Annotated in this window: 52 protein-coding genes (1 of these 52 running past the window's edge); 27 read left to right on the top strand and 25 right to left on the bottom strand. The window is 60.1% G+C overall.

Going from position 1 to position 57,038, the window contains the following annotated elements; all coding sequences use genetic code 11:
* Nucleotides 1-207: 207 nt before the first annotated feature.
* Entirely contained in the window at nt 208-1,407 is a 1,200-nt protein-coding gene (tyrS, locus tag J1G18_RS00005) for a tyrosine--tRNA ligase (protein ID WP_098965875.1), read from the bottom strand.
* Between the two features lie 212 nt (nt 1,408-1,619).
* Between tyrS and J1G18_RS00010 the strand changes: the two genes are divergently transcribed.
* Entirely contained in the window at nt 1,620-3,044 is a 1,425-nt protein-coding gene (locus J1G18_RS00010; RefSeq protein WP_098965877.1) for a peptidoglycan DD-metalloendopeptidase family protein, read from the top strand.
* 3 nt (nt 3,045-3,047) lie between these two features.
* Nucleotides 3,048-4,139, top strand: coding sequence for an anhydro-N-acetylmuramic acid kinase (locus tag J1G18_RS00015; RefSeq protein ID WP_098965878.1), 1,092 nt, complete (start codon nt 3,048-3,050; stop codon nt 4,137-4,139).
* 75 nt (nt 4,140-4,214) lie between these two features.
* Here the strand turns inward: J1G18_RS00015 and erpA are convergent, their stop codons facing one another.
* Nucleotides 4,215-4,565 (bottom strand): iron-sulfur cluster insertion protein ErpA, encoded by a 351-nt coding sequence (gene erpA, locus J1G18_RS00020; RefSeq protein ID WP_003228776.1) that lies wholly within the window; start codon nt 4,563-4,565, stop codon nt 4,215-4,217.
* Between the two features lie 168 nt (nt 4,566-4,733).
* Nucleotides 4,734-5,768, bottom strand: coding sequence for an N-acetyl-gamma-glutamyl-phosphate reductase (gene argC, locus J1G18_RS00025; protein ID WP_210556571.1), 1,035 nt, complete (start codon nt 5,766-5,768; stop codon nt 4,734-4,736).
* Nucleotides 5,769-5,903: 135 nt separating this feature from the next.
* Between argC and hemJ the strand changes: the two genes are divergently transcribed.
* The 6 genes from hemJ (at nt 5,904) to coq7 (ending at nt 10,476) form a co-directional block, all read left to right on the top strand.
* The gene (gene hemJ, locus J1G18_RS00030) at nt 5,904-6,332 is read left to right on the top strand and encodes a protoporphyrinogen oxidase HemJ (RefSeq protein ID WP_210556569.1); all 429 of its coding nucleotides are present in this window, start codon (nt 5,904-5,906) and stop codon (nt 6,330-6,332) included.
* A gap of 34 nt (nt 6,333-6,366) precedes the next feature.
* Nucleotides 6,367-7,335 (top strand): NAD(P)H-dependent flavin oxidoreductase, encoded by a 969-nt coding sequence (locus J1G18_RS00035; RefSeq protein WP_135296673.1) that lies wholly within the window; start codon nt 6,367-6,369, stop codon nt 7,333-7,335.
* Between the two features lie 79 nt (nt 7,336-7,414).
* Entirely contained in the window at nt 7,415-8,362 is a 948-nt protein-coding gene (locus J1G18_RS00040) for a DUF805 domain-containing protein (protein ID WP_103368672.1), read from the top strand.
* A 61-nt stretch (nt 8,363-8,423) separates the two neighbouring features.
* A complete protein-coding gene (locus J1G18_RS00045; RefSeq protein ID WP_098965888.1) occupies nt 8,424-9,212 on the top strand; it encodes an SDR family NAD(P)-dependent oxidoreductase in 789 nt (262 codons plus the stop codon).
* 80 nt (nt 9,213-9,292) lie between these two features.
* Nucleotides 9,293-9,631: a histidine triad nucleotide-binding protein gene (locus J1G18_RS00050; protein WP_003228789.1), complete on the top strand. Its 339-nt coding sequence runs from the start codon at nt 9,293-9,295 to the stop codon at nt 9,629-9,631.
* 197 nt (nt 9,632-9,828) lie between these two features.
* Nucleotides 9,829-10,476 (top strand): 2-polyprenyl-3-methyl-6-methoxy-1,4-benzoquinone monooxygenase, encoded by a 648-nt coding sequence (gene coq7 / locus J1G18_RS00055; RefSeq protein WP_027610738.1) that lies wholly within the window; start codon nt 9,829-9,831, stop codon nt 10,474-10,476.
* 116 nt (nt 10,477-10,592) lie between these two features.
* Here coq7 and speD read toward each other — a convergent pair whose 3' ends face one another.
* Together speD and J1G18_RS00065 are read right to left on the bottom strand one after the other, a co-directional pair.
* The gene (speD, locus tag J1G18_RS00060) at nt 10,593-11,387 is read right to left on the bottom strand and encodes an adenosylmethionine decarboxylase (RefSeq protein WP_027610737.1); all 795 of its coding nucleotides are present in this window, start codon (nt 11,385-11,387) and stop codon (nt 10,593-10,595) included.
* 237 nt (nt 11,388-11,624) lie between these two features.
* Nucleotides 11,625-12,047 carry an OsmC family protein gene (locus J1G18_RS00065; protein ID WP_003228794.1) on the bottom strand — a complete coding sequence of 141 codons (423 nt, stop codon included), beginning with the start codon at nt 12,045-12,047 and terminating at the stop codon, nt 11,625-11,627.
* 239 nt (nt 12,048-12,286) lie between these two features.
* On the opposite strand from J1G18_RS00065, the gene crp reads away from it, so the two are divergent.
* Nucleotides 12,287-12,931: a cAMP-activated global transcriptional regulator CRP gene (gene crp / locus J1G18_RS00070; protein ID WP_007966430.1), complete on the top strand. Its 645-nt coding sequence runs from the start codon at nt 12,287-12,289 to the stop codon at nt 12,929-12,931.
* A gap of 10 nt (nt 12,932-12,941) precedes the next feature.
* Here crp and J1G18_RS00075 read toward each other — a convergent pair whose 3' ends face one another.
* The 4 genes from J1G18_RS00075 to J1G18_RS00090 all read right to left on the bottom strand — a co-directional run bounded on the left by J1G18_RS00075 (nt 12,942) and on the right by J1G18_RS00090 (nt 16,266).
* Nucleotides 12,942-13,643, bottom strand: a complete 702-nt coding sequence (locus J1G18_RS00075; RefSeq protein WP_098965890.1) for a biotin/lipoate A/B protein ligase family protein — start codon at nt 13,641-13,643, stop codon at nt 12,942-12,944.
* Nucleotides 13,644-13,780: 137 nt separating this feature from the next.
* Nucleotides 13,781-14,617, bottom strand: a complete 837-nt coding sequence (gene trpC / locus J1G18_RS00080; protein ID WP_098965892.1) for an indole-3-glycerol phosphate synthase TrpC — start codon at nt 14,615-14,617, stop codon at nt 13,781-13,783.
* Nucleotides 14,614-15,663, bottom strand: a complete 1,050-nt coding sequence (trpD, locus tag J1G18_RS00085; protein ID WP_003228800.1) for an anthranilate phosphoribosyltransferase — start codon at nt 15,661-15,663, stop codon at nt 14,614-14,616. Before trpD ends, trpC begins: the two co-directional genes overlap by 4 nt.
* Before the next feature lie 9 nt (nt 15,664-15,672).
* Nucleotides 15,673-16,266 carry an aminodeoxychorismate/anthranilate synthase component II gene (locus tag J1G18_RS00090; protein ID WP_047596412.1) on the bottom strand — a complete coding sequence of 198 codons (594 nt, stop codon included), beginning with the start codon at nt 16,264-16,266 and terminating at the stop codon, nt 15,673-15,675.
* Between the two features lie 407 nt (nt 16,267-16,673).
* Between J1G18_RS00090 and estP the strand changes: the two genes are divergently transcribed.
* Entirely contained in the window at nt 16,674-18,584 is a 1,911-nt protein-coding gene (gene estP / locus J1G18_RS00095; protein WP_223006901.1) for an esterase EstP, read from the top strand.
* A 173-nt stretch (nt 18,585-18,757) separates the two neighbouring features.
* On the opposite strand, the gene trpE is transcribed toward estP, so the two are convergent.
* From trpE to J1G18_RS00145, 10 genes are all read right to left on the bottom strand, one after another.
* Nucleotides 18,758-20,239: an anthranilate synthase component I gene (gene trpE, locus J1G18_RS00100; RefSeq protein WP_098965895.1), complete on the bottom strand. Its 1,482-nt coding sequence runs from the start codon at nt 20,237-20,239 to the stop codon at nt 18,758-18,760.
* 71 nt (nt 20,240-20,310) lie between these two features.
* Nucleotides 20,311-21,129 carry a phosphoglycolate phosphatase gene (locus J1G18_RS00105; protein ID WP_047296963.1) on the bottom strand — a complete coding sequence of 273 codons (819 nt, stop codon included), beginning with the start codon at nt 21,127-21,129 and terminating at the stop codon, nt 20,311-20,313.
* Nucleotides 21,126-21,800 carry a ribulose-phosphate 3-epimerase gene (rpe, locus tag J1G18_RS00110; protein ID WP_003228808.1) on the bottom strand — a complete coding sequence of 225 codons (675 nt, stop codon included), beginning with the start codon at nt 21,798-21,800 and terminating at the stop codon, nt 21,126-21,128. Before rpe ends, J1G18_RS00105 begins: the two co-directional genes overlap by 4 nt.
* Nucleotides 21,801-21,880: 80 nt before the next feature.
* Nucleotides 21,881-23,029, bottom strand: a complete 1,149-nt coding sequence (locus tag J1G18_RS00115) for an iron-containing alcohol dehydrogenase (protein ID WP_098965896.1) — start codon at nt 23,027-23,029, stop codon at nt 21,881-21,883.
* Nucleotides 23,030-23,306: 277 nt separating this feature from the next.
* Nucleotides 23,307-24,131 carry an ABC transporter permease gene (locus J1G18_RS00120; protein WP_041070101.1) on the bottom strand — a complete coding sequence of 275 codons (825 nt, stop codon included), beginning with the start codon at nt 24,129-24,131 and terminating at the stop codon, nt 23,307-23,309.
* Between the two features lie 12 nt (nt 24,132-24,143).
* Nucleotides 24,144-25,391 carry an ABC transporter permease gene (locus J1G18_RS00125; protein ID WP_098965898.1) on the bottom strand — a complete coding sequence of 416 codons (1,248 nt, stop codon included), beginning with the start codon at nt 25,389-25,391 and terminating at the stop codon, nt 24,144-24,146.
* Between the two features lie 258 nt (nt 25,392-25,649).
* Entirely contained in the window at nt 25,650-26,693 is a 1,044-nt protein-coding gene (locus tag J1G18_RS00130) for an ABC transporter substrate-binding protein (protein ID WP_027610727.1), read from the bottom strand.
* A 48-nt stretch (nt 26,694-26,741) separates the two neighbouring features.
* Entirely contained in the window at nt 26,742-27,866 is a 1,125-nt protein-coding gene (locus J1G18_RS00135) for an ABC transporter ATP-binding protein (RefSeq protein WP_007966453.1), read from the bottom strand.
* A gap of 350 nt (nt 27,867-28,216) precedes the next feature.
* Entirely contained in the window at nt 28,217-28,846 is a 630-nt protein-coding gene (locus tag J1G18_RS00140; protein WP_223006902.1) for a response regulator transcription factor, read from the bottom strand.
* An 85-nt stretch (nt 28,847-28,931) separates the two neighbouring features.
* On the bottom strand, nt 28,932-31,328 hold the full coding sequence (locus J1G18_RS00145) for a PAS domain S-box protein (RefSeq protein WP_223006903.1): 2,397 nt from the start codon (nt 31,326-31,328) through the stop codon (nt 28,932-28,934).
* Between the two features lie 74 nt (nt 31,329-31,402).
* Here J1G18_RS00145 and J1G18_RS00150 point away from each other — a divergent pair, with 74 nt between their 5' ends.
* Nucleotides 31,403-32,392, top strand: a complete 990-nt coding sequence (locus J1G18_RS00150; protein WP_223006904.1) for an alpha/beta hydrolase family protein — start codon at nt 31,403-31,405, stop codon at nt 32,390-32,392.
* A gap of 129 nt (nt 32,393-32,521) precedes the next feature.
* Here J1G18_RS00150 and J1G18_RS00155 read toward each other — a convergent pair whose 3' ends face one another.
* From J1G18_RS00155 to J1G18_RS00165, 3 genes are read right to left on the bottom strand one after another with little or no spacing between them, the layout of a single operon-like run.
* Nucleotides 32,522-33,289, bottom strand: coding sequence for a TerB family tellurite resistance protein (locus tag J1G18_RS00155; protein WP_223006905.1), 768 nt, complete (start codon nt 33,287-33,289; stop codon nt 32,522-32,524).
* 1 nt (nt 33,290) lies between these two features.
* A complete protein-coding gene (gene murU / locus J1G18_RS00160) occupies nt 33,291-33,962 on the bottom strand; it encodes an N-acetylmuramate alpha-1-phosphate uridylyltransferase MurU (RefSeq protein WP_027610723.1) in 672 nt (223 codons plus the stop codon).
* Nucleotides 33,959-34,978 carry an aminoglycoside phosphotransferase family protein gene (locus J1G18_RS00165; RefSeq protein ID WP_223006906.1) on the bottom strand — a complete coding sequence of 340 codons (1,020 nt, stop codon included), beginning with the start codon at nt 34,976-34,978 and terminating at the stop codon, nt 33,959-33,961. The genes murU and J1G18_RS00165 overlap by 4 nt, the downstream gene beginning before the upstream one ends.
* 130 nt (nt 34,979-35,108) lie before the next feature.
* On the opposite strand from J1G18_RS00165, the gene J1G18_RS00170 reads away from it, so the two are divergent.
* From J1G18_RS00170 to J1G18_RS00220, 11 genes are all read left to right on the top strand, one after another.
* Nucleotides 35,109-37,907: an LPS-assembly protein LptD gene (locus J1G18_RS00170; RefSeq protein ID WP_223006907.1), complete on the top strand. Its 2,799-nt coding sequence runs from the start codon at nt 35,109-35,111 to the stop codon at nt 37,905-37,907.
* Complete coding sequence (locus tag J1G18_RS00175) at nt 37,888-39,204, top strand: peptidylprolyl isomerase (protein ID WP_134787469.1); 1,317 nt, start codon at nt 37,888-37,890, stop codon at nt 39,202-39,204. Before J1G18_RS00170 ends, J1G18_RS00175 begins: the two co-directional genes overlap by 20 nt.
* Nucleotides 39,201-40,190 (top strand): 4-hydroxythreonine-4-phosphate dehydrogenase PdxA, encoded by a 990-nt coding sequence (pdxA, locus tag J1G18_RS00180; RefSeq protein ID WP_223006908.1) that lies wholly within the window; start codon nt 39,201-39,203, stop codon nt 40,188-40,190. Before J1G18_RS00175 ends, pdxA begins: the two co-directional genes overlap by 4 nt.
* Nucleotides 40,187-41,005: a 16S rRNA (adenine(1518)-N(6)/adenine(1519)-N(6))-dimethyltransferase RsmA gene (gene rsmA, locus J1G18_RS00185; RefSeq protein ID WP_027610718.1), complete on the top strand. Its 819-nt coding sequence runs from the start codon at nt 40,187-40,189 to the stop codon at nt 41,003-41,005. Before pdxA ends, rsmA begins: the two co-directional genes overlap by 4 nt.
* 114 nt (nt 41,006-41,119) lie before the next feature.
* Nucleotides 41,120-41,500: a Co2+/Mg2+ efflux protein ApaG gene (gene apaG, locus J1G18_RS00190; RefSeq protein WP_134787470.1), complete on the top strand. Its 381-nt coding sequence runs from the start codon at nt 41,120-41,122 to the stop codon at nt 41,498-41,500.
* A complete protein-coding gene (locus tag J1G18_RS00195) occupies nt 41,500-42,381 on the top strand; it encodes a symmetrical bis(5'-nucleosyl)-tetraphosphatase (protein ID WP_223006909.1) in 882 nt (293 codons plus the stop codon). Before apaG ends, J1G18_RS00195 begins: the two co-directional genes overlap by 1 nt.
* A 33-nt stretch (nt 42,382-42,414) precedes the next feature.
* Nucleotides 42,415-42,744, top strand: a complete 330-nt coding sequence (gene glpE, locus J1G18_RS00200) for a thiosulfate sulfurtransferase GlpE (RefSeq protein WP_098965914.1) — start codon at nt 42,415-42,417, stop codon at nt 42,742-42,744.
* A gap of 294 nt (nt 42,745-43,038) precedes the next feature.
* Nucleotides 43,039-44,961, top strand: a complete 1,923-nt coding sequence (locus J1G18_RS00205; protein ID WP_003228848.1) for a PrkA family serine protein kinase — start codon at nt 43,039-43,041, stop codon at nt 44,959-44,961.
* A 107-nt stretch (nt 44,962-45,068) separates the two neighbouring features.
* Nucleotides 45,069-46,340 carry a YeaH/YhbH family protein gene (locus J1G18_RS00210; protein ID WP_003228849.1) on the top strand — a complete coding sequence of 424 codons (1,272 nt, stop codon included), beginning with the start codon at nt 45,069-45,071 and terminating at the stop codon, nt 46,338-46,340.
* Nucleotides 46,337-47,899 (top strand): SpoVR family protein, encoded by a 1,563-nt coding sequence (locus tag J1G18_RS00215; RefSeq protein ID WP_027610714.1) that lies wholly within the window; start codon nt 46,337-46,339, stop codon nt 47,897-47,899. The genes J1G18_RS00210 and J1G18_RS00215 overlap by 4 nt, the downstream gene beginning before the upstream one ends.
* Nucleotides 47,900-47,963: 64 nt before the next feature.
* On the top strand, nt 47,964-49,193 hold the full coding sequence (locus tag J1G18_RS00220) for a multifunctional CCA addition/repair protein (RefSeq protein ID WP_223006910.1): 1,230 nt from the start codon (nt 47,964-47,966) through the stop codon (nt 49,191-49,193).
* An 80-nt stretch (nt 49,194-49,273) separates the two neighbouring features.
* On the opposite strand, the gene folK is transcribed toward J1G18_RS00220, so the two are convergent.
* Nucleotides 49,274-49,792, bottom strand: coding sequence for a 2-amino-4-hydroxy-6-hydroxymethyldihydropteridine diphosphokinase (gene folK, locus J1G18_RS00225; protein WP_223006911.1), 519 nt, complete (start codon nt 49,790-49,792; stop codon nt 49,274-49,276).
* Nucleotides 49,783-50,139: a dihydroneopterin aldolase gene (gene folB, locus J1G18_RS00230; RefSeq protein ID WP_003228857.1), complete on the bottom strand. Its 357-nt coding sequence runs from the start codon at nt 50,137-50,139 to the stop codon at nt 49,783-49,785. The genes folK and folB overlap by 10 nt, the downstream gene beginning before the upstream one ends.
* Nucleotides 50,140-50,213: 74 nt before the next feature.
* Between folB and plsY the strand changes: the two genes are divergently transcribed.
* Nucleotides 50,214-50,783 carry a glycerol-3-phosphate 1-O-acyltransferase PlsY gene (plsY, locus tag J1G18_RS00235; RefSeq protein ID WP_027610711.1) on the top strand — a complete coding sequence of 190 codons (570 nt, stop codon included), beginning with the start codon at nt 50,214-50,216 and terminating at the stop codon, nt 50,781-50,783.
* A gap of 35 nt (nt 50,784-50,818) precedes the next feature.
* Here plsY and tsaD read toward each other — a convergent pair whose 3' ends face one another.
* Nucleotides 50,819-51,844, bottom strand: a complete 1,026-nt coding sequence (tsaD, locus tag J1G18_RS00240; protein ID WP_210556546.1) for a tRNA (adenosine(37)-N6)-threonylcarbamoyltransferase complex transferase subunit TsaD — start codon at nt 51,842-51,844, stop codon at nt 50,819-50,821.
* Between the two features lie 199 nt (nt 51,845-52,043).
* Here tsaD and rpsU point away from each other — a divergent pair, with 199 nt between their 5' ends.
* The 4 genes from rpsU to J1G18_RS00260 all read left to right on the top strand — a co-directional run.
* A complete protein-coding gene (gene rpsU / locus J1G18_RS00245) occupies nt 52,044-52,259 on the top strand; it encodes a 30S ribosomal protein S21 (protein WP_002551877.1) in 216 nt (71 codons plus the stop codon).
* Between the two features lie 481 nt (nt 52,260-52,740).
* Entirely contained in the window at nt 52,741-54,705 is a 1,965-nt protein-coding gene (gene dnaG / locus J1G18_RS00250; RefSeq protein WP_007966496.1) for a DNA primase, read from the top strand.
* A gap of 67 nt (nt 54,706-54,772) precedes the next feature.
* Nucleotides 54,773-56,620 carry an RNA polymerase sigma factor RpoD gene (gene rpoD, locus J1G18_RS00255; protein WP_027610709.1) on the top strand — a complete coding sequence of 616 codons (1,848 nt, stop codon included), beginning with the start codon at nt 54,773-54,775 and terminating at the stop codon, nt 56,618-56,620.
* 126 nt (nt 56,621-56,746) lie between these two features.
* Nucleotides 56,747-57,038: the beginning of a bifunctional diguanylate cyclase/phosphodiesterase gene (locus J1G18_RS00260; protein WP_223006912.1), read on the top strand. 3,455 nt of this gene lie beyond the right edge of the window; only the first 292 of its 3,747 coding nucleotides appear in the window; its start codon is at nt 56,747-56,749; the stop codon falls past the right edge of the window.

The raw sequence follows: 57,038 nt of genomic DNA on the forward strand, positions 1-57,038 counted from the left end.
CTCCGCTTTCGACCGAGAAGATCGAACCGTCAAAAGAGCCAAACATCACCGCTCTTTCAACTCCTTCCAGGCTTCGATGAACTGAAGCAAGTCGCTGTCGAAAACTGCGTAACTCATTGAATCTCAAGGAGTTTTCCGTTTCGACTGCGCCGGAAGTGGGGCGAATTATAGACTTCTAAAATTCGCCGTCAACCCCTAAATCCAACTTTATTCAGATTTCAACGTGATGCGTGCAAATGCCTTCTTGCCCGCCTGGCAAACGTGGGTCGCGCCCAGCACATATATAAAGGAGCGATCAACCACCTCACCATCCACACGCACACCACCGGAAGCCAACAAATCACGCGCAGCCGCCGAGTTCTTCACCAGCCCTGCCTTATTAAGGACGGCCGCAATCGGCATATCTTCAGCAGAGACCAGTTCGATCTCCGGCAGATCATCCGGCAGCTCACCATCCTTCATACGGTTACCAGCAGCGCGATGCGCATTGGCGGCAGCCTCCTCACCGTGGAAGCGAGCGACAATCTCTTCTGCCAGCTTGATCTTGATATCGCGCGGGTTAGCCCCTGCCTCTACATCCGCACGGAAGGCATCGATCTCATCCATCGAACGGAAGCTGAGCAGCTCAAAGTAACGCCACATCAGCGCATCCGGAATCGAAACCAGCTTGCCGTACATCACACCTGGCGCTTCCTGGATACCCACGTAGTTGCCCAACGACTTGGACATCTTCTTCACGCCATCCAGGCCCTCGAGCAACGGCATGGTCAGAATGCACTGAGCTTCCTGACCATAACCACGCTGCAGCTCACGCCCCATCAGCAAGTTGAACTTCTGATCGGTACCGCCCAGTTCGACATCCGCGCGCAGAGCAACCGAGTCATAACCCTGAACCAGCGGATAGAGGAACTCATGAATAGCGATCGGCTGATTGGTGGTGTAACGCTTATCGAAGTCATCACGCTCAAGCATACGCGCGACAGTGTATTGCGAAGTCAGACGAATAAAGTCCGCCGGCCCCATCTGATCCATCCAGGTGGAGTTGAACGCAACTTCGGTTTTCGCCGGATCCAGAATCTTGAACACCTGAGACTTGTAGGTCTCGGCGTTTTCCAAAACCTGCTCGCGAGTCAAAGGAGGACGCGTAGCGCTCTTGCCGCTTGGATCACCGATCATCCCGGTGAAGTCACCAATCAGGAAGATCACCTGATGCCCCAATTCCTGGAACTGGCGCAGCTTATTAATAAGCACGGTGTGACCCAAGTGCAGATCCGGGGCGGTTGGATCGAAACCAGCCTTGATACGCAGCGGCTGGCCGCGCTTGAGCTTCTCGATCAGCTCGGACTCGACCAATAGTTCTTCCGCACCACGTTTAATCAGCGCTAGCTGCTCTTCAACCGACTTCATAACAGACCCGCAAGGCTCAGATTCAAAGGGAACCAACCATACAAGATCGTGCACCAATTACAAGTTTTGCCCGGCGCACGGACACCAATCTGCAGACAGGGTGTCTGTAGACTTGCTTCGGGGATGATTTGGTTATATTTTATACAGTTATTTCATCTTCATCATGTCATGCATCTTTTCCAATTCATCTTTTTTCAAAGTCAAAATTACTTATGACCACTGAACCGTCTAAAGCGCCACCGCTTTACCCGAAGACCCACCTGCTTGCCGCAAGTGGAATCGCCGCCCTTCTCAGCCTGGCGCTCCTGGTATTTCCTTCCAGTGATGTTGAAGCAAAAAAGACGACCCTGAGCCTGGAACTGGAAAGTCCTGCTGAACAACTGACACAAGATCAAGACGCTGCTGACGCGATTCAAGCCACAAATGAGCCAGCAGCCTCACCTTTCGCCCAGATCGAAAACAGCACCGAAGAAACCCCGAAAACCGCTGAAGCCGCACCTGCCCCAGCTCCGGCTGCAGAGAAATCAAAAGCCCCGGGGCACCGCGAAGTCGTCGTCTCCAAAGGCGATACGCTCTCTACATTGTTCGAGAAAGTCGGTCTGCCAGCCGCTGCTGTGCACGAAGTGCTGGCCAGCGACAAACAAGCCAAACAGTTCAGCCAGCTCAAGCACGGCCAGAAGCTGGAGTTCGAATTGAACCCGGAAGGCCAACTGACCAGCCTGCACAGCAAGGTAAGCGACGTCGAAACCATTACCCTGACCAAGAATGACAAGGGCTACGCATTCAACCGCGTAACAGCCAAGCCGACCGTTCGCACGGCTTACGTGCACGGCGTGATCAATAGCTCCCTGTCACAATCCGCTGCCCGTGCAGGCCTGTCCCATAGCCTGACCATGGATATGGCCAGCGTCTTCGGCTACGACGTCGACTTCGCTCAGGACATCCGTCAAGGTGACGAATTCGACGTGATCTACGAGCAGAAAGTGGTCAACGGCAAGGCAGTGGGCACCGGCCCGATTCTGTCTGCACGCTTCACCAACCGCGGCAAGACCTACACCGCCGTGCGTTACACCAACAAACAAGGCAACAGCAGCTATTACACCGCTGATGGCAACAGCATGCGTAAGGCGTTCATCCGTACCCCGGTGGACTTCGCCCGCATCAGTTCGAAATTCTCCATGGGCCGCAAACACCCGATCCTCAACAAGATCCGCGCCCACAAAGGCGTCGATTACGCAGCGCCACGCGGTACGCCAATCAAGGCTGCCGGTGACGGTAAAGTGCTGTTGGCTGGTCGCCGCGGTGGCTACGGCAACACGGTGATCATCCAGCACGGCAACACCTACCGCACGCTGTATGGCCACATGCAAGGCTTCGCCAAAGGCGTGAAAACCGGCGGCAGCGTCAAGCAGGGCCAAGTGATCGGTTACATTGGTACCACCGGCCTGTCCACTGGACCGCACTTGCACTATGAGTTCCAGGTCAACGGTGTTCACGTCGACCCACTGGGCCAGAAGCTGCCGATGGCAGATCCGATCGCCAAGTCCGAGCGCGCACGTTTCCTTGCGCAGAGCCAGCCGCTGATGGCGCGCATGGATCAAGAGAAGGCCACCATGCTGGCTTCGAGCAAGCGCTAAGCCATGGCTCTTTATATCGGCGTGATGTCCGGCACCAGTCTCGATGGGCTGGACATCGCCCTGATCGAGCAGACCTCGGCGATCAAACTGATCGCCACGCTTTACATCCCCATGCCTGAAACCCTGCGCGCCGAGCTGCTTGGCTTGTGCGCCAGCGGCCCCGACGAGATTGCCCGCTCGGCGATCGCCCAGCAGCACTGGGTCAAACTCGCTGCACAGGGCATCCATACCCTCCTCGATCAGCAGCAACTGAAGCCTGAGGCCATTCGTGCAATCGGCAGCCATGGCCAGACCATTCGCCATGAGCCCGCTCGTGGCTTCACAGTGCAGATCGGCAATCCCGCACTACTGACCGAGCTGACCGGCATCACCGTGGTTAGCGACTTCCGCAGCCGCGACGTGGCTGCTGGCGGTCAGGGTGCCCCACTGGTGCCAGCCTTCCATGAGGCTTTGTTCGAAGAGCGTAACGGCAACCGCGCAGTCCTGAATGTCGGCGGTTTCAGCAATCTCAGTCTGATAGAACCGACCAGGCCTGTAGCCGGTTTCGACTGCGGCCCTGGGAATGTGCTGATGGATGCCTGGATTCATCAGCAACGCGGCGAGAACTATGATCGCAACGGCCAGTGGGCAGCCACCGGCACGGTCGAGCCAGTCTTGCTGAAAGCTCTGCTCGGCGACCCGTTCTTCGTGACCAAAGGCCCGAAGAGCACTGGCCGGGAAGTGTTCAACCTGCCGTGGCTGGAGCACCACCTCTCAAGTTTGCCGAGCTTCGCTGCTGAAAACGTTCAGGCAACGCTGCTCGAACTGACGGCGCAGACCATCGTCGAGTCGCTGCAAAGCGCTCAATCCGATACGCGGGAAATGTTGGTCTGCGGCGGCGGCGCTCACAACGCTACGCTGATGAAACGTCTTGCCGACCTGCTGCCTAACGCCACCGTCGCCAGCACCGCCACTCACGGCGTCGATCCGGACTGGGTCGAGGCAATGGCCTTCGCCTGGCTGGCCCATTGCTGCCTCGAAGGCATTGCCGCCAATCGCCCGAGCGTCACCGGCGCCAAAGGCCTGCGGGTACTCGGCGCCATCTATCCCAACTGAATAAAACGCCAGCAACAAAAAACGCCGCAGAACCGTAAGGCTCTGCGGCGTTTTGTTGTGCGCAGCGAGGTGCGATCAGATCGAGAACGAAGAGCCGCAACCACAGGTCGTGGTGGCGTTCGGGTTCTTGATCACGAAGCGCGAACCTTCCAGACCTTCCTGATAGTCCACTTCGGCACCCGCCAGGTACTGGAAACTCATCGGATCGACCACCAGACTCACGCCTTCGCGCTCGACGATGGTGTCGTCCTCGGCCACATCTTCATCGAAGGTGAAGCCGTACTGAAACCCCGAACAACCGCCGCCCGTAACGAATACGCGCAGCTTCAAGCGATCATTCCCCTCTTCATCGACCAGGCTCTTCACCTTGTGCGCAGCACCTTGGGTGAATTGCAAAGCCGTGGGGGTGAAGGATTCGACGCTCATGCTGACTATCTCCCGGCGTTACGCCGCCATAATGCGTGATGACGCGCATTATCCGCTTGTCCTAGAAAATCGGTCAACTATTGTTACGGTATATCAATAAACCCGACCAACTGCCCAGAATGCAAAAAGGCCCGTTTAACGGGCCTTTTTGCTGTGTTACCGAACGTGTTACGGCAGCATGCCTGCGTGGGACAGGCCGAAGCGCTCATCCAGGCCGAACAGAATGTTCATGTTCTGCACCGCCTGACCCGACGCGCCTTTGACCAGGTTGTCTATCACCGACAGCACCACCACCAGATCACCATCCTGCGGACGATGTACAGCGATGCGGCAGACGTTTGCGCCACGCACGCTGCGGGTTTCCGGATGGCTGCCGGCCGGCATCACGTCGACGAACGGCTCGTTGGCATAACGCTTTTCGAACAGTGCCTGCAGATCCACCGAACGATCAACCACGGTCGCGTAGAGCGTGGAATGAATGCCACGAATCATCGGGGTCAGGTGCGGGACGAAGGTCAGACCGACATCCTTACCGGCAGCGCGACGCAGACCCTGGCGAATTTCCGGCAGATGACGGTGACCTTTCACCGCATAAGCCTTCATGCTTTCCGACGTCTCGGAATACAGCGAGCCTACAGAAGCACCGCGACCAGCACCGCTGACGCCGGATTTGCAGTCAGCGATCAGACGCGAAGTATCAGCCAGACCCGCTTCAAGCAGCGGCAGGAAACCCAACTGTGTGGCGGTTGGATAGCAACCCGGTACGGCGATCAGACGCGCCTTCTTGATCTGCTCGCGATTGACTTCCGGCAGGCCGTAGACCGCCTCGTCCAGCAACGCCGGCGCACCGTGTGGCTGTCCGTACCATTTGGCCCATTCTTCAGCGTCCTGCAACCGGAAGTCCGCTGACAGGTCGATGACCTTGGTGCCCACCGCCAACAGTTCACCGGCCAACGCATGGGCAACGCCGTGCGGGGTGGCGAAGAACACAACGTCGCACGCACCCAGGGTTTTGATGTCCGGCACGCTGAACGCCAGACCGTCGTAGTGACCGCGCAGGTTCGGGTACATGTCAGCCACGGCCAGACCGGCCTCGGATCGGGAAGTGATTACCACCACTTCTGCCTGCGGATGCTGTGCCAACAGACGTAGCAGTTCGACACCGGTGTAACCCGTGCCGCCGACGATACCGACCTTGACCATAAACCTGCCCTCAACGAACCCACTGGAAAGCCGTCGATAATAGGGGCCGCGCGCCCCTGCGACAACCATCAAGGTGACGTGCGGACGCTCAAGCCTCTACTATCCCGGCTACCGTGAACCTGGGAATAACCAAAAATGTTCTATCTGTGGATCAAAGCGTTTCACATCGTCAGTGTCGTGTGCTGGTTTGCCGGGCTGTTCTACTTGCCGCGGCTGTTCGTTTATCACGCGCAAAGTGAAGACGCGATCAGCAAGGAACGCTTCAGCCTCATGGAGCGCAAGCTGTATCGCGGCATCATGGGCCCGGCGATGATCGCCACGCTGATCTTCGGCGGCTGGCTGATCTACCTCAATCCGGGCATCTTCAGCATGGGCGGCTGGATTCACGCCAAGCTGACCCTGGTTGTCTTGCTGATCGGCTACCACCACATGTGCGGCGCGCAGGTAAAACGCTTCGCCCGTGGCGAGAACACCCGCAGCCATGTCTTTTATCGCTGGTTCAATGAAGTGCCGGTTCTGATATTGCTGGCTATCGTAATTCTGGTCGTGGTCAAGCCGTTCTAACTTCATAACAGCATCACACCTCGGGGGATTTCCAATGTCGTTGCCCGCTCTGCTCGAACAACGTCTGCGCTTGCCGGTAGTGGCGGCGCCGATGTTCCTGATCTCCAACCCGGAGCTGGTGCTCGCCTGCTGCCGTAACGGCGTGGTTGGCAGCTTCCCGGCGCTGAACCAGCGTGAAAGCAGCGGCTTCAAGGCCTGGCTGGAGCAGATTGAAGCGGGCCTGGCGACACTGGACAACCCGGCGCCGTATGCAGTGAACCTGATCGTGCACAACAGCAATCCACGCCTGCAGGCGGATCTGAACATCTGCGTCGAGCACAAGGTGCCGATTGTCATCACCAGCCTCGGCGCAGTGAAGGAACTGGTCGATGCCGTGCACAGCTATGGTGGACTGGTGTTCCACGACGTGACCACGCGCCGGCATGCCGAGAAAGCCGCCGAAGCCGGAGTCGACGGCTTGATCGCCGTCGCGGCGGGCGCCGGCGGCCATGCCGGCACCTGGAGTCCGTTTGCACTGATCGCCGAGATCCGTGAATTCTTCGATAAAACCCTGTTGCTTGCCGGATGTCTTAACCACGGCCATGAGATTTTGGCCGCACAGCTGCTCGGCGCGGATTTGGCCTACTTCGGTACGCGATTTATCGGCACCACCGAAAGTCATGCGCCTGATGCCTATAAGGACATGCTGCTGACGGCCAAGGCGGCGGACATCATTCATACTCCTGCAGTCTCCGGAGTACCGGCCAGCTTCATGCGCCAGAGCCTGGAGGCGGCGGGTTTCGACATGGCCGCGCTGCAAGGCAAGGGCGAAGTCAATTTCGGTGACAAGCTCAAACCGATCAACGATGAAGCCAAGGCCTGGAAGACCGTGTGGTCGGCCGGCCAGGGCGTAGGCCAGATCGACGACCTGCCGAGCGTCGACCAGTTGATCGCCCGGCTCGACGCGGAATATCGTCAGGCGCAGGAACGCGCGGCGCAATTGCCCAAACGCTGGCCGCGCTGAGAAAAATCAGGCCAGTGATCGACCGACTGGCCTTACACTTGCTGACTTTCAATTGATTCGCGACAAGGATGCCCCGACCATGAGCGAACCTCGTTACAAGATCGTTTTCGACGGTGCTCTGCAGCCCGGCGTCGATCTCACCACCGCCAAGCTCAATCTGGCGGCCCTGTTCAAAAGCGATGTTGCCGCCATCGAGCGCCTGTTCAACGGCAGCACCGTCGCCCTCAAACGCGACCTGACCCACAGCGATGCGCAGACTTATCTGCAAGCACTGAGCAAGACCGGGATCGATGCACGGATCGAAAGCGAAACGGCGATCGAACTGAGTCTGTCGGACGTGCATGAACAACCGGCGACTTTCAACGAACCCGCATCACCCTATGCGCCACCTCGGGCCAATGTCGGCGAAAACCTGCCAGCATTCGCAGTGCTCAAGCCCTTCAGCGTCGAAGGCCGGATCGGTCGCCTGCGGTTTCTGGCCTGGACGATGGTACTGAGCCTGGTGACCCTGCCGATCGTGGGCATATTCGCCCTGCTCGCTCTCGGACTGGTCAGTGGCGACTCCACCACCGGCCTGATCATTGGCGGGATATTCGCGTTCTTCCTGTTCCTCGGCTTCATCATTGTCAGCATTCTGTTCAGCGTACAGCGCCTGCACGATATCGGCTGGTCCGGCTGGCTGTGGCTGCTGAACCTGGTGCCGTTCGTGGGCAGCTTCTTCCCGCTGGTGATCATGGTCGTGCCGGGCAACACCGGCGCCAACCGCTACGGCCCGCCACCGCCACCCAACAGCACCGCGGTCAAAGTGCTGTGCTCGTTGTGGATCGTGTTCTTCGCCCTGGTATTTGCCGGTGGCATGCTCGGCGGCATCTCGGCCATTCAGCAGGAATACGAAAGCAACCTTGAGAGCAGCTACGAAAGCGGCTCGGTCACCACCGATGAAGTCGAGGTCGAGACTGAACCGGCGAATTCCGTGGACGATGCAGCCGAAGCGGCCCCGGCCCCTGTAGACTCTGCGAAAGAATGAACAACGCTCCCCGCCGTGACACCTGCGTCGCTGGCGCGGAGCTGTTGCGATGGAGAATTGCATGACCCGTTACGCTCTGATCACTGGCGCCTCCAGCGGCATCGGCCTGGCCCTGGCTGAAGCGCTGGCCCGGCGCGGCCGCAGCCTGATTCTGGTGGCCCGCCAGCGTGATCAGCTGGAAAGTATCGCGATCGAACTGACCCAGCGCTTTGGCGTGGAGGTGTTGTTCCGCGCCTGCGACCTGGGCGAGCCATTGCGCTTGTCCGGCTTCCTGCTGGAACTGGAAGAAGGCGACCGGCAGATCGATCTGTTGGTCAACTGCGCCGGCATCGGCACCTGCGGCCCGTTCCTCGCCCAAGACTGGATGACCGAGCAGGATCTGATCGAAGTCAACATCCTCGCCCTCACCCGCCTGTGCCACGCCATCGGCAACAGCATGGCGCTGCAGGGCGGCGGACAGATCCTCAACGTCGCCTCGGTGGCGGCGTTCAATCCCGGCCCGTGGATGAGCACTTACTACGCCAGCAAGGCTTACGTATTGCACTTCTCCGAAGCGCTGCGGGTTGAACTGAAACAGAGCGCGGTCAAAGTCTCGGTACTTTGCCCCGGCCCGACCCGCACCGCATTCTTCCGCACCGCGCAGCTCAACAGCGACAAACTCAAGGACAGCAAACTGCTGATGAGTCCCGAGGAAGTCGCGCTGTACACCGTGCGTGCACTGGAGAAAAACCGCGCCATCATCATTCCGGGACGACGCAACCGGTGGCTGGCCTTCCTGCCACGCCTCGGCTCGCGCTGGCTCAATCGCACCATCGTCGGCATGGTCAACAAGGCTTACTGCCCGCGCTGAACTGTCCTACGGCAAAACACTGGGCGGGGTCATTTCCCATGAGTACACTCAGGCCAGCCCCCACAACGGAGAAAACAGCAGTGGATACTCTGTTCACCAAGATCATCAACCGGGAGATCCCGGCCAAGATCATTTACGAGGACGACCAGGTTCTGGCGTTCCACGACATCGCCCCTCAGGCACCGGTGCATTTTCTGGTGATCCCGAAGAAACCGGTGCGCACCCTCAACGACCTGACCGAAGACGACAAGGCACTGGCCGGGCACATCCTGTTCACTGCCCAGCGTCTGGCACTGGAGCTGGGCTGCGAGGAAGGCTTCCGGGTGGTGATGAACTGCAATGAAAAAGGTGGCCAGACCGTCTATCACATTCATATGCACGTACTTGGTCAGCGCCAGATGAACTGGCCGCCGGGCTGATTCACTGCATCCGCCCCTGTAGGAGCGGGCTTGCTCGCGAAAGCGGAGTGTCTGACATTGATATTCTGAAGATGCCGACGCCTTCGCGAGCAAGCCCGCTTCCACCAAAAGCATGACCGCGTGGCAAATGACCCAGCGCAAACCTTCCCCGGCCGATTCGGTTAAACTGGCGGTCGAGATTTTTCCCGGAGGTCAGCATGACTACCCAACGTCACTACTCGCCGATTGACCGTCTTCTGCTGCAAGCCGATGCCGCGATGCGTACCCTGCTGCCTTTCAGCGGCCAGCCGTACCGTCCGTCGCCTGCCATCGTGCAGCCGGATGTGCAGATGAGCGATGAAGACACCCGCCACGTCGCCGGCCTGATGCGCATCAACCACACCGGTGAAGTCTGCGCCCAGGCGCTGTATCAGGGGCAGGCGCTGACCGCCAAGTTGCCGCAGGTGCGTGCTGCCATGGAGCACGCCGCCGAAGAAGAAATCGATCACCTGGTGTGGTGCGAACAGCGCATCCATCAACTGGGCAGCCATACCAGCGTGCTCAATCCGCTGTTCTATGGAATGTCGTTCGGCATCGGCGCTGTAGCTGGTCTGATCAGTGACAAGGTCAGCCTTGGCTTCGTCGCGGCCACCGAGCATCAGGTGTGCAAACACTTGAACGAGCACCTGGAACAATTGCCGGCCGAGGACGAAAAGTCCCGGGCGATTCTGGAACAGATGCGCATTGATGAAGAGCATCATGCGGAGAGTGCACTGGATGCGGGTGGTTTCCGTTTTCCGGCGCCGGTGAAGTTCGGGATGAGTCTGTTGGCGAAGGTGATGACCAAGAGTACCTACAGGATCTGACTTCAGTGTTGTCTGGCAGGGCCCCTTCGCGAGCAAGCTCGCTCCCACAGGGTTCTGTTTCGGTAATAAAAAAGGCGACTACCGCACGGTAGTCGCCTTTTTTGTGCCCGGGAATCTTACGCCGGCATGTTGCGCGCGTAGAAGATTTCCAGCATTTCGTGTTTCACACGCTCGGTCACCTGAGCACGCTGCTCGGAGGACAGGTTGCTGGTGGCGTCGCCGAACAGGTAGTTATCCAGTTCGAAGTTCTTCAGCAGCATTTTGGTGTGGAACAGGTTTTCCTGGTACACGTTCACGTCGGTCATCTGGTACGCGTCGCGAGTGTCTTCGGAAAGGTAGTTCTGGATCGAGTTGATCTCGTGGTCGATGAAGTGCTTGTTGCCTTCAACGTCACGGGTGAAGCCGCGCACACGGTAATCCACAGTCACGATGTCCGAATCGAACTGGTGAATGAGGAAGTTGAGCGCTTTAAGCGGTGAAATGACACCACAGGTCGACACGTCGATGTCCACACGGAACGTCGCAATACCGGCGTCCGGATGGATTTCCGGATAGGTATGCACCGTGATGTGACTCTTGTCGAGGTGGGCAAGGATGATTTCGGGCAATGGACCCGGGGACTCTTCGATCTGGCTGTCAGTCGGGGTCACCGGCTCTTCCGAGATCAGAATCGTGACGCTGGCACCCTGAGGCTCATAGTTCTGACTCGCGATGTTCAGAATGTTGGCACCAATGATTTCGACAACTTCCGTGAGGATCTGCGTCAGGCGTTCGGCGTTGTACTCTTGATTGATGTACTCGACGTAAGCCTGCTGGTCTTGCGGGGTTTCCGCGTAGCAGATGTCATAGATGTTGAAGCTCAAGGTCTTTGTCAGGTTATTGAACCCGTGGAGCTTGAGTTTGCTTTTCACCGTTAAAAACTCTCTATGTATGCGGCGCAGCCGCGTGATCAAGCATGCCCGTCAAGTGCGAACAACGCACCTGCGTAGGACGGTTAACACCTCTTCGCGATGGCGATTTTGGTTATCTGTTCAGGCGGACGATCCGTCGGTTGACCGATCACTGCCCTGAAAAAAGTGGCGCATTATGCAGACGTCAGCGAGGGATCGCCAGAGTCTGCACTGCTTTTATGATAGTTGAATGTCGATTCAACCGAGCTCGACGATTTCATAATCGTGAGTGATCGCCACGCCGGCCGCGCCGAGCATGATCGAGGCCGAGCAATACTTCTCGGCAGACAGTTCGATGGCGCGCTTGACCTGGGCTTCTTTCAGGCCACGGCCCTTGACCACGAAGTGCATGTGGATCTTGGTGAACACCTTCGGATCTTCGGTCGCGCGCTCGGCTTCGAGGAACGCTTCGCAGCTTTCAACCGCCTGACGCGACTTCTTCAGGATGCTGACCACGTCGAAGTTGCTGCAACCGCCAACGCCCAGCAGGAGCATTTCCATCGGGCGAACACCCAGATTACGACCACCGGCGTCCGGCGGTCCGTCCATGACCACAACATGTCCGCTACCGGATTCGCCGAGGAACATGGCTTCGCCAGCCCATTGGATGCGTGCCTTCATCGCCAAGACTCCACTGTAGAAAAAAGGGTCGCCAGCTTAGCACAGGCCTTTGCTCTGGCAGCGCCCGGCGTTCCTAGGACGGATGCCTCAGCTGCGTAGGTAATTTCTCGAATTTTCGACGAAGTGTCTGGTAAGCTGGCGCCAATTCGCTGGCGCCAATTGTCAGCCTGTGTAGCGACCGCCTTCAACGCCTCATAAAAAAATCAAACATCACCGTGCAGTCTTTTCGGGATACAACCATGGTTGCTATTACCCCCACACCCAAAATCAAGAACCTCGACAAGCTGTTGATGCATTGCCAGCGCCGTCGCCATGCGGCCAAGAGCAACATCATCTGCGCCGGCGATCGCTCGGACACGCTGTACTTCATCATCAAAGGTTCGGTCACCATCTTGATCGAAGATGACGACGGCCGCGAAATGATCATCGCCTACCTCAACGCCGGGGACTTCTTCGGCGAGCTGGGTCTGTTCGAACAGGCAGGCCAAGAACAGCAACGCAGCGCATGGGTGCGGGCCAAGGTCGAATGCGAAATCGCCGAAATCAGCTACGTGAAGTTCCGCGAACTGTCGCAGCAGGATCCAGACATTCTTTACGTCCTCAGCGGACAAATCGCCCAACGTCTGCGCAATACCACGCGCAAGGTCGGCGACCTGGCGTTCTTCGACGTTACCGGTCGCGTGGCCCGCTGCCTGCTGGAGCTGTGTAAGCAGCCCGACGCGATGACCCACCCGGACGGCATGCAGATCAAGGTGACCCGTCAGGAAATCGGCCGGATTGTCGGTTGTTCGCGGGAGATGGTCGGTCGCGTGCTCAAGGATCTTGAAGAACGCAACCTGGTCGATGTGAAAGGCAAGACCATGGTGGTCTTCGGCACGCGCTAAGCGCACAAAATCAGGCGCTGTAGACCTGCGCCAGCATCAGACGAAACAGCTCATCCAGACGCGCCAAAGCCGTTGGCGCGACGAACTTCTCATGCAGGGCGATGTGGCTTTCGGCGCGCACCCGCTGCTCCAGACCGCAAGCCTCGTTGAAGCGATTGACCGCTGCAACCATCGACTCGCGCTCGTTATCCATCAGCATCGCCCCGTGCACCAGCCCCACCGGACGCTGCCCGCCCTGACTCTGGCGCCAGCGCTGAGCGGTGCCGACCATCTTGCGGCCGTCGAGATTGACGTTGAAACGACCGTCGCAGAACGCGCCGTCGATTTCGCCCAACGACGACACACCACCCAACTCATCGAGCAATTCACAGATCGGATCACACAGGCGCCGGTAACCGGTTTCGATGCGGTTCAGATCGCCCTCGCTGCGGGGCGGGGCGTAAACCAATGCGATGTTGATGGTTGAAGCGGATTGCGGGACCGGTTCACCGCCGGTTTCCCGCAGCAAGACTGGCCAGCCGGCAGCAGCGGAGACTTCACAGGCGTGGTCAAAACCGGGCAGACGATTGAGCCGGCGCGGCATGACCAGAGCGCAATCGCTCGGTTGCCAGAACAGCAGGCCGAATTCGGCGTCGCCGGCGCAGATCGAGGCCAACAGGTCTTGCTCGGCCTTGAGGCCGGCTTCGATGGTCAGGGGGGTTGGCAGCGACATGGAGAACTCCGGCAGATCGTAAATCTTCGGGAAATTTGAAGGCCCTTTCGCGAGCAAGCCCGCTCCCACAGGGGGAAATGCATTCCAAATGTGGGAGCGGGCTTGCTCGCGAAGGGGTCGACTCGGTCTAACGGCAATCAGTCGAGAGTCGAACCACTGACCGGAACGCCACGCTCCGGGAAGAACAGGCGCTGCAGTTCGGTGCCCGGGCTTTCCGCGCGCATGAACGCTTCGCCCACCAGGAACGCATAAACGTCGCTGATTTCCATCAACTCGACATCGGCACGGTTGAGGATGCCGCTCTCGGTAATCACCATACGGTCGCGCGGGATGCGCGGCAGCAGGTCGAGGGTGGTTTCCAGGCTGACGTCGAAGGTGTGCAGGTTGCGGTTGTTGACCCCGACCAGCGGCGTGTCGAGGGTTTTCAGTGCGCGTTCCAGCTCATCGCCATCGTGCACTTCCACCAGCACATCGAGACCCACGCCTTTGGCCACCGAGGCCAGCTCAGCCATTTTCACGTCGTCCAGTGCGGAGACGATCAACAGCACGCAGTCGGCGCCCAGCGCGCGGGCTTCGACGATCTGGTACGGATCGATCATGAAGTCCTTGCGAATTACAGGCAGTTTGCACGCGGCGCGGGCCTGTTGCAGGTAGACATCAGCGCCCTGGAAGTAGTCGATATCGGTCAGTACGGACAGACAGGTCGCACCACCCTTCTCATAGCTCTTGGCAATGTCGGCAGGCACGAAGTTCTCGCGGATCACGCCTTTGCTCGGCGAAGCCTTTTTGATTTCGGCGATCACCGCCGGCTGCTTCTTCTTGGCCTGCGCCAGCAATGCCTGGGCAAAACCACGGGGTGCATCGGCCGCCTTGGCCAGACTTTCCAGCTCGCTCAGGCTGACGCGAGCGCTACGCTCGGCGACTTCCTGGACTTTGCGCGCCAGAATGTTTTCCAGAACCGTCGGTACACTCATCCCTCATTCTCCACTTTGAATACCGCGGTAAAGGCACCCAACTCCTCGAGTTTTTCCCGAGCAAGACCGGTGTGCAGAGCATCGTGCGCAAGCGCCACGCCTTCTTTGAGACTGGTCGCCAGGTCAGCCGCGTACAGCGCCGCACCGGCATTGAGCACAATCATTTCGGCAGCCTTCTGGCCGTTCTCGGTCTTGCGCTTGCCCAGCGCATCGCGAATCAGCGCCAACGACGCTTCCGGGCCTTCGACCGACAGACCGTGCAGGCTCTGGCTCTTCATGCCCAGATCTTCCGGCTCGACCCAATACTCAGTGATCTCGTTGTTCTTCAGTTCAGCGACAAAGGTAGGCGCGGCAAGACTGAACTCGTCCAGACCGTCCTTCGAATGCACCACCAGCACATGTTTGCTACCCAGGCGCTGCAAGACTTCGGCCAACGGCCGGCACAGCGCAGGGGTAAACACGCCCACCACCTGATGTTTGACACCGGCCGGATTCGTAAGCGGGCCGAGCATGTTGAACAGCGTACGCAGGCCGAGATCGCGACGCGGGCCAGCGGCGTACTTCATGGCTTTGTGATGAGTCTGGGCAAACATGAAACCGATGCCGACATTGTCGATGCAACGGGCGACCTGTACCGGCGTCAGGTTCAGGTAAATGCCGGCTGCTTCCAGCAGGTCGGCGCTGCCGCTCTTGCCCGATACCGCGCGGTTGCCGTGCTTGGCCACGGTACAACCGGCTGCCGCGACGACAAACGCGGACGCCGTCGACACGTTGAAAATGTTCGCACCGTCACCGCCTGTGCCGACCACATCGACCACGCCGTCGAGGGTCTTGAGTTCGACCTGATCGGCCAGCTCACGCATCACCGAAACGGCGCCGACGATTTCATCGATGCTCTCGCTCTTCATGCGCATGGCCATCATGAATGCGCCGATCTGCGCCTCGGTGCATTGACCGGTCATGATTTCGCGCATCACGTCGCGCATTTCTTCGGTGCTGAGGTCGAGGTGTTCGACGATACGGCTCAGGGCTGTCTTGATGTTCATGGGAAGTCCTTAGCGCGTGCCGCCGGTTTGTTTGAGGAAGTTGGCAAACAGTTCATGGCCCTGCTCGGTCAGGATCGACTCAGGGTGGAACTGTACGCCCTCAATGTTCAGGGTCTTGTGCCGCAGGCCCATGATTTCGTCGACTGAACCATCATCGTGCTGCGTCCACGCGGTCAGTTCCAGGCACTCGGGCAAAGTATCGTGCTTGACGATCAGCGAGTGGTAGCGGGTAACCGTCAGCGGATGATTCAGACCGGCAAAAACGCCCTTGTCCTCATGGAATACCGGGCTAGTCTTACCGTGCATCACCTGACGGGCACGCACGACATCGCCGCCGAACGCTTGGCCAATCGATTGATGGCCGAGGCAGACGCCGAGGATCGGCAATTTGCCGGCGAAATGCTTGATGGCTTCGATGGAAATGCCGGCTTCGGTCGGCGTGCACGGGCCTGGCGAGACCACGATGCGCTCGGGGTTGAGCGCTTCGATTTCGGCGACGGTCAGTTCGTCGTTGCGCACGACTTTGACCTCGGCACCCAGCTCGCCGAGGTACTGCACAACGTTGTAAGTAAAGGAGTCGTAGTTGTCGATCATCAGCAACATGGCGTTTCGAACCTCTTGAATTCTGACTTGAAGACAGCCTTCGAATGACTTGCCCGCAGGGCGCTGCACGATGTCGGACGCGCAGGTGGCGTCGGCACAGCGGCATTTCAAACGGGTAAGGAAGGCAAAGCGATACAGATCCGGCCGGGCCGGCAGAAAAGATTCAGGCGCGCCAACGCCAACGGGCGTGTGCCTTGATGACTTGATCCAGAAGTTTGCTGACGATCAACACGGGGAAGGTCTCGTTCATACGTTCCGGCACAGTAACTTAGCTGGACGGAGCGTGCAATATGGCGGGGCTGACGGGGGACAAAACTAAGGGAGGCTTCGCGACCGATGGCAAAACGCCGGGAGTTTTTGGTACTGTCGTTTCGTTCACCTACAACAATAAATAAACGGACTTGCTCATGATCAAACAGACGTTGTTTGTACCGCTCGCCGGTTGCCTGCTCGCCATGGCTTGCGCCCAGGCGTACGCAGCACCCGCGCCCTACTCCAACTTCATCGTCTTCGGCGACAGCCTGAACGATGCCGGGACCTTCAAGGACAGCGGCGGCCCGGCCGGCGCCACGCAGCGCTACACCAACCGCACCGGCCCGCTGTACAAGGACGGCACCGGAGAAAACCGTGACCTCAACGCCACCCAGATCATCGGCGGCAAACTCGGTTTCAGCCCCGACCAGACCGCCTCCTCGTCCTCGGCCGTGCGCGCCGGTGAAGGTCTGGCCGATGGCAACAACTGGGCGGTGGGCGGTTACCGTACCGACCAGATCCTCGACTCGATCACCACCCAGTCCGCCACCGGCGAACGCACCCGCAGCGGTTACCTGCCGTCGAACGGCTTCCGTGCCGACCCGAACGCGCTGTATTACCTGTCGGGGGGCGGCAACGATTTCCTTCAAGGCCGCGTACTCAGTCTCGATCAGGCCAGCGCCGCAGCCGATCGCCTGGCCGACAGCGCCCGCACGCTGCAAGGCGCCGGCGCCAAATACATCATGGTCTGGCTGCTGCCGGACATCGGCCTGACCCCGGCCATCAACGGCTCGCCGCTGCAGGGTTTCACCTCGCAGCTCAGCGCCCAGTTCAACACCGAGCTGGTCAAGCAGTTGCAGGGCATCAACGCCGAAATCATCCCGCTGAACATCCCGGTGCTGCTCAAAGAAGCGTTCGCCAACCCGGCGCAGTTCGGCCTCGCGACCGACCAGAACCTGACGGCCACCTGCTTCAGCGGCAACAGTTGCACCGAGAACGCCCGATACGGCATCAACAGCGCTACGCCGGATCCGACCAAGCTGATCTACAACGACGCAGTGCACCCGACCGAAGCCGGCCAGCGCTTGATTGCCGACTACGCCTACTCGCTGCTCGCCGCCCCTTGGGAGCTGACCCTGCTGCCGGAAATGGCCCAGGGTTCGTTGCGCGCGCATCAGGATGAACTGCGCAATCAATGGCTGGCCGATTGGGAAAACTGGCAAGCCGTGGGCCAATGGCGCGCCATCGTTGCCGGCGGCGGTCAACATCAGGACTTCGACGGCCAACACAGCGCCGCCAGTGCCGACGGCAACGGCTACAACCTGAACATCGGCGGCAGCTATCGCGTCAACGAAGCCTGGCGGGTCGGTCTGGCCGCGGGTCTCTACCACCAGAAACTCGAAGCCGGCGACGCAGACTCCGAATACAAACTCAACTCCTACATGGGCACCGCGTTCGCCCAGTATCAGCAAAACCGCTGGTGGGGCGATCTGGCGATGACCGCCGGCAAACTCGACTACGACAGCCTCAAGCGTAAATTCCAGCTTGGGGTCAACGAGCGCGGAGAGAAAGGCGATACCGACGGTTACGTGCTGGCGATCAGCGGCCGCCTCGGCTACGACATCGCGCAGCAGGCCAGCAGCCCGTGGCACCTGTCGCCGTTCGTCAGCGCCGACTTTGGCAAGACCGAAGTCGATGGCTACTCGGAAAAAGGCGCGGATTCCACAGCGCTGACCTTCGATGACCAGTCGCGCAACTCGCGGCGTCTGGGCGTGGGTATCCAGGGCAAGTACCAGATCACCGCGCAGACTGAAGTGTTCGGTGAGTTCGCTCACGAACGTGAGTACAACGACGACCGCCAGGATCTGACCATCAACCTCAACAGCCTGCCGGGCAACCGTTTCACGCTCGAAGGCTACGAGCCGCAGACCAACCTCAATCGCCTGAACCTGGGCGTGAGCCATAAGCTCACGCAGGATTTGGCGTTGCGCGCCAGCTACAACGTGCGCAAGGATGATGACTTTACCCAGCAGGGGGTGAACGTCGGGGTCAGTCTCGATTTCTGATCTGCTGGCATAAAAAACGCGGCGCCCTCACAGGCGCCGCGTTTTTTTATGGCTGATCACAACACAATGTGGGAGCGGGCTTGCTCGCGAAAGCGGTGTATCAGCCGACATCCATTTTGAATGCCAGCCCGTATTCGCGAGCAAGCCCGCTCCCACAGGGGGATTGTGTGGACTCAGCTTTCCGGGGTCTGCTCAGCCAGGGCCACGGCGCGGAACATCGCGCGGCGTTTGTTCAGGGTTTCTTCCCACTCCAGCGCCGGCACCGAGTCGGCAACGATGCCGCCACCGGCCTGCACGTGCAGTTCGCCGTTCTTGATCACCGCGGTACGAATCGCAATCGCTGTGTCCATGTTGCCGTTCCAGGCAAAGTAACCGACCGCACCGCCATACACGCCACGCTTGACTGGCTCCAGTTCGTCGATGATTTCCATCGCACGGATCTTCGGTGCGCCGGACAAGGTGCCCGCCGGCAGAATCGCCCGCAGCGCGTCCATCGCGGTCAGCCCGGCCTTCAACTGGCCGGTGACGTTGGAGACGATGTGCATCACGTTGGAATAGCGCTCGATGACCATTTTCTCGGTGAGTTTCACCGAGCCGATTTCCGAAACCCGGCCAGTGTCGTTACGACCAAGGTCGATCAGCATCAAGTGCTCGGCGATCTCCTTGTCGTCCGACAGCAGATCCTCTTCCAGCGCCAGATCCGCCTCTTCGGTGGCTCCGCGTGGACGAGTGCCGGCAATCGGGCGCACGGTGATCAGGTTGTCTTCGACCCGCACCAGCACTTCCGGCGAACTGCCGACGACGTGGAAGTCGCCGAAGTTGAAGAAGTACATGTACGGCGTCGGGTTGAAGCAACGCAGGGCGCGGTACAGATCGATCGGCGCAGCCTTGAAGTCGATCGACATGCGCTGCGACGGCACGACCTGCATGCAATCGCCCGCGAGGATGTATTCCTTGATGGTGTCGACGGCTTTTTCGTAGTCGCTCTGGGTGAAACTGGAGCGGAACAGCGGATCAGCCGCTTGTTGCTTGCTGAAATCCAGGCCACGGCGCGGGGTAATCGGCTGGCGCAGTTTCTCCAGCAGTGCCTGCAATTGCGCCTGGCCTTGCTCGTAAGCATCGGCTTGCGCCGGATCGGCGAGGACAATCGCGTGCATCTTGCCGGCGAGGTTGTCGAACACCACCACTGCATCGGAAACCATCAGCAGAATGTCCGGCACGCCCAGTGGGTCCGGGTTCGGGCATTTGCCCAGACGCTTCTCGACATAACGCACACAGTCATAACCGAAGTAACCGACCAGGCCACCGTTGAAACGCGGCAGACCGGCGATGGTCGGCACGTTGTAGCGGGCCTTGAAGGTTTCGACGAAAGCCAGCGGGTCTTCGACGTCATGGCTTTCGGTCTCGACGCCATCGACGGTGATGCTCACGTGATGGTCGTGCACCCGCAGCACGGTGCGGCACGGCAGGCCGATGATCGAGTAACGGCCCCATTTCTCGCCACCCTGCACCGATTCGAGCAGGTAGGAGTTTGGCTGGTCGGCCAGTTTCAGGTAGATCGACAGCGGGGTGTCGAAGTCGGCCAGGGTTTCGCAGGCCAACGGAATGCGGTTGTAGCCGTCAGCGGCCAGGCGCAGGAATTCTTCGCGGATCATGGGGTGCCTCGTGGTGTGAGGGGCAAATCAGTCAGGTGTGCAAACGCGCCGGCAAGCCGGCCAGGCATCAGTCAGGCGCGCCAACGCCAGCGGGCCAGGGCCTTGATGACTTTCATCCAGAGTTTGCGGGTGACCACCACGATGGCGTTTCCAGAATGGGATTGAGAAGCGTCGGGCAACGTTATCTCAGCGGCTGTACCGAGGCAACCGGGAATTAGCTTGCGCAGATCGTCGATCACCAGTGCCGGGGATTCCTCGGCAATCGGTCGACCGTGGTTGTAGCCGTAGCTCAGCGCCACGCACTTGACCCCCGCCGCTTTCGCCGCCAGCACGTCGCTGCGCGAATCGCCGACGAACAGCGATTGCGAGGCCGGGATGTTGGCCATTTTCATCACGAAGAACAGTGCCGCCGGGTCGGGTTTCTTTTGCGGTAGCGTATCGCCACCGATGATCCACTTGAAGTAGCGGCCGATCTTCATCTGATCCAGCAGCGGCGCGACAAAACGCTCCGGCTTGTTGGTGATCAATGCCATGGCCACGCCCTGTTTGTGCAGCCATTTGAGAGTGTCGCGTACGCCGGGATAGACCACGGTCAGCTCATGACTGGCGCCATAGGCCTCCATGAACACTTCCAGCGCGTGCTCGGCCTCGACGTCATCCACCGCCGAATGATCGATGCCACCGGCCAGCGCCCGGCGCACCAGCACCGGTGCGCCATTGCCGACCCACTCGCGTACCGCCTCGATACCGGCAGGCTTGCGGCCGAGGGAGAGCAGCATGGTGTCCACCGCCGCCGCCAGGTCGGGAACCGAGTCGATCAACGTGCCATCCAGATCGAACATCACCAACCGTGGCAGTTGCCCCGGGAACAGCTGCTCAAAACCGCTCATGGGCGCGCCAGCGCCAGTTCGGAACGCATCTTGTCGATGACTTCCTGATAGTTCGGTGCATTGAAGATCGCCGAACCGGCCACAAAGGTGTCAGCGCCAGCGGCCGCGATTTCACGGATATTGTTGACGTTGACCCCGCCGTCGATTTCCAGACGGATGTCACGCCCCGAGGCATCGATGATCGCCCGCGCTTCGCGCAGTTTGTCGAGGGTGCCAGGAATGAACTTCTGCCCGCCGAAGCCCGGGTTGACGCTCATCAGCAAGACCATGTCGACCTTGTCGATCACGTACTTGAGCACGTCCAGCGGGGTCGCCGGGTTGAACACCAGGCCGGATTTGCAGCCGCCTTCACGGATCAGTTGCAGCGAACGATCGACGTGCAGCGTGGCTTCCGGGTGGAAGGTGATGTAAGTGGCGCCGGCCTCAATGAAGTCGCCGACAATGCGATCCACCGGGCTGACCATCAGGTGTGCGTCGATCGGCGCAGTGATGCCGTACTTGCGCAGTGCCGCGCAAACCATCGGGCCGATGGTCAGGTTCGGCACATAGTGGTTGTCCATGACATCGAAGTGGACGAAGTCGGCACCGGCGGCCAGAACATTGTCCACTTCTTCGCCGAGGCGGGCGAAGTCGGCGGAGAGAATCGACGGAGCAATTACGAAGGGCTGCATGACGCACCTTTTCTGAGCTAAATCACGATGGCGCGCATTGTATACCTCAAGTTTCCGTGCGCGCACCGTGACCGCGATGATCAGTACGCCGCTCGGTAGATCTTCTCGATATCCGCAGCGCTGAGCTTGCGCGGGTTGTTGCGCATCAGACGCTCGATTCCCGCGGCCTCCACGGCCATGGCCGGGATCGCCTCTTGCGGAACGCCAAAACTGCGCAGCCCGGCCGGAATTTCCACCGCCGCGCACAGTTCGGTCATTGCCTGCACGGCTTTGTCCGCCGCCTCGGTGGCGCTCAGATGAACGGTCTTCACCCCCATGGCTTCGGCGATATCCTGCATGCGCTCGACGCAGGCCATCTTGTTCCAGGTCATGACATACGGCAGCAACAACGCGTTACTCACGCCATGGGCGATGTTGAAGCGCCCGCCCAACGGATAGGCCAACGCATGCACCGCGCCGACTCCGGCATTGCCGAACGCCATCCCGGCCATCAGGCTGGCGGTGGCCATGTCCTCACGGGCCTGCAGATTGGCGCCATTGGCATAGGCCTTGGGCAGCGACTTGGCAATCAACCTGATTGCGCCGAGCGCCAGCGAATCGGTGATCGGCGAAGCGTTGACCGACAGATAGGATTCGATGGCATGCACCAGCGCATCGACGCCACTGGCGGCGGTGACGCTGCGCGGGCAGGTCAGGGTCATTTGCGGGCTGACCAGCGCCACGTCCGGCAACAGGTAGTCGCTGACGATGCCTTTCTTCAGTTGCGCGACCTTGTCGGAGAGGATGGCGACGTTAGTCACTTCCGAGCCGGTGCCGGCGGTGGTCGGGATGGCGATCAGCGGCGGGCCTTTGCGCGGCACCTGATCGACGCCGAACAGGTCTTCCAGCGCGCCGTGGTATCCGGCATACGCGGCGACACTCTTGGCGATGTCGATGGCACTGCCGCCACCGAGACCGATCAAGCCGTCATGCCCGCCCTCGCGATACACGCGCATGCAATCTTCGACGATGGCGATTTCCGGGTCCGGCAGCACCCGATCAAAAATCTCGTACTCGCGCCCGCCCAATTGGCACAGCGCCAGCTCCACGGTGCCGGACTTGACCAGCGCGGCGTCGGTGACGATCAGCGGGTTGTCGATATCCAGCCGCGTGAGCTCCGCCGCCAGTTGCTCGATGGCCCCGGCGCCGGTGATCAGTTTGTGAGCAATTTTGAACTGGGACAGACTCATCGTGCGCAGCCTCTTATAGATGTGGGAGCTGAGCACAAGCGTAGCTGAGGGTTTGGGGTTGTCTGGTATTCAGTTGGTGAATAATCAAGAGCAAAAGCCCCTCACCCTAACCCTCTCCCGGAGGGAGAGGGGACTGACCGAGCTGCACTCTCGAAGTCCATCGACGTGCAATACCGAGTCGAACTCAGATTCTGAACAGCATGAAGATCTGCTCCCTTTCCCCCTCGCCCCCTTGGGGGAGAGGGCTGGGGTGAGGGGGTGGCTTTTGATCTGGGCGTCAGACCTGCGCGGTACGCAGTTTCTCGCTACGGCCACGCAGCCATTCCAGCGTCAGTAACAAAATCACCGAAAAAGCGATCAGCAAGGTGGCCGCCGCCGCAATCGTCGGGCTGAGGTTCTCGCGGATCCCGCTGAACATCTGCCGTGGCAAGGTCGCTTGCTCGGGGCCGGCGAGGAACAGCGTCACCACTACTTCATCGAACGAAGTGGCAAAGGCAAACAGCGCCCCGGAAATCACCCCCGGCGCAATTAACGGCAGGGTCACCCGACGGAACGTGGTCAATGGCGAAGCGCCAAGGCTGGCCGCCGCCCGCACCAGATTGTGGTTGAACCCCTGCAACGTCGCCGACACGGTGATGATCACGAACGGCACACCCAGCACTGCGTGCACCACGATCAGCGAGAAGAAGCTGTTGCCCAGACCCAGCGGCGCGAAGAACAGATAACTCGCCACACCAATGATCACCACCGGCACCACCATCGGCGAAATCACCAGCGCCATCACCAGCGCCTTACCGGGGAAATCGCCACGGGTCAGGCCAATGGCGGCCAGGGTGCCGAAGACCATCGCCAGCACGGTCGCCGCAGGAGCGACGATGATGCTGTTCTTCAGCGAGCGCATCCATTCCGCCGAGGCGAAGAAGTCCTGATACCAGTGCAGGGAGAAGCCCTGCAGTGGGTACACCAGAAAACTGCCGGAGTTGAACGACAGCGGCACGATCACCAGCACCGGCAGAATCAGGAACAGCAGGATCAGGCCGCAGAGAATCCGCAAGCTGTAGAACCACACCCGTTCGATGGGCGACATGTAAGGACTCAGCATTTCAAATTCCCCTTAGCTCAGGCGCAGGCGACTGGCGCCCACCAGCCAGCTGTAGATCAGATAAAGCACCACGGTCGCCAGCAGCAACAAGCCGCCCAGCGCAGTGGCCATGCCCCAGTTGATGCTGGTGTTGGTGTAGAACGCGACGAAGTAGCTGACCATCTGATCGTTCGGGCTGCCGAGCAGCGCCGGGGTGATGTAGTAGCCGATGGCGAGGATGAACACCAACAGGCAACCGGCACCGACGCCGGCATAAGTCTGCGGGAAGTACACCCGCCAGAAACTGGCGAACGGGTGACAACCCAGCGAAATCGCGGCGCGCATGTAGGTTGGCGAGATGCCTTTCATCACGCTGTAGATCGGCAGAATCATGAACGGCAGCAGGATGTGCACCATCGAGATGTAGACCCCGGTGCGGTTGAACACCAGCTCCAGCGGCTTATCGATGATGCCCATCGCCATCAGCGCGCTGTTGATCAGCCCGCCCGATTGCAGCAACACGATCCACGCCGCGACCCGCACCAGAATCGAGGTCCAGAACGGCAACAGCACCAGAATCATCAGCAGGTTGCTCTGCCGCGATGGCAGGTTCGCCAGCAGGTAGGCCAGTGGATAGGCGAGGAACAGACAGATCACGGTGATGATCAGGCCCATCCAGAACGTGCGGGCGAAGATGTCGAGGTAGATCGCCTGATCCGGGGTGGCCGGGGCCAGTTCGCCGAGATCATCGATACGGTGATCCACCGCCGCCAGCAGGTAGTAAGGCGTGATGCTGCTGGTGTTGCGTTTGACCGCTTGCCAGTAGGCCGGATCGCCCCAACGCTCATCGAGCGCTTCGAGGGCTTCTTTATAGGAGGCCGGTTCGCTGGCGAAGGGCAGCGCCCGGGCGGTTTTGGTCAGCAGGCTGCGATAGCCGGCCAACTCCATGTTCAAGCGCTTGGACAGATCGCCCAGCGTCTGGTTTTTGCGGGCTTCGGCGAGATCTTCGCCGGCCGCTTTGTACACCGGTTCAGCGGGCAGGCCACGGCCGTCCCAACTGGCGATGGCCGCCACGGTGCGCGGCATGCCGCCGACCACTTCCGGGTTGCCGACGCTTTTGTAGAGCAGCGCCACGATCGGCACCAGAAACACCAGCAACAGAAACAGCACCAGCGGCGCAATCAACGCCTGAGCCTTCCAGCGGTTGACCCGCTCGGCGCGCTTGAGCTTCTGCTTCAAGGTGGGGCTGGCGCCCTCGTTCAGGGGAACGGCGATGGCCATGACGTACTCCGCAAATCTTTGATCGTTACAGAGGTGGCGAACCACCTCTGTTGTGTTGAAACACCACAGGTCTCAGAGGAGTTTTTGTGGCGAGGGGATTTATCCCCGATCGGCTGCGCAGCAGTCGTAAAACCTGAGAATCCGGTTTATCTGACACACCGAGCGGGTATGGCTTCGGGGGCTGCTTCGCAACCCATCGGGGATAAATCCCCTCACCACACAAGCTCCTTCGCCACAAAGTCTTCCTTCAGACTGTGGTTATTTCGCAGCCCAGGAATTGAAGCGCTGCTCCAGTTGCTCGCCGTTATCAGCCCAGAAGCTGACGTCGATCTGCACCTGGTTGGCGATGTTTTCCGGAGTGGTCGGCATGTCTTTCAGCACGTCCTTGCTCAGCAGCGGTACGGCTTGGGTGTTGGCCGGGCCGTAGGCGATGTTTTCCGAGTAGGTCTTCTGTTGCTGCGGCTGAACCGAGTAGGCGATGAATTTCTTCGCCGCTTCGGCGCGCTTGGCGTCCAGACCTTTCGGGATGGCCCACGCATCGAAGTCGTAGATGCCGCCATTCCACACCACTTTCAGGTTGGATTCTTTCTGCACGGCGGCGATGCGACCGTTGTAGGCCGAGCTCATGACCACGTCACCGGAAGCAAGGTATTGCGGTGGTTGCGCGCCGGCTTCCCACCACTGAATGCTCGGCTTGAGTTCATCGAGTTTCTTGAACGCGCGATCCTGTCCTCCCTTGCTCGCCAGCTCTTTATAAACGTCCTTCGGTGCAACACCGTCGGCCATCAGCGCGAATTCCAGGGTGTACTTGGCGCCTTTGCGCAGGCCACGCTTGCCCGGGAATTTCTTGGTGTCCCAGAAATCGGCCCAACTGGTTGGCGCGGTTTTCAGCTTGTCGGCGTTGTACGCGAGCACGGTCGACCAGACGAAGAAGCCCACGCCGCACGGCTGAATCGCACCTTTGACGTAGTCTTCAGTCTTGCCGAACAGCGCCGGGTCGAGCTGTTCGAACATGTCTTCATCGCAACCACGGGACAGCTCTGGCGATTCAACTTCCACCAGATCCCACGACACGCTCTTGGTGTCGACCATGGCTTTGACCTTGGCCATTTCGCCGTTGTACTCGCCGGCAACGATCTTGCCGTTGCCCGCCGCTTCCCACGGTGCGTAGAAGGCTTTGACTTGCGCCGCCTTGTTCGCCCCGCCAAACGACACCACAGTCAGATCGGGACCGGCGGCCATAGCGCTGGCCGCACCCATCAGGCCCAGGGTCAGGGCGGTGAACTTCAGGGATCTCAACATTTATTGTTCTCTCCACGTGCAGGGTTGGTGTTGGTATTGCCGGGGCGCTTAGTGCGCCTCTAGAAGAGGATCGAGTGCGCGAACGTGCTCGACCTGCCAGCCAAGCGGTACCACGTCGCCGACCGCGAGCGCTGGATCGAGCTCGGCAATCGGCTGTTTCACGAAGAAGTCGGTCTTGCCGCAGACTTCCAGGCGCACCCGGACGTGGTCGCCCAGATAGATGAATTCCGCCACCCTCCCTGAGAAGCGGTTGACGCATTGGTCGCTCGAACCGTTGAGGCTCACGCGCTCCGGGCGAATCGACAGAGTCACGGGTTCGCCGGTCTGGCCGACGTTGACCGCCAGCGCCTCGACCTTCTCGCCGCGACCCAACTCGACCACGCAACGCTCGCCGCTCTGGCTGAGCAGTCGGCCATTGAGGCGGTTGTTCTCGCCGATGAAGTTGGCGACGAAGGTGTTTTTCGGTTCTTCGTAAAGCGTGCGCGGCGGGGCGATCTGCTGGATCTCGCCCTGATGAAACACGGCGACGCGGTCGGACATGGTCAGCGCTTCACCCTGGTCGTGGGTCACGTAGACCACGGTCACGCCGAGGCGCTGGTGCAGGTGCTTGATCTCCATCTGCATGTGTTCGCGCAGTTGCTTGTCGAGTGCGCCCAGCGGTTCGTCCATCAGCACCAGTTGCGGTTCGAACACCAGCGCCCGCGCCAGCGCCACACGCTGCTGCTGACCGCCGGAGAGTTGTGCCGGATAGCGCGAAGCGAACGCGTCAAGCTGGACCATGCTCAGGACCTTCTTGACCTTGTCGCTGACGTCGCTCTTGTTCAGGCCACGTACGGTCAGCGGAAAGGCCAGGTTCTCGGCCACGGTCATGTGCGGGAACAGCGCGTAGTTCTGGAACACCATGCCGATGTCACGCTTGTGCGGCGGCACGTTGTTGATTGCACGGCCGGCCAAGAGGATTTCGCCAGCGGTCGGGGTTTCGAACCCGGCGAGCATCATCAGGCTGGTGGTCTTGCCCGAGCCGGACGGTCCGAGCAGAGTCAGGAACTCGCCTTTGCGAATGTCCAGGTTGAGGTCTTTGACGATCAGGTTCTCGCCGTCGTAGCTCTTCTGCACTCCACGAAAGCTGACCAGCACGTCACTGGCCCCTGCGTTTGAATCGACCTGGCTCATACCCACACCTTTGTTATTGGTAACTGCTGTGGATTAAGCCTAGTGGCTGGCGCCAGCCACGCAAATCGGGGCGCAGGAGAGAATCGCCTCAGCCGGATGGAAGGTTGGGGGTAGGGATTGCCCTACAAGGATGGCGCGTTTTGGCAAACGCAGCGGCAAGCGATGAGCTGCAAGCTGCAAGAACAGGCAAAAGCGCCTGTCGCTAATGGATATGCCCGCAATGGCAGGCCAGATGGAGATTCCCTGTGGGAGCGGGCTTGCTCGCGAATGCGGTGTGTCAGTCAATGAATGATTGGATGACCCACCGCATTCGCGAGCAAGCCCGCTCCCACATTAGAAATACGGTGTTCTCAGAGGAGTTTGTGCTCCATCGCGTATTTGACCAGCTCGGCCAGCGAGGTGATGTTGAGCTTCTGCATCAGTCGCGCCTTGTGGGTGCTGATGGTCTTGCTGCTCAGCGCCAGTTGCTGGGCGATGTCGTTGACGTTGGCGCCCTGGGCCAGGCGTTCGAACACCGAGAACTCACGCTCGGACAGCAGCGAATGCAATGGACGCGCGTCGGTCAGACCGACTTCGAAGACCATGCGGTCGGCCAGTTCCGGGTCGATGTAGCGCCCGCCGGCCGCCACCTTGCGAATCGCCGTCAGCAGCAATGCCGGATCGCTGTCCTTGGTCGCATAGCCCGCGGCGCCGACCTTGAGCGCACGGGCGGCCATTTGCGCCTCATCGTGCATCGACAGCACCAGAATCGCCGGCGGATTGTTCAGCGCGCGAATCCGTGGGATCGCCTCCAGCCCATTGACGCCAGGCATCGAGATGTCCAGCAACACCACTTCACACGGCACGCTGCGCAAGGTTTCGAGCAACTGCTCGCCATTGCTCGCCTCCCCCACCACTTGCAGATCCTTGGCCAGGCCGATCAATTGCTTGATGCCTTCACGGACGATGGTGTGGTCTTCGGCTACCAGTACACGGATCAAATTTTTTCTCCAGATTTCAGGTACACACCAAACCCTGTGGGAGCGAGCCTGCTCGCGATAGCGTCAGCGCAAACACCACAAACCTTCAAACCTCATTCACCGGCACCCACACATGCAGACTGGTGCCCTCCCCCGGCTCACTCTCCAGTACCAGCCGCCCGCCCATGATCAACACCCGCTCGCGCATACCGACCAAACCAAAGGACGTCGGCCGATCCGCCGCAGCGACAAAGCCTACGCCATCATCGCTGACCGTCAGGCACAACTCGTCGCCTTCCAGCGCCAGCGTCAGCTCCACAGTATGCGCCTGAGCATGGCGCATCACATTGGTCAGCGCCTCCTGCAGGATGCGGAACAGGCCAATCGCCTTGGCATCGCTGAGCGCCGGCAGATTGTCCGGCACCTGCACCAGACACGGAATTTGCGTGCGCGCCTCGAAGCGTCGCGCCTGCCACTCGATCGCTGAAGCAATCCCGGCATCGAGAATCGGCGGGCGCAACGCCGTCGCCACATCGCGCACCAACTGGAACAACTGGGCGATCAGGCGCTTCATGCTGTTCAAGCGCTCGTGCAGCCCCGGGTCGAGTTGTGCATAGGCCAGTTCGCACATCGAGGTTTCCAGCTTCAGCACCGTGAGCATCTGCCCCAGCTCATCGTGCACTTCCCGGGCAATGCGCGCTTTCTCTTCTTCGCGCACGCTTTCCAGGTGCGCCGACAATTCGCGCAGTTGCTCGCGGGAGGCGGCCAGCTCCAGCTCGATACGTTTGCTTTCGCTGATGTCCCAGACGATGCCGTCCCAGACATAAGCGCCATCCTCCAGTTGGCGGGTGATCGCCTTGATCTCGGCCCAGCGCTGTTCGCCCTGGCGAGTGAGGATGCGGCCCTGCCACGACCAGTCACTGTCAGTGTCCAGCGCTTGATCCTGGGTCTGGTGGTAACTGGCCTTGTCATCCGGGTGCACCAGACTGCGCAAGCCCATGTCGCGGTGGGCGATGGCGGCCGGCGCGTAGCCGACCAGACTCTCGCTGCCCTCGCTGATGTAGGCGAAATCGATCTGACCGGTCACCGGCGCCCGCTCCAGGCGGAACACCAGCCCCGGAACGTTGGCGGCGATGCCCTGCAGGCGCGCTTCACTTTCCTGCAACGCGGCCAGGGCGCGGCGGCGCTCGGTGACGTCGGTGAGATAAACCACCAGATACTCGCTGTCGCGAAAACGCAGAAAACTCAGCGAGACGTCCGCCGGCAGGATGCTGCCATCAGCGCGCACGCAACTGGTTTCAAAGCTCAGCGGCCCTTCCTCACTGGCCCGCGCGCGTTTCCACAGGTTGAGCCAGCGATCCATGTGCAGGCCGGGTTCGAAGTCGATCAGCGGCCGTTCGATCAGCGCGCCCTGTGGATAACCGAGCATGTGTTCCGCCGCCCGGTTGGCGTAGCGCACATGGCTATCCCAGTTGACCCAGAGAATGCCGACGGTGCTTTGATCGATGGAAAACTGGGTCAGGCGCAAGGCTTCTTCGCTGGCCGCGCGCAGGGCGATGTCTTCACGTGCAGCCAGCAGACGCTGTTCGAGGCTGTGTTGCTGGCGTCGTTGCCAGACCACGATGGCCAGGCAACTGAGCAGCAACACCGCGAACAGCAGGCTGAGGTTCTGCCAAAACCCCGGCGATTCCGTCAGCCGTGGGTACTTGGGTTGCAGCCATTGGTTGTGCAGGCGCTCCAGATCCTTGGCCGGGATCGCTCGCAAGGCGCTTTCGATGATCCCGGCCAATTGCGGCCAGTCGCGCCGCGTGGCAACCCGCAACAGCTGCGGCAAGCCGATATCGCCGACCACGACCAGCCCGGCGAACTCAGGTTCGGCGGACAACCGCCCGAGTTGCGCTTCATCTATCACGGCGTAGGACGCTTGTTGAGTCAACAACAGTTGCAGCGCCTGCCGCTCCAGCGGCACGCCTTGCAGATTCAGATGGGGATAGGTGCTGCGCAAATAGTCGGCCGTGACGCTAGGCATGCGCACCGCGACGCGGGACAGGCTGTCGAGCTTTTCCAGCTCGACCACGCCGCCGCTCTTCTGGTCGCTGACCACCAGTTGCGGCACACGCATGTAAGGATCGGAAAACAGCCACAGGCGCAGCGCACCCGGGGTCTGGGTCAGGCCCGGGGCGATGTCGATTTCGCCTTCGCGGGCGGCGTCTTCCAGTTGCGCCAGGTCCTGAAAATTGCGCCAGCTCAGCTCGACGTTCAGCGTCTTGGCCAGCGCCTTCATCAATTCGACATTAGCCCCGGACAGTCGCTGCAAGCGCCGGTCGTATTGCGCGTACGGCGCCTGCAATACCAAGCCAACACGCAGCTCACGGTGCTGCGCCAGCCATTGCTGCTCGCCGGGCGTCAACAGCGCTGCATGCGCCGCCGGCGCAGACGCCGCCCAGCCCATCAAGGGAAAACACAACCAGCCGATAACCCACAGGCAGCAAAAACGCATCATTGAAGTCTCTTACACTGACAAATTCTGACCAACCCATTAGGCTGCCGGGATACTTTTCTGGCCTGGAATAACCGATGCCCTCTGTCTACCGCCTGGCAATGCCAGCATTGTGCCTGTCGCTGATCCTGCCTTGTGCGTTTTCCGTCGAGGCCGCCGATCCGGCACCCGCCTCCACCGCCGAGCAACCGGCCGCCGAAAAACCGGCCGAACGCCAGCCACTGCTTGAGCGTAGTCAGGAAGAAGCCGCAGCACTCGAACGCAAAGTCCCGGCACAAGAACAGCAGCAATTGCAGGCCGGCGCCGATACTTTCCTCGCCCTGTGGAAACCGGCCAACACTGCCGAGCCCAAAGGTGCGGTGATTATCGTCCCCGGCGCCGGCGAAACCGCTGACTGGCCGCAAGTGATCGGCCCACTGCGCAGCAAATTGCCCGATGTCGAGTGGAGCAGCCTGAGTATCACCCTGCCGGATCTGCAAAGCGATGTCATTGCACCGCGGGTGATTGCGCCCGCCGCCGCGCCGAAAGCCCCGGAAAGTGGCAGCAAGGATTCCACCACTGCGCAACCGATCGAACAGGCGGCGGGCGGTGAAGCGGAAGTGGCGGATCAGGTGGTCGCCGAAACAACTGAAGAACAATCCAAGGCGGATGCCGAGCGGATCTTTGCGCGGATCGATGCGGCGATCGCCTACGCCGAGCAGCAAAGCGCACGCCGGGTCGTGGTCCTCGGTCACGGCACGGGCGCGTACTGGGCAGCGCGCTTTCTCAGCGAGCGGCAGAGTTCCCAGGTCGAGAAACTGGTGATGGTCGATGCGCAAACGCCGAGCAAGGCCAAGCCACAATTGGCCGAGCTGACACCGACCCTGAAGTTGCCGACCGCCGACATTTTCTACATGGACAAGGCGCTGGATCGCAACGCGGCGCTCGAGCGCATGCAGGCCAGCAAGCGCCTGAAGACTTCTACCTTCAGCCAGGTGGCGCTCAAGGCGTTGCCGGATAAAAAGGCTGAGCAGGAACAAATATTCCGGCGGGTGCGTGGCTGGTTGAATCCGCAGAAGACTGACTGATAGATCGAGTGGCCCCATTCGCGAGCAAGCCCGCTCCCACCCTGATCGCATTCCTTCAGCTGGAGTGCGATCAATGTGGGAGCGGGCTTGCTCGCGAAGAGGCCCTCATCAACAACTCACCTCTAACGATCAGCGAAAATCCCGCCGCGCCCGAATCAGGGTAAACGCGTTGTGCAGCTCGCGGGTTTTCTCGGTCGCTTCACGCACCTGCTCCGGCGTTGCGCCGCTGCCGGCGATCTTGTCCGGGTGATGACGGCTGAGCAGCCGGCGATAGGCACGCTTGATCTGCGCCGGCTCGCTGGTCGCCGACACCCCGAGCAGGCGCATCGCTTCCTGATAACTCACCGCGGCACTGACAATCGGCCGTTTATTGGGCTCGTAATCATTGGCCAGCGCCTGAATCTGGTGGGGTGTCCAACCCAGCCACTTGCCCCACTGCGCCAACAATTCACGCTCACTGACGCCCGCACGACCGTCGGCCCAGACCATCCGCCAGCAGGCGCGCAACACGCCCTCGGCGGCATGCGGCTGAGCACTCAGGCGGCGCAGATAACCGCGCAGGCGGTCGCCGCCGGACTTGCCGCGATTGAACGCAGCAATCGCCCGCCGCCGCGCCGGCTCGCTCATTTCCAGGGCGTTCATTTCATGGCGCGCCTGCTGGATATGACCGTCCGTCACTCGCCCGTCACTTTTGGCCAGACGCCCGAGCAACACGAACAGCAATTCGTCGTTGCGCAACATCGGCCGTCCGCCGAGTTTTTCCCGCAAGTGCCCCCAGCTTTGCAGGTGCAGGCGCCGATCCAACGCCTGTCCCAACAATGCCCCAAGCATGGCCCCCGGAATGCTGGCGATCGCAAAACCCGCTCCGGCTCCAATCAGAGTCCCTGGCCACAACATATCAACGACTCGCTTCTATCAATGCTTCAGCTTCGGCCAGACGCTCATGCGTACCGACATCCACCCAGTGACCTTTCAGACGCTCACCGCTGACCTGTCCGTCAGCCATGGCTTTGCGCAGCAGTGGTGCGAGCTTGAATGCGCCGTCCGCGCAGCCATCGAACAACTGCGGATGGAGCACGGCGATGCCGCTGTAGGTCAGGGTTTGCGCGCCTTGCTGGCCATCCTGTACCCGGCCGTCAGTCAGGGTGAAATCGCCCGTCGGATGATGAGCCGGGTTGTCCGCCAGTACGAGATGCGCCAGACCGTTGATCGGTTGATGCAGCACGCTGAAGTCGTAATCGGTCCAGATATCGCCGTTGACCACCAGGAACGCATCGTCACCGAGTAACGGCAAGGCGCGGAAAATGCCGCCGCCGGTTTCCAGCGGCTCACCTTCCGGCGAGTACTGGATGCTCACACCGAACTGCGAACCGTCGCCCAGGTAATCTTCGATCTGCTGACCGAGCCAGGCATGGTTGATCACGATCTCGCTGAAACCAGCCGCCGCCAGCGCGCGCAGGTGATATTCGATCAACGGCACGCCGCCGGCACGCACCAGCGGCTTGGGGGTGGTCAGGGTCAGCGGGCGCATGCGCTCGCCCTTGCCTGCCGCCAGAATCATCGCCTTCATGCAGTCGCTCCGCCACGCAGACTGGCGAGCAACGCCTGCAGATCCGCCAGTTCAGGACGACGCGCAAGCACCGCTTCTATATAGGCGAAGAAACGCGGCACGTCGGCCAGGTAGCGCGGCTTGCCATCGCGATGGCAGATGCGGGCGAAGATGCCGATGACTTTCAGGTGGCGTTGTACGCCCATCAGGTCGCTGGCACGCAGGAAGTCTTCGAAATCCGCTTGCACCGGGATGTCCAGCGCCGAGGCTTGCTGCCAGTAGCTTTCCAGCCAGCCACGCACGCGCTCTTCAGGCCAACTGAGGAAGGCGTCCTTGAACAGGCAGGTGACGTCGTAGGTGACCGGGCCATAGACCGCATCCTGAAAGTCGAGCACGCCGGGATTCGGCTCGCTGAGCATCAGGTTGCGCGGCATGTAGTCGCGGTGCACCAGCACTTTCGGCTGGGCCAGGGCGCTGTCGATCAGCAGATCGCTGACGGCTTGCCATTGTTGCTGCTGTGCCGCGTCGAACTCGATGCCGAGTTCGCGCTTTACGTACCACTCGGGGAACAGTTCCAGCTCGCGGCGCAGCAGTGCCACGTCGTAACTCGGCAGCGGTGCGACCATCGGCAATTGCTGAAAAGCCAACAGCGCCTGCAGGGCATCGCTGAACAAAGCGTCGGCATTTTCGCTGTCGATTACGTCGAGATAGGTCTTGTTGCCCAGGTCATTGAGCAAAAGAAATCCGCGTTCGAGGTCTTCTGCATAAATTTTCGGCACGTTAATTCCGGATTTCGCCAGCAAAAAGGCGATATCCACGAACGGTTTGCAGTTTTCCTGGGGTGGCGGCGCGTCCATCACGACGAAGCTGCGCCCCTCTCCTTCCCAGCGGAAATAACGGCGGAAACTCGCGTCACTGCTGGCCGCGGTCAACGTAGCCGGGGGCACGGCGCCCCAGCCCTGATCTGCAAACAGGATTGCCAACTGCTCATCGAGCCAAACTTTCAGGTGTTGCAAGCGTACATCTTGGTCAGGCATTGCAAGGGTCTCCGACGGCGCTAGCCGTCAAGCGGGTCATGCTTTATTATCCAGCATCTTTTTCAGACCATCGAGAGGCGTGCGGCCCACACCGCGGGCAGATGGCACGCAGGAAGCCCGGACTAATAAGATGGCATTGAAATCCCCCGCGTTTCGTAAAAAATTTCCGTTGTTGGTAACCGGCAGTCTGCTGGCTATGCAACCTCTGGCCAGTCAATTCGTTGTTGCCGCCGAGCAGTATGACTGCGCCGTCTCGGCAACGGGTGGCTGGGCGTGTGCACCCAAGACGCCGGCAGCTGCATTGCCGCCGCGTCCGGTGCATGACGGCAGCGCTGTCAGCGCCGCCGGCGAAGCCCCGACCCAGAACGGTTCCACATCCGACACCGGCGCCAAGCCTGTGCTGGTCACCGAAGCCAAGGGCCGCGGTCTGAAATCCCGTAGCGAAGACTACAGTCACCTCGACTGGGTTCCGCGCGAGAAGCTCACCGCCGCCCAATTGGCCGAGACCGGTCCTTACTGCTCTGGTTCCTATATCGAACCGATTCGTCCTGGCATGAATGACAAGACGAATAAAAGTGACGCACCGACCTTTATCGGCGCCAAAGCCTCGCGCTACAACACCGAAGATCAGGTGGGTACGCTGGCCGGCGACGTGGTCCTGCGTCAGGGCAGCATGCAGGTCGAGTCCGACGAGGCCAGCCTGTACCAGGCCGAGAGCCGCGCCGAACTCAATGGCGACGTACGCATCCGCGACAACGGCGCACTGATCGTCGGCGACCACGCCGATGTACAGCTCGATACCGGTGAAGCCAAGGTCGACAACGCCGAATACGTGATGCACAAATCGCGCATCCGCGGTAACGCGCTGTACGCCAAGCGCGCCGAAAACGCGATCATTCGCTTGAAGGACGGCACGTACACCACGTGCGAACCGAACAGCAACGCCTGGCAGCTCAAGGGCAACAACATCACCCTGAACCCTGCCACCGGCTTCGGTACCGCGACCAACGTGACACTGCGGGTCAAGGACATTCCGATCCTGTACACGCCGTACATCTACTTCCCGATCGACGACCGTCGTCAATCGGGCTTCCTGCCGCCGACCATCGGCACCGGCAGCGATACCGGCTTCATGCTGGTCACTCCGTACTACTTCAACCTGGCGCCGAACTACGATGCCACGTTGTACCCGCGTTACATGAGCAAACGCGGCATGCTGGTCGAAGGCGAGTTCCGTTACCTGACCAAGTCCAGCGAAGGCCAGTTCGGTGCGGCGTATCTGAACGACGAAGATACCGATCGCAGCAAGCAGACCGACTACGAAAAAAATCGCTACATGTACAACTGGCAGCACAAGGGCGGTCTCGACTCCCGTGTGTTGACTCAGGTCGACTACACCAAGATCAGCGATCCGTATTACTTCCAGGACCTGACCACTGATCAGATCGGTGTGAAGAGCCAGGACTTCGTGAATCAGCAAGGTTCGGTGACCTATCGTGGCGACAGCTACACCGCTCGCCTGAATGCGCAGCAGTACCAATTGGCAACCGTTTCGAACATCACGCCTTACGGCCGTCTGCCGCAGATCACCTTCAATGGTCAACTGCCGTATCACCCGGAAGGTTTGAATTTCGATTACGAGACCGAAATTGTTCGGTTCGATCGTGATCTGCAAAACGGCAACTTTACCAATGAAGACGGCACCATCTCGCCTCGCCTGGATACAAACGTTCAGGGCCTGGCGCGCGCCAACGGCGATCGTCTGAACCTGAAGCCGGGCGTCAGCCTGCCGATGAACTGGACCTATGGCTTCCTGAAGCCATCGCTCAAGTACCAGTACACCCAATACCAGCTGGATCTGGACGGCACCGGCAAGTCGCAGATTGCTGCGATGACTGCTGAGCAGCAAAAGCTCAACGGCACCTTCGACAGCAACCAGAACCGTGGCGTACCGATCGCCAGCGTCGACAGCGGCCTGTACTTCGACCGCAACACGTCGTACTTCGGCAAGAACTATCGCCAGACCCTGGAACCGCGTCTGTTCTACCTGTATGTACCCAAGGTTGATCAGGAAGACATTCCGGTATTCGATACCAGTGAATACACCTTCAACTACGCGTCGCTCTTCCGCGATAACCGCTTCTCCGGCTCCGACCGTGTCGGCGACGAGAACAAGCTGTCGCTGGGCGTGACCAGCCGCTGGATCGAAGACAACGGTTTCGAGCGTCAGCGCATCAGCGTAGGCCAGGCTTACTACTTCAAGGATCGTGAAGTACAACTGCCAGGCATCGCGTTCAAGGATCGCAAGGACGCCCAGTCCGACGTATCGCCATACGCGCTGGAATACGAATACCGCTGGAACCGCGATTGGCGCACCACTGCCGACTACAACTGGGATCCGGACAGCCGCAGCCCGCGTTCCGGCAGCGCGATGTTCCATTACCAGCCTGAAGACAACCCGAACAAGGTGGTCAACGTCGGTTATCGCTATCGCAACGACCAGATCCGTTACGACCAGAACACCGGCAAGTGGGCTGTGGGCGGCGGCGACTACGGCACGCCGGGCCAACCTGGCTACGTGAAGGACTACTACAAGATCCAGCAGCATGACTTCTCGGTCATCTGGCCGATCGTTCCGCAGTGGAGCGCGATCAGCCGCTGGCAGTACGACTACAACCGCAACCGTACGCTGGAAGCCTTCGGTGGTTTCGAATACGACAACTGCTGCTGGAAACTGCGCCTGATCAACCGTTACTGGGTTTCCTACGACGAATTCAGTCAGGAAGCTCCGCAAAACGAAAAAGGCGACCACGGCGTCTTCCTCCAAATTGTTCTGAAGGGACTCGGCGGCCTGACTGGCGCCAAGGTAGAGAGCTTCCTCGACAAAGGCATCCAAGGTTATCGTCAACGTGAAGACCAAGCTTTCTGATTCTCTGCGCCCGCTGCTGCTGGGCGCGCTGTTCCTGGGTACTGCGGCCAACGCCGCAGTACAGTCCATCGATAAAGTGGTCGCGATCGTTGATAACGACGTGGTCATGCAGAGCCAACTGGACCAGCGCGTCCACGAAGTTCAGCAGACCATCGCCAAACGTGGCGGCGGCATGCCGCCTCCAGGCGTGCTGGATCAGCAGGTGCTCGAGCGCCTGATCGTCGAAAACCTGCAACTGCAGATCGGCGAGCGTTCCGGCATCCGCATTACCGATGAAGAGCTGAACCAGGCGGTCGGTACGATTGCCCAGCGCAACAACATGACCGTGGATCAATTCCGCGCCGCCCTGGCACACGACGGTTTGTCCTATGACGACGCCCGTGACCAGATCAAGCGCGAGATGATCATCAGCCGTGTGCGTCAGCGTCGTGTGGCAGAGCGCATCCAGGTCTCCGAGCAGGAAGTGAAGAACTTCCTCGCCTCCGACCTGGGCAAGATGCAGCTGTCCGAAGAATTGCACCTGGCCAACATCCTGATCCCGACGCCGGAAAGCGCCAACTCTGATGCGATTCAGAGCGCTTACCGTCAGGCGATGGACGTTTACCAGAAGCTCAAGCAAGGCGCTGACTTCGGTCAGATGGCCGTTGCCAAATCCGGCAGCGACAACGCCCTGGAAGGCGGCGACATGGGCTGGCGTAAAGCTGCGCAACTGCCACCGCCGTTCGATCGTGAGCTGAGCAGCATGGCCGTTGGCGACATCACTCAGCCTGCACGCACCCCGGGTGGTTTCATCATCCTCAAGTTGCTGGCCAAACGTGGTGGCGAAGCGCAGATGCGTGATGAGGTGCATGTGCGCCACATCCTGGTCAAGCCAAGCCCGATCCGTGACGAAGCCAAGACCAAGGCCCTGGTGCAGTCGCTGTACGAGCGCATCCTGGCCGGTGAAGACTTCGCTGAACTGGCGAAGAACTACTCCGAAGACCCGGGTTCGGCACTCAACGGTGGCGACCTGAACTGGATCGACCCGAACGCACTGGTACCGGAATTCCGCGAAGTGATGGCCAAGACCCCACAAGGTCAGCTGTCCAAGCCGTTCCAGACCCAGTACGGCTGGCATGTGCTGGAAGTCCTTGGCCGCCGCGCCACCGACAGCACCGCACAGGCCCGCGAGCAACAGGCGATGACCGTTCTGCGTAACAAAAAGTACGATGAAGAGCTGCAGAACTGGCTGCGTCAGATTCGTGAAGAAGCCTACGTAGAAATCAAACTCCCTGGTGCAGACCAGGCAGCGCAGTGAAACCCAAGCGTTTCGCGCTGACACCCGGCGAACCAGCCGGCATCGGTCCCGACCTGTGCCTGCTGCTCGCCTCGCAAGCCCAGCCACACCCCCTGATTGCCATCACCAGCCGCGACCTGCTCACCGAGCGGGCCGCGCAGCTGGGGCTGGCCGTCACTTTGCTGGAAGTGGCACCCGGTCAATGGCCGGATGCGCCAGCAGCGGCCGGCAGCCTGTACGTCTGGGACACCTCGCTCAGCGCCCCCGTGGTTGCCGGGCAACTGGACCAGGCTAATGCTGCCTTCGTGCTGGAAACCCTGACCCGCGCCGGCAACGGCTGCCTGAACGGCGACTTCGCCGGGATGATCACCGCCCCTGTACACAAGGGCGTGATCAACGAATCCGGCATCCCGTTCTCCGGGCACACAGAGTTCCTCGCCGACCTGACCCACACCGCCCAAGTGGTGATGATGCTCGCTACTCGCGGTTTGCGCGTAGCCCTGGTCACCACTCACCTGCCCCTGCGCGAGATTGCCGATGCAATTACGCCGGAACGGCTGGAACGGGTCACGCGGATTCTGCACGCCGACCTGCAAGACAAATTCGGCATCGCCCGGCCACGCATCCTGGTCTGTGGGCTCAACCCGCACGCCGGTGAAGGCGGACACCTGGGCCATGAAGAAATCGACATCATCGAACCTACCTTAGAGCGCCTGCGCGGCGAGGGCATGGACCTTCGTGGCCCGCTGCCTGCCGACACTCTGTTTACCCCCAAATATCTGGAGCACTGCGACGCAGTGCTGGCGATGTACCACGACCAGGGCCTGCCCGTGCTGAAGTACAAAGGCTTCGGCGCCGCAGTCAACATTACCCTTGGCCTGCCGATCATCCGCACCTCGGTCGATCACGGCACCGCCCTGGATCTGGCCGGCAGCGGCAAGATCGACACCGGCAGCCTGCAGGTCGCCCTGGAAACCGCCTACCAGATGGCCGAGACCCGTTTATGACCGAGCAATACCAACACAAGGCGCGCAAACGCTTTGGCCAGAACTTCCTGCACGATGCCGGCGTCATCGACCGCATCCTGCGCTCCATCAGCGCCAAATCCGGCGACCGCATGCTGGAAATCGGCCCGGGCCAGGGCGCGCTGACCGCTGGCCTGCTCAACTCCGGTGCGCAGCTCGACGTGGTGGAACTGGACAAGGACCTGATCCCGATCCTCAACCAGCAGTTTGCCGGCAAGAGCAACTTCAACCTGCATCAGGGCGATGCGCTGAAGTTCGACTTCAACACCCTCAACGCTGCGCCGAACAGCCTGCGCGTGGTCGGCAACCTGCCGTACAACATCTCCACACCGCTGATTTTCCACCTGCTGAACAACGCCGGCATCATTCGCGACATGCACTTCATGCTGCAGAAGGAAGTGGTCGAGCGCCTGGCCGCAGGCCCGGGTGGCGGCGACTGGGGTCGTCTGTCGATCATGGTTCAGTATCACTGCCGTGTGGAACACCTGTTCAACGTCGGCCCGGGCGCTTTCAACCCGCCGCCAAAGGTCGACTCGGCCATCGTCCGCCTGGTGCCGCATGCGGTACTGCCGCACCCGGCCAAGGATCATCGCCTGCTCGAGCGTGTCGTTCGCGAAGCCTTCAACCAGCGTCGCAAGACCCTGCGCAACACCCTCAAGCAATTGATGACCGCTGCCGAGATCGAAGCCGCCGGTGTCGATGGCAGCCTGCGCCCCGAGCAACTGGACCTGGCCGCATTCGTGCGCCTGGCCGACAAGCTCGCCGAGCAGGTTCCTGCCGCCCCCGCCGCCGACTGACTGGCGATGTACGCTATCGGGCAGGACGCCACTCTGGTTTACTGCCGGATACTTGCCTAGACTGATTCCCCATCAGCTACGCCTCGCGTTCCGCTTTGCTTAAGGCCCTTTTGCATGTCCGATTCTCGTTATCAGGTCGACGTCAGTGTCGTTACCCGCTACCTGGCAGACCAATCGCAACCCGAGCACAACCGCTTCGCCTTCGCCTACACCATCACCGTGCAAAACAATGGCGCGCTCCCGGCCAAGCTGTTGTCGCGGCATTGGGTGATCACCGACGGTGACGGGCATGTCGAAGAAGTGCGCGGCGCCGGTGTCGTCGGCCAGCAACCGCTGATCGACACAGGTAAGAGCCACACTTACAGCAGCGGCACAGTGATGACCACCAAGGTCGGCACCATGCAGGGCTCTTATGAAATGGTCGCCGACGACGGCAAGCATTTTGACGCGATCATCAAGCCTTTCCGCCTCGCTGTGCCCGGAGCCTTGCACTGATGACGACGTACGCCGTCGGCGACCTGCAAGGCTGCCTCGAACCGCTCAAATGTCTGCTCAAGCAAGTGGCTTTCGACCCGAAGCTCGATCGGCTGTGGCTGGTCGGCGACCTGGTCAACCGCGGCCCGCAATCGCTGGAGACCCTGCGTTTTCTCTACGGCATGCGCGATTCGCTGGTTTGCGTACTGGGTAACCATGACCTGCACCTGCTCGCTGCGGCCAACAACATTGAGCGCCTGAAGAAGTCCGATACCCTGCGCGAGATCATTGAAGCCCCCGACGCAGCCGATCTGCTCGAGTGGCTGCGCCAGCAGAAACTCATGCACTACGACGAACAACGCGAAGTAGCCATGGTGCACGCAGGCATCCCACCGCAGTGGTCCTTGCGCAAGGCCCTGAAGTACGCGGCCGAGGCCGAAGCGGCACTGCGTGACGACAACCTGTTTCCGCTGTATCTCGATGGCATGTACGGCAATGAGCCGGCGAAGTGGGACAGCGAGCTCACGGGCGTGACCCGCCTGCGCGTCATCACCAACTATTTCACCCGCATGCGCTTCTGCACCGCCGACGGCAAGCTCGATCTCAAAAGCAAGGAAGGCCTGGACACTGCCCCGCCCGGCTATAAGCCATGGTTCCAGCACAAAGAGCGCAAGACCCGCGGCCTGCGCATCATTTTCGGCCACTGGGCCGCGCTGGAAGGCGATGTCCGTGAACCGGGCATCTCGGCACTGGACACCGGTTGTGTCTGGGGCGGCAGCCTGACCCTGATGAACGTCGACAGCGGCGAGCGCGTGTCATGCAAATGCGATGAACACGGCGGGCTTGCGCCATCAGTCGCACCACTTATCCCCGAAACTCCGCCAGTCAGCGCCCCGCGTTAGACTGCGCACTCTGCCGAGCTACAGGAACCCGCCATGAGCGAATTCAAACGAATCCCCCCGGAACAGGCCCATGCCCTGCGTGAGCAAGGCGCAGTCGTGGTCGATGTCCGTGATCCTGCAACTTTTGCCGCCCTGCATATCAGCGGTTCGAAGCATCTGGACAACCACTCGCTGCACGCCTTCATTCAAGGCGCCGACCTCGATGCACCGACCGTTGTCGTCTGCTACCACGGCAATTCCAGCCAGGGCGCGGCCGCCTACCTGATCAGTCAGGGTTTCTCCGACGTCTACAGCATGGACGGTGGCTTTGAGTTGTGGCGTACGACTTATCCGTCGGAAACCGCGCAAGGCGCCGCCGAATAATTTTTTTGTCACGTGCAGGCCCCGGCTGCCGTGGGCCTGCGCGGGGCAGACGAACGGTCTGCCACAACTAATTACGTATCTCGCCTTTACCTCCCGAATTCCCAACTATCCTTAAGCCCAGGCCATCCAAAACAGGGGAGAGCCGGTACACCGGCGCACGGGTCATCGGGAGTGACTTTCAAGGTTGTCGACCGCGAAAGTGTTCTGGGGGGTAAACAGGCAGCCACCACGGCTGCTTGCCAGCATCGACTGAGTGATCCGGCGTCGGCTCCACGTATCGAGCGAGGTGACGTCATGAGTATCTTTAGCCACTTCCAACAACGCTTCGAGTCCACACGCCAGGAAGAACTCTCGCTGCAGGAGTACCTGGAGCTGTGCAAAAAGGACCGCAGCGCTTACGTTTCCGCCGCCGAGCGTCTATTGATGGCCATCGGCGAACCCGAGCTGCTCGACACGTCGACCAACTCGCGGCTGTCGCGGATCTTCTCCAACAAGGTGATTCGTCGCTATCCGGCCTTTGAAGACTTCCACGGGATGGAAGAATGCATCGACCAGATCGTCTCGTATTTCCGCCATGCCGCCCAAGGCCTGGAAGAGAAGAAACAGATCCTCTACCTGCTCGGCCCCGTCGGTGGCGGTAAATCGTCCCTGGCCGAGAAGCTGAAACAGCTGATGGAAAAAGTGCCCTTCTACGCGATCAAGGGCTCGCCGGTATTCGAATCGCCGCTGGGTCTGTTCAACGCCACCGAAGATGGCGCGATCCTCGAGGAAGACTTCGGCATCCCGCGGCGCTACCTGAACACCATCATGTCGCCGTGGGCGACCAAACGCCTGGCCGAATTCGGTGGCGACATCAGCCAGTTCCGTGTGGTCAAACTGTATCCGTCGATCCTCAACCAGATCGCCGTGGCCAAGACCGAACCGGGTGACGAGAACAACCAGGACATCTCGGCGCTGGTCGGTAAGGTCGACATCCGCAAACTCGAGGAATACCCACAGAACGACGCCGACGCCTACAGCTACTCCGGTGCGCTGTGCCGGGCCAACCAGGGCCTGATGGAATTCGTCGAAATGTTCAAGGCACCGATCAAGGTGCTGCACCCATTGCTGACCGCCACGCAGGAAGGCAACTACAACAGTACCGAAGGGCTGGGGGCGATTCCGTTCACCGGGATCCTGCTCGCGCACTCCAACGAATCGGAGTGGCACACCTTCCGCAACAACAAGAACAACGAAGCGTTCATCGACCGGATCTACATCGTCAAAGTGCCGTACTGCCTGCGGGTCAGTGACGAGGTGAAGATTTACGACAAATTGCTGTTCAACAGTTCGCTGGCCAAAGCACACTGCGCCCCCGACACCCTGAAGATGCTGGCGCAGTTCACCGTGCTGTCGCGCCTCAAGGAACCGGAAAACTCCAACATCTACTCGAAGATGCGCGTCTACGACGGGGAAAATCTCAAGGATACCGATCCGAAGGCCAAGTCGATCCAGGAATACCGCGATTCGGCGGGCGTCGACGAAGGCATGAACGGTCTCTCGACCCGCTTCGCGTTCAAGATTCTGTCCAAGGTGTTCAACTTCGATCCGCATGAAATCGCCGCCAACCCGGTGCACCTGTTGTATGTACTGGAACAACAGATCGAGCAGGAACAGTTCCAGGCCGAGACCCGCGAACGCTACCTGCGCTACCTCAAGGAATACCTCGCGCCGCGTTATATCGAATTCATCGGCAAGGAGATCCAGACCGCTTATCTGGAGTCTTACAGCGAGTACGGGCAGAACATCTTCGACCGCTATGTGCTGTATGCGGACTTCTGGATCCAGGATCAGGAATACCGCGATCCGGAAACCGGCGAGATTCTCAACCGTGTCGCCCTGAACGAAGAACTGGAGAAAATCGAGAAACCGGCGGGCATCAGCAATCCGAAGGATTTCCGCAACGAAATCGTCAACTTCGTGTTGCGCGCCCGAGCCAACAACAACGGCAAGAACCCGACCTGGCTCAGCTACGAGAAACTGCGGGTGGTCATCGAGAAGAAAATGTTCTCGAACACCGAAGACCTGCTGCCAGTCATCAGCTTCAATGCCAAGGCGAGCAAAGAGGATCAACAGAAACACAACGACTTCGTTACTCGAATGGTCGAACGCGGCTACACCGACAAACAGGTAAGACTTCTGTCCGAATGGTACCTACGGGTCCGGAAATCGCAGTAAAACAGCTACAAGCTTCAAGCTACGAGCTGCAAGAAAAAAGCATGTGAACGCTGTGCTTCTACTTGCGGCTCGCAGCTCACAACTTGAAGCTGCCCGGAGGGCCACGTATGAGCTATGTGATCGACCGACGTCTCAATGGCAAGAACAAGAGCACGGTGAACCGCCAGCGCTTCCTGCGGCGTTACCGTGATCACATCAAGAAGGCTGTCGAAGAGGCAGTCAGCCGCCGTTCCATCACTGACATGGAACACGGCGAACAGATCAGCATTCCCGGTCGCGATATCGACGAACCGGTGCTTCACCACGGTCGCGGCGGCAAGCAGACCGTGGTTCATCCCGGCAACAAGGAATTCACTGCCGGCGAACACATCGCCAGGCCTCCGGGGGGCGGCGGTGGACGCGGTCCCGGCAAGGCTGGCAATTCCGGCGAGGGCATGGACGAATTCGTTTTCCAGATCACCCAGGAAGAATTCCTCGAGTTCATGTTCGAGGACCTTGAACTGCCGAATCTGGTCAAGCGCAACCTCAGTGGTACCGACACCTTCAAGACCGTGCGCGCGGGGATCAGTAACGAAGGCAACCCGTCGCGGATCAATATCATCCGCACCCTGCGCTCGGCCCACGCCCGGCGCATTGCGCTGTCCGGCAGCAGCCGTGCCAAACTGCGCGAGGCCAAAGAGGAACTGGCGCGATTAAAGCGCGAAGAGCCGGACAACTTCGGCGATATTCAGGAACTCGAAGCGGAAATCGAGAAACTCAGCGCGCGCATTCACCGCGTGCCGTTCCTCGATACTTTCGACTTGAAATACAACCTGCTGATCAAGCAACCCAACCCCAGCTCGAAAGCGGTGATGTTCTGCCTGATGGACGTGTCCGGCTCGATGACCCAGGCGACCAAGGACATCGCCAAACGCTTTTTCATCCTGCTGTACCTGTTCCTCAAGCGGAACTACGACAAGATCGACGTAGTGTTCATCCGCCATCACACCAGCGCCCGGGAAGTGGACGAGGAAGAGTTCTTCTACTCGCGGGAAACCGGCGGCACCATCGTCTCCAGCGCCCTGAAGCTGATGCAGGAGATCATGGCCGAGCGCTACCCGAGCAACGAATGGAACATCTACGCCGCGCAGGCTTCCGACGGCGACAACTGGAACGATGACTCGCCGATCTGCCGCGACATCCTGATCAATCAGATCATGCCGTTTGTGCAGTACTACACTTATGTGGAGATCACCCCGCGCGAACACCAGGCCCTCTGGTACGAATACGAACGCATCGCCGAAGCCTTTTCCGACACGTTTGCCCAGCAGCAACTGGTCTCGGCCGGGGATATCTATCCGGTCTTCCGTGAACTCTTCCAGCGCAGGTTAGTGACATGACCGCCAAAGAGCAGAAACGCCAACCCATTTCCACCGGCTCCGAATGGACGTTCGAGCTGATCCAGGCCTACGACCGCGAAATCGCCCGGATTGCGGCCGGCTATGCCCTGGACACCTATCCCAACCAGATCGAAGTGATCACCGCCGAACAGATGATGGACGCCTATGCCTCGGTCGGCATGCCACTGGGCTATCACCACTGGTCCTACGGCAAACACTTCCTCAGCACCGAGAAATCCTACAGCCGCGGCCAGATGGGGCTGGCCTACGAGATCGTGATCAACTCGGATCCGTGCATTGCCTATCTGATGGAAGAAAACACCATCTGCATGCAGGCGCTGGTGGTGGCACACGCGTGCTATGGCCATAACAGTTTCTTCAAGGGCAATTACCTGTTCCGCACCTGGACCGATGCCAGTTCGATCATCGATTACCTGGTGTTCGCCAAGCAGTACATCATGCAATGCGAGGAGCGCCACGGTATCGATGCGGTGGAGGACCTGCTCGACTCCTGCCATGCGCTGATGAATTACGGGGTCGATCGCTACAAGCGTCCCTACCCGATTTCCGCCGAGGAAGAACGCCGGCGGCAGAAGGATCGCGAAGAGCACTTGCAGAAGCAGATCAACGATCTGTGGCGCACCATCCCCAAAGGCGCGGACAAGTACAGCGACAAGGACAACGCCCGGTTCCCGGCCGAGCCGCAGGAAAACATCCTGTATTTCATCGAGAAGCACGCGCCGTTGCTGGAGCCGTGGCAACGGGAGATCGTGCGGATCGTGCGCAAGATCGCCCAGTATTTTTATCCACAGCGTCAGACTCAGGTGATGAACGAGGGCTGGGCCACCTTCTGGCACTACACCCTGATGAACGACCTGTACGACGAGGGCCTGGTGACTGACGGGTTCATGATGGAATTCCTCACCTCGCACACCAGCGTGGTGTTCCAGCCAGGCTTCGACAGCCCTTACTACAACGGGATCAACCCCTACGCATTGGGTTTTGCGATGTATCGCGACATCCGCCGCATGTGCGAAAACCCCACCGAGGAAGACCGGCGCTGGTTTCCGGACATCGCCGGTTCCGACTGGCTGTCGAGCATCAAATTCGCCATGAGCAGTTTCAAGGATGAGAGCTTCATCCTCCAGTACCTGTCACCGAAAGTGATCCGCGACCTGAAGCTCTTCAGCATCCTCGATGACGACCAGAAGGACGATTTGCTGGTCCCGGCGATCCACGACGAAACCGGTTACCGGATCATCCGCGAAACCCTGGCCGCGCAGTACAACCTCGGCAACCGCGAACCGAACGTGCAGATCTACAGCATCGACCGCCGCGGCGACCGCTCGCTGACCCTGCGTCACCAGCAACATGACCGCAAACCCTTGGGCGATTCCACCGACGAGGTACTGAAACATCTGCACCGGTTGTGGGGCTTCGACATTCACCTGGAAACCCTTCAGGGCGACCAGATCATGAAAACTCACCACGTACCGCCGCGAAGTGAACACAGCGAGGGTGATTACGGTCGACTCGACCTGGCCGTGATTCATCTCTAGATGCGGTTCTGACCTCCGAAAGTCCGACACAAGGGTTATCCTGTCGGGCTAACGGAGGTTTTTTATGCAGATTTTCAAGGTTGGCGGTGCGGTACGCGATCGCTTGCTGGGTATACCGGTCACCGACGTTGATCGGGTGGTGGTGGGCGCGACCACTGAGGAAATGCTCGCCCAGGGCTTTCGCCCCGTGGGTGCGGATTTTCCGGTATTCCTTCACCCGAAAACCGGCGAGGAATACGCCCTTGCCCGCACCGAACGCAAAAGCGGTCGCGGTTATGGCGGGTTCACTTTTCACGCAAGCCCCGAAGTCACTCTGGAAGAAGACCTGATCCGTCGTGATCTGACCATCAATGCGATAGCTGAGGACGACCAGCAGAACCTCACCGATCCCTATCATGGGCAACGCGATCTCGAAGCGCGCATCCTGCGCCACGTTTCCCCCGCATTCGCCGAAGATCCGCTCCGCGTGCTGCGCGTTGCGCGCTTTGCTGCCCGTTATGCCAGTCTTGGCTTCACTGTCGCACCAGAAACACTGGAACTGATGCGCCAGCTCAGCGAGTCCGGCGAACTGCAGGCGCTGACCGCCGAACGCAGCTGGAAAGAAATCTCCCGCGCACTGATGGAAGATCAGCCGCAGGTATTCATCCAGGTGCTGCGCGATTGCGGCGCACTGAAAGAACTGATGCCGGAAGTCGACGCGCTGTTTGGCGTGCCACAACCGGAAGTGCATCACCCGGAAATCGACACCGGCCTGCACACTCTCAGCGTTCTGGAGCAATCAGCGCTGCACAAACAACCGATGACGGTACGCTGGGCTTGCCTGCTGCATGACCTCGGCAAAGGCCTGACGCCGGAAGAGGAGTGGCCACGACATATCGCCCATGAACACACTGGGTTGAAGCTGATCAAAGCGGTCAACGAACGCTTCAAGGCACCGAAGGATTGTCAGGAGTTGGCCTTGCTTGTCGGCAAGTACCACACCCACTGTCATCGGGCGCTGGAATTGAAGGCCTCAACATTGCTGGAGCTGTTGCAGAGCTTTGATGTGTATCGACGACCGCAGCGGTTTGAAGAGTTTGTCGGCGCATGCGAAATGGACGCCCGAGGCCGTAAAGGGCTGGAGCAGAGAAGTTATCCACAGGCCGATTATTTACGCGGCGCTGCCCAGGCTGCGCGGGAAGTCGCGGTGCAGCCGTTACTGGAGAAGGGATTCAAAGGCCCGGAACTGGGCGAAGCGCTGAAGCGAGAACGACTGAAGGCGCTAAAAGCCTACAAAGACAAGGCGTCAGCCTGAAAAGCTTCGCGAGCAAGCCCGCTCCCACAAGGGGAATGCATTCCAAATGTGTGGGCTTGCTCGCGAAAGCGGCCGTTAATTCAACGTAAATCCGAAGACGTCAGTTGCTGCCCACGCCACTCAAAGGCCACCGGCGCCAACACCTGATCAATCTGCGCCTCGGCCCACAACGTCGCGAAGCTTTTCCCCACACCCGGATGCACCCGATCCGGCGCAATCAGCGACAGCGGCCACAGCACAAAGGCGTTTTTCAGAATCTCGGCACGCGGCAGAATCAAGCCGTCGAAGTTACCGGTCAGATCGCCGTATAACAGCACGTCGATATCCAGCGGCAGCCCCTTGCGATCCGGCGCATAGCGCCCGTTATCGGCTTCGATGAATTTCAGGCGCCGATCCAGCTCCATCAAGGGCAGATCGGTAAATGCCGAGACCACGAAGTTGAAGAAAGGCCCGCTCTTGATCCCCACCGGCTGACTCTCGAATACCGCCGAACAGCGGATATCCACCAGAAACTTCGCCAAAGCGTCGAGCCCGGCGCACAAATGGGTTTCGCGCTCGATATTGCTACCGAGCCCGAGGTACACCTGAGTCAGCGACATCCGCGCTCGATCTCCACACCCACGCCACCCTTGGCGGCCGGCACGGCGCCCGGTTTGGTCAGCTTGAGGCGAACCCAGGTGATCTTGAACTCGGCCATCAATACTTCCACCAGACGCTCGGCAAAGGTCTCGACCAGTTGATATTGGGATTGCTCGGCAAACGCCTGGATACGCGTGGAAACGCTGGCGTAATCGAGCGCCAGGGTCAGGTCGTCACCGGCGGCGGCCGGGCGATTGTCCCAGGCGAAGCTCAGATCAAGACGCAGGCACTGTCGAATGCCCCGCTCCCAGTCGTAAGCACCGATCACGGTGTCGACTTCCAGGCCCTCGATAAACACTCTGTCCAAGCACTTTTCTCCGCTGCACGACAAGGGCGCAATGCGCCGTTAGAATCAGGGCGTCCTCGCCCGGAATAGTTAGCATGTTTTGGTTACTGGCGACTCTCGCCTACCTGCTCGGCTCTCTGTCCTTCGCCATTTTGCTCAGCCGCCTGACCGGAAACCCGGATCCGCGAATGAGTGGCTCGGGTAATGCCGGCGCCACCAACATGCTGCGCCTGGTCGGTCGCAAACTGGCGATCCTGACCCTGCTCGGTGATCTGTGCAAAGGCCTGGTACCGGTGCTGATCGCAGCGGCCGCTGGCCTTTCGTTGCAGGATCAGGCCTGGATCGGCGTGTGCGCCGTTATCGGTCACCTGTTCCCGCTGTATTTCCGTTTTCGCGGCGGCAAAGGCGTCGCCACGGCTGCCGGCATGCTGCTGGGCCTGTATCCACCCGCCGCGCTGCTGGCGGTGTGCGCCTGGCTGCTGACGTTCTACCTGACCCGTACCAGCTCGCTGGCGGCGCTGATCGCCACGCCCCTGACCTTGCCCTTACTCGCGTGGCAAGAACCGGAAGCGCTGCTGCCGATGAGCGCGTTGACATTGCTGATCGTCTGGCGCCACCGCGGCAATCTACGCGACCTGTTTGCCGGGCGCGAACGGCATTTTTAAATACCGCTCAGCCACACCGCCAATCGCACCGCCAATCACAGTGCCGACAACTGCTCCATCGGCCAGCGCGCCTGCACGCTGATCGCCAGACTTTCCTGCTGACCAGCCTGCAAACGCTGACAACCGGCAAACGCGATCATCGCGCCATTGTCTGTGCAGAACTCCGGGCGGGCGTAGAACACATCGCCCTGCATGTCGCCGAGCATCTTTTCCAGCGAAGCGCGCAAGGCCTTGTTGGCGCTGACGCCGCCAGCGATCACCAGACGCTTCATGCCCGCGTGTTTCAGGGCGCGCTTGCACTTGATGGTCAAAGTCTCCACCACGGCCTGCTGGAACGCCAGCGCGATGTCGCAACGGACTTGCTCGCTGTCGTCCCCGGCGCTGACGCATTGCTGCCAGGTATTGAGGGCAAAGGTTTTCAGACCGCTGAAGCTGAAATCCAGACCCGGGCGATCACACATCGGACGCGGGAAGGTGAAACGCCCTGCGACGCCCTTCTCGGCCAGCTTGGCGATTTCCGGCCCGCCCGGATAATTGAGGCCCATCATTTTCGCGGTTTTGTCGAACGCTTCGCCGGCGGCATCGTCGAGGGTCTCGCCGAGCAGGCTGTATTGGCCAATGCCATCGACCTGAACCAGCTGCGTATGCCCCCCGGAAACCAACAAAGCGACGAACGGGAATTCCGGCGGTTTTGGCTCCAGCATCGGCGCCAGCAAGTGGCCTTCCATATGGTGCACACCGAGTGCCGGAATGCCCCAGGCAAATGCCAGCGCCTGAGCGCACGAGGCACCGACCAGCAGCGCCCCGACCAGGCCCGGGCCCGCGGTGTAGGCGATCGCATCAATCTCGGTCGGCACGCAGTCAGCCTCGGCCAACACCTGACGAATCAAGGGCAGCATGCGTTTGACATGGTCACGCGAGGCCAGCTCCGGCACCACGCCGCCATAGACGCGGTGCAGGTCGATCTGACTGAACAGCGCGTCGGCCAGCAGGCCGCGTTCGCTGTCGTATAATGCGACGCCGGTTTCGTCGCAGGAAGTTTCTAATCCCAGTACTAGCATGGGTTTGCGCCTTGTTTAGGCTGAATTCGAAGGCGCGCATAATAGTCGCCATGCGATGCCCCGACTAGCGGTTTTCGATCAGAGGCTTTGCATTCCGAGCGATGAGGGGTTAACATCCGCAACCCTTAAAAACCGACGTCTTCAAGTGCTCTTTTGCCGCGAGGATGTTGACCCCGGTAATGAATGAAGGTAGCTCTGGATGCCAGCCGTCAAAGTTAAAGAGAACGAACCCTTCGACGTAGCTCTGCGTCGTTTCAAGCGCTCCTGCGAAAAAGCCGGTGTACTGGCTGAAGTTCGTAGCCGCGAATTTTACGAGAAGCCAACTTCTGAGCGTAAGCGCAAAGCAGCAGCCGCTGTTAAGCGTCACGCCAAGAAAGTTCAGCGCGAACAGCGCCGCGCCGTTCGTCTGTACTAATACACAGACGATCGTAGCAAGCTTCTTGCCTAAGCCCGGCCCTCAGCCGGGCTAATGGCATTTGCGTAAAACGCTTGATGCTTCACCGTCGAAGCCGCACACGCGACCGAGACAAATCTGCTTCACGCGTCAGACCTGGCTCTTTTGCCAGCGGTGCACGTCTTTTCTGACGAGCCTTTCAAGGCTACTGACGAGCACACCCACTGATTCCTCTTACGACGATCAGCCCAAGGCACCTGCATGCGTGCCCGTTTTATTGAGCTATCCGGGGCCATTTATCGGCCGTCAGCGGATTCAGCGCAACACTTTCAAATAGTCGAAAACTGATGAGTACTAACGTCAGTGGTTTTTCGGCAGATACACTTCCCGACAGCGATCACGCAACCGAACCCGGTCGAGCCGCCCATTTTGTGCGCCTCACTCAAGACCTGCGTCCGGCCGCCCTTCGCATCGGACTCATTACAGCGCAGACGAGAACGCCATGGCCGGGCTGATTCCCCAGAGCTTTATTGACGACCTCCTGAACCGCACCGACATCGTCGACGTGGTCAGCTCGCGCGTGCAACTGAAAAAGGCCGGCAAGAACTACACCGCCTGCTGCCCGTTCCATAAAGAGAAAACCCCATCGTTCAGCGTCAGCCCGGACAAGCAGTTCTATTACTGCTTCGGTTGCGGCGCCGGTGGCAACGCCCTCGGCTTTCTCATGGACCACGACAACCTGGATTTCCCCCAGGCGGTTGAGGACCTGGCCAAAGCCGCCGGCATGGAAATCCCCCGCGAAGAAAGTGGCCGCCCGCACAAACCGCGGCAGCCAACCGATTCGCCGCTGTACCCGCTGCTCACCGCCGCCGCCGATTTCTACCGCCAGGCGCTCAAGAGTCATCCGGCGCGCAAGGCTGCGGTGGATTATCTCAAGGGCCGCGGACTGACCGGCGAGATCGCCCGGGACTTCGGTCTCGGCTTCGCGCCGCCGGGCTGGGACAACTTGTTCAAGCATTTGAGCAGCGACACTTTGCAGCAGAAGGCCATGATCGACGCCGGACTGCTGATCGAGAACGCCGAAACCGGCAAACGCTATGACCGCTTCCGCGATCGCGTGATGTTCCCGATCCGCGATACCCGCGGCCGCATCATCGCTTTCGGTGGCCGGGTACTCGGCGACGACAAGCCGAAATACCTGAACTCGCCGGAAACCCCGGTCTTTCATAAAGGCCAGGAACTCTACGGCCTCTATGAAGCACGCAAGAACAACCGCAACCTCGACGAAATCATCGTCGTCGAGGGTTACATGGACGTCATCGCCCTCGCCCAGCAAGGTTTGCGCAATGCCGTCGCGACCCTGGGCACTGCAACCAGCGAAGAACACCTCAAGCGTCTGTTTCGGGTAGTGCCGAACGTTTTGTTCTGCTTCGACGGTGACCAGGCCGGCCGCAACGCCGCATGGCGCGCACTGGAAGCAACATTGCCGTGCCTGCAGGACGGGCGCCGCGCGCGCTTTCTGTTTTTGCCCGAAGGCGAAGACCCGGACACCCTGGTTCGCGCCGAAGGCACTGATGCCTTCAAGGCCCGCATCAACCAACATGCGCAACCGCTGGCCGATTATTTCTTCCAGCAACTGACCGAGGAAGCCGATCCGCGCTCGCTCGAAGGCAAGGCCCATATGGCCACCCTCGCCGCGCCGCTGATCGACAAAGTGCCGGGCGCCAACCTGCGCATCCTGATGCGCCAGCGCTTGACCGAAATTACCGGTCTGAGCAGCGAAACCGTCAGCCAGCTGGCGCAAAGCGCGCCGCAGGAAGCGCCGCCCGCCTACGATCCGGGCATCGATTACGACGCAATGCCGGATTACAGCGACTACCATCAGCCGCAGGCACAAGACATGTATGTGCCGCAGCAGGAGTGGACGCCGAAGAAACCCGGCGCCGGCGGCAAGAAATGGGACAAGAAACCCTGGGACAAGAACGGCAAGCGTGGCGGCGATCGCGATCAACAACGCCCGCGCACGCCGATTGGCGTCGAATCACCGACCCTGACCGCGCTGCGAACATTGCTGCATCACCCGCAACTGGCCGAGCGCGTCGAGGACGCCGGGCACATTGCGGACGAAAATCAGACCAACGCACAGTTGCTTGTGGCGCTGCTCGAAGCCGTACAGAAGAATCCCAAGCTAAACTCATTTCAGTTGATCGCGCGATGGCACGGCACTGAACAGGGTCGCTTGTTGAAAGCGCTGGCGGAAAAGGAGTGGCTGATTGACGGAGAAAACCTTGAACAACAGTTTTTCGACACCATTACTAGCTTGTCAGCCCGCCAACGCGAGCGAAATCTGGAACAGTTGCTCAGGAAAGCGCGTCAAAGCGAACTGAGCGCCGAAGAGAAAAATCAACTGCGCGACCTTTTAAGTCGCAATGTTTCCGCATCAAACCCGACCTCAACTGGCGCGTGAGGTCATAGCTCAGGTATAATCCTCGGCTTGTTTTTTGCCCGCCAAGACCTTCAGTGGATAGGGTGTTATGTCCGGAAAAGCGCAACAGCAGTCTCGTATTATTGAGTTGATCAAACTGGGTCGTGAGCAGAAGTATCTGACTTACGCCGAGGTCAACGACCACCTGCCCGAGGATATTTCAGATCCGGAGCAGGTGGAAGACATCATCCGCATGATTAACGACATGGGGATCCCCGTACACGAGAGTGCTCCGGATGCGGACGCCCTTATGTTGGCCGACGCCGATACCGACGAGGCCGCTGCGGAAGAAGCAGCCGCTGCGTTGGCAGCGGTGGAGACCGATATCGGTCGCACCACTGACCCGGTGCGCATGTACATGCGTGAAATGGGTACGGTCGAGCTTCTGACTCGTGAAGGCGAAATCGAAATCGCCAAACGTATCGAAGAAGGCATCCGTGAAGTGATGAGCGCGATCGCGCACTTCCCTGGCACGGTTGACCACATTCTCTCCGAGTACACTCGCGTCACCACCGAGGGTGGTCGCCTGTCCGACGTGTTGAGCGGTTACATCGATCCGGACGACGGCATTGCGCCGCCGGCCGCCGAAGTGCCGCCGCCGATCGACGCGAAAGCCGCCAAGGCTGACGACGATACCGACGACGATGACGCCGAATCTTCGGATGACGAAGAAGAAGCCGAAAGCGGTCCGGATCCGGTCATCGCGGCCCAGCGTTTTGGCGCTGTGTCCGATCAGATGGAAATCACCCGCAAGGCCCTGAAAAAGCACGGTCGTCACAACAAGGCAGCGATTGCCGAGTTGCTGGCCCTGGCCGAGCTGTTCATGCCGATCAAACTGGTGCCGAAGCAATTCGAAGCCCTGGTCGAGCGTGTTCGCAGTGCCCTGGATCGTCTGCGTCAGCAAGAGCGCGCGATCATGCAGCTGTGTGTACGTGATGCACGTATGCCTCGCGCCGATTTCCTGCGTCAGTTCCCGGGCAATGAAGTCGACGAAAGCTGGTCCGACGCCCTGGCCAAAGGCAAGAGCAAATACGCCGAAGCCATTGGTCGCGTACAGCCGGACATCATCCGTTGCCAGCAGAAACTGATCGCGCTGGAAACCGAGACCGGCCTGACCATCGCCGAAATCAAGGACATCAACCGTCGCATGTCGATCGGTGAGGCCAAGGCCCGCCGCGCGAAGAAAGAGATGGTTGAAGCCAACTTGCGTCTGGTGATCTCGATCGCCAAGAAGTACACCAACCGCGGCCTGCAATTCCTCGATCTGATCCAGGAAGGCAACATCGGTCTGATGAAAGCGGTGGACAAGTTCGAATACCGTCGTGGTTACAAGTTCTCGACTTATGCCACCTGGTGGATCCGTCAGGCGATCACTCGCTCGATCGCCGACCAGGCCCGCACCATCCGTATTCCGGTGCACATGATCGAGACGATCAACAAGCTCAACCGCATTTCCCGCCAGATGCTGCAGGAAATGGGTCGCGAACCGACCCCGGAAGAGCTGGGCGAACGCATGGAAATGCCTGAGGACAAGATCCGCAAGGTATTGAAGATCGCTAAAGAGCCGATCTCCATGGAAACCCCGATCGGTGATGACGAAGACTCTCATCTGGGTGACTTCATCGAAGACTCGACCATGCAGTCGCCAATCGATGTTGCAACCGTTGAAAGCCTGAAAGAAGCGACTCGCGAAGTGCTGTCCGGCCTCACTGCCCGTGAAGCCAAGGTTCTGCGCATGCGCTTCGGTATCGACATGAACACCGACCACACACTCGAAGAAGTGGGCAAACAGTTTGACGTAACGCGTGAGCGGATCCGTCAGATCGAAGCCAAGGCGCTGCGCAAGCTGCGCCACCCGACGCGAAGCGAGCATCTGCGCTCCTTCCTCGACGAGTGATACCAGAACCCCCGGCCCAGGCCGGGGGTTTTGTTTATGCGGCAGATTAAATCCCTCGCACCGCCCCTCCCCGGCATACCCCGTCTACACTCGAAACAATGAATCCCGTGCCATAACGAGACGGTTATGCCCAGACTGGCGCCCGTGCTTTTCTTGCTGTCACTGATGATCTGGACCGCAACGGCTGACGCGCTGACTCTGACCGATGAAGAACGTAGCTGGCTGGCGGCTCACCCGGACTTGCGCCTGGGTGTAGATGCATCGTGGCCGCCGTTCGAGTTCCGCGATGAACAGAATCGCTATCAAGGCCTGGCCGCCGACTATATCGACGTGATCCGCCAGCGCCTGTCGATCAAACTCAATCCGGTCGAGCCATCAAGCTGGACCGAAGTGCTGGCGCAGGTGAAAACCGGCAAGA

Source organism: Pseudomonas sp. MIS38, from assembly GCF_019891575.1.
In the GTDB taxonomy this organism is placed as follows: domain Bacteria; phylum Pseudomonadota; class Gammaproteobacteria; order Pseudomonadales; family Pseudomonadaceae; genus Aquipseudomonas; species Aquipseudomonas putida_A.

What these genes read in the sequence shown, in the direction of transcription:
- tyrS (WP_098965875.1), bottom strand. Translation starts at nt 1,407, where the DNA reads ATGAAGTCGGTTGAAGAGCAGCTAGCGCTGATTAAACGTGGTGCGGAA.
- J1G18_RS00010 (WP_098965877.1), top strand. Translation starts at nt 1,620, where the DNA reads ATGACCACTGAACCGTCTAAAGCGCCACCGCTTTACCCGAAGACCCAC.
- J1G18_RS00015 (WP_098965878.1), top strand. Translation starts at nt 3,048, where the DNA reads ATGGCTCTTTATATCGGCGTGATGTCCGGCACCAGTCTCGATGGGCTG.
- erpA (WP_003228776.1), bottom strand. Translation starts at nt 4,565, where the DNA reads ATGAGCGTCGAATCCTTCACCCCCACGGCTTTGCAATTCACCCAAGGT.
- argC (WP_210556571.1), bottom strand. Translation starts at nt 5,768, where the DNA reads ATGGTCAAGGTCGGTATCGTCGGCGGCACGGGTTACACCGGTGTCGAA.
- hemJ (WP_210556569.1), top strand. Translation starts at nt 5,904, where the DNA reads ATGTTCTATCTGTGGATCAAAGCGTTTCACATCGTCAGTGTCGTGTGC.
- J1G18_RS00035 (WP_135296673.1), top strand. Translation starts at nt 6,367, where the DNA reads ATGTCGTTGCCCGCTCTGCTCGAACAACGTCTGCGCTTGCCGGTAGTG.
- J1G18_RS00040 (WP_103368672.1), top strand. Translation starts at nt 7,415, where the DNA reads ATGAGCGAACCTCGTTACAAGATCGTTTTCGACGGTGCTCTGCAGCCC.
- J1G18_RS00045 (WP_098965888.1), top strand. Translation starts at nt 8,424, where the DNA reads ATGACCCGTTACGCTCTGATCACTGGCGCCTCCAGCGGCATCGGCCTG.
- coq7 (WP_027610738.1), top strand. Translation starts at nt 9,829, where the DNA reads ATGACTACCCAACGTCACTACTCGCCGATTGACCGTCTTCTGCTGCAA.
- J1G18_RS00065 (WP_003228794.1), bottom strand. Translation starts at nt 12,047, where the DNA reads ATGAAGGCACGCATCCAATGGGCTGGCGAAGCCATGTTCCTCGGCGAA.
- crp (WP_007966430.1), top strand. Translation starts at nt 12,287, where the DNA reads ATGGTTGCTATTACCCCCACACCCAAAATCAAGAACCTCGACAAGCTG.
- J1G18_RS00075 (WP_098965890.1), bottom strand. Translation starts at nt 13,643, where the DNA reads ATGTCGCTGCCAACCCCCCTGACCATCGAAGCCGGCCTCAAGGCCGAG.
- trpC (WP_098965892.1), bottom strand. Translation starts at nt 14,617, where the DNA reads ATGAGTGTACCGACGGTTCTGGAAAACATTCTGGCGCGCAAAGTCCAG.
- trpD (WP_003228800.1), bottom strand. Translation starts at nt 15,663, where the DNA reads ATGAACATCAAGACAGCCCTGAGCCGTATCGTCGAACACCTCGACCTC.
- J1G18_RS00090 (WP_047596412.1), bottom strand. Translation starts at nt 16,266, where the DNA reads ATGTTGCTGATGATCGACAACTACGACTCCTTTACTTACAACGTTGTG.
- estP (WP_223006901.1), top strand. Translation starts at nt 16,674, where the DNA reads ATGATCAAACAGACGTTGTTTGTACCGCTCGCCGGTTGCCTGCTCGCC.
- trpE (WP_098965895.1), bottom strand. Translation starts at nt 20,239, where the DNA reads ATGATCCGCGAAGAATTCCTGCGCCTGGCCGCTGACGGCTACAACCGC.
- J1G18_RS00105 (WP_047296963.1), bottom strand. Translation starts at nt 21,129, where the DNA reads ATGAGCGGTTTTGAGCAGCTGTTCCCGGGGCAACTGCCACGGTTGGTG.
- rpe (WP_003228808.1), bottom strand. Translation starts at nt 21,800, where the DNA reads ATGCAGCCCTTCGTAATTGCTCCGTCGATTCTCTCCGCCGACTTCGCC.
- J1G18_RS00115 (WP_098965896.1), bottom strand. Translation starts at nt 23,029, where the DNA reads ATGAGTCTGTCCCAGTTCAAAATTGCTCACAAACTGATCACCGGCGCC.
- J1G18_RS00120 (WP_041070101.1), bottom strand. Translation starts at nt 24,131, where the DNA reads ATGCTGAGTCCTTACATGTCGCCCATCGAACGGGTGTGGTTCTACAGC.
- J1G18_RS00125 (WP_098965898.1), bottom strand. Translation starts at nt 25,391, where the DNA reads ATGGCCATCGCCGTTCCCCTGAACGAGGGCGCCAGCCCCACCTTGAAG.
- J1G18_RS00130 (WP_027610727.1), bottom strand. Translation starts at nt 26,693, where the DNA reads ATGTTGAGATCCCTGAAGTTCACCGCCCTGACCCTGGGCCTGATGGGT.
- J1G18_RS00135 (WP_007966453.1), bottom strand. Translation starts at nt 27,866, where the DNA reads ATGAGCCAGGTCGATTCAAACGCAGGGGCCAGTGACGTGCTGGTCAGC.
- J1G18_RS00145 (WP_223006903.1), bottom strand. Translation starts at nt 31,328, where the DNA reads ATGATGCGTTTTTGCTGCCTGTGGGTTATCGGCTGGTTGTGTTTTCCC.
- J1G18_RS00150 (WP_223006904.1), top strand. Translation starts at nt 31,403, where the DNA reads ATGCCCTCTGTCTACCGCCTGGCAATGCCAGCATTGTGCCTGTCGCTG.
- J1G18_RS00155 (WP_223006905.1), bottom strand. Translation starts at nt 33,289, where the DNA reads ATGTTGTGGCCAGGGACTCTGATTGGAGCCGGAGCGGGTTTTGCGATC.
- murU (WP_027610723.1), bottom strand. Translation starts at nt 33,962, where the DNA reads ATGAAGGCGATGATTCTGGCGGCAGGCAAGGGCGAGCGCATGCGCCCG.
- J1G18_RS00165 (WP_223006906.1), bottom strand. Translation starts at nt 34,978, where the DNA reads ATGCCTGACCAAGATGTACGCTTGCAACACCTGAAAGTTTGGCTCGAT.
- J1G18_RS00170 (WP_223006907.1), top strand. Translation starts at nt 35,109, where the DNA reads ATGGCATTGAAATCCCCCGCGTTTCGTAAAAAATTTCCGTTGTTGGTA.
- rsmA (WP_027610718.1), top strand. Translation starts at nt 40,187, where the DNA reads ATGACCGAGCAATACCAACACAAGGCGCGCAAACGCTTTGGCCAGAAC.
- apaG (WP_134787470.1), top strand. Translation starts at nt 41,120, where the DNA reads ATGTCCGATTCTCGTTATCAGGTCGACGTCAGTGTCGTTACCCGCTAC.
- J1G18_RS00195 (WP_223006909.1), top strand. Translation starts at nt 41,500, where the DNA reads ATGACGACGTACGCCGTCGGCGACCTGCAAGGCTGCCTCGAACCGCTC.
- glpE (WP_098965914.1), top strand. Translation starts at nt 42,415, where the DNA reads ATGAGCGAATTCAAACGAATCCCCCCGGAACAGGCCCATGCCCTGCGT.
- J1G18_RS00205 (WP_003228848.1), top strand. Translation starts at nt 43,039, where the DNA reads ATGAGTATCTTTAGCCACTTCCAACAACGCTTCGAGTCCACACGCCAG.
- J1G18_RS00210 (WP_003228849.1), top strand. Translation starts at nt 45,069, where the DNA reads ATGAGCTATGTGATCGACCGACGTCTCAATGGCAAGAACAAGAGCACG.
- J1G18_RS00215 (WP_027610714.1), top strand. Translation starts at nt 46,337, where the DNA reads ATGACCGCCAAAGAGCAGAAACGCCAACCCATTTCCACCGGCTCCGAA.
- J1G18_RS00220 (WP_223006910.1), top strand. Translation starts at nt 47,964, where the DNA reads ATGCAGATTTTCAAGGTTGGCGGTGCGGTACGCGATCGCTTGCTGGGT.
- folK (WP_223006911.1), bottom strand. Translation starts at nt 49,792, where the DNA reads ATGTCGCTGACTCAGGTGTACCTCGGGCTCGGTAGCAATATCGAGCGC.
- plsY (WP_027610711.1), top strand. Translation starts at nt 50,214, where the DNA reads ATGTTTTGGTTACTGGCGACTCTCGCCTACCTGCTCGGCTCTCTGTCC.
- tsaD (WP_210556546.1), bottom strand. Translation starts at nt 51,844, where the DNA reads ATGCTAGTACTGGGATTAGAAACTTCCTGCGACGAAACCGGCGTCGCA.
- rpsU (WP_002551877.1), top strand. Translation starts at nt 52,044, where the DNA reads ATGCCAGCCGTCAAAGTTAAAGAGAACGAACCCTTCGACGTAGCTCTG.
- dnaG (WP_007966496.1), top strand. Translation starts at nt 52,741, where the DNA reads ATGGCCGGGCTGATTCCCCAGAGCTTTATTGACGACCTCCTGAACCGC.
- rpoD (WP_027610709.1), top strand. Translation starts at nt 54,773, where the DNA reads ATGTCCGGAAAAGCGCAACAGCAGTCTCGTATTATTGAGTTGATCAAA.